General features: G+C 59.9%; 55 protein-coding genes. 35 read left to right on the top strand and 20 right to left on the bottom strand.

Annotated features, from left to right (window positions below; translation table 11 throughout):
• Positions 1-148: 148 nt before the first annotated feature.
• Both HKN06_11025 and HKN06_11020 read left to right on the top strand, forming a co-directional pair.
• Entirely contained in the window at positions 149-2,842 is a 2,694-nt protein-coding gene (locus HKN06_11025) for a hypothetical protein (GenBank protein ID NNF61844.1), read from the top strand.
• Positions 2,843-6,121 (top strand): hypothetical protein, encoded by a 3,279-nt coding sequence (locus tag HKN06_11020; GenBank protein NNF61843.1) that lies wholly within the window; start codon positions 2,843-2,845, stop codon positions 6,119-6,121.
• Here the strand turns inward: HKN06_11020 and HKN06_11015 are convergent.
• From HKN06_11015 to gspG, 8 genes are read right to left on the bottom strand one after another with little or no spacing between them, the layout of a single operon-like run.
• Complete coding sequence (locus HKN06_11015) at positions 6,118-6,873, bottom strand: type II secretion system protein N (protein NNF61842.1); 756 nt, start codon at positions 6,871-6,873, stop codon at positions 6,118-6,120. The two genes, HKN06_11020 and HKN06_11015, sit on opposite strands and share 4 nt — an antisense overlap.
• A 2-nt stretch (positions 6,874-6,875) precedes the next feature.
• The gene (locus HKN06_11010; protein ID NNF61841.1) at positions 6,876-7,355 is read right to left on the bottom strand and encodes a type II secretion system protein M; all 480 of its coding nucleotides are present in this window, start codon (positions 7,353-7,355) and stop codon (positions 6,876-6,878) included.
• Positions 7,352-8,578, bottom strand: a complete 1,227-nt coding sequence (locus HKN06_11005) for a hypothetical protein (GenBank protein ID NNF61840.1) — start codon at positions 8,576-8,578, stop codon at positions 7,352-7,354. The genes HKN06_11010 and HKN06_11005 overlap by 4 nt, the downstream gene beginning before the upstream one ends.
• Positions 8,579-8,581: 3 nt before the next feature.
• On the bottom strand, positions 8,582-9,502 hold the full coding sequence (gene gspK, locus HKN06_11000; protein NNF61839.1) for a type II secretion system minor pseudopilin GspK: 921 nt from the start codon (positions 9,500-9,502) through the stop codon (positions 8,582-8,584).
• On the bottom strand, positions 9,499-10,101 hold the full coding sequence (gene gspJ / locus HKN06_10995) for a type II secretion system minor pseudopilin GspJ (protein ID NNF61838.1): 603 nt from the start codon (positions 10,099-10,101) through the stop codon (positions 9,499-9,501). Before gspJ ends, gspK begins: the two co-directional genes overlap by 4 nt.
• Positions 10,098-10,529 carry a type II secretion system minor pseudopilin GspI gene (gene gspI, locus HKN06_10990; GenBank protein NNF61837.1) on the bottom strand — a complete coding sequence of 144 codons (432 nt, stop codon included), beginning with the start codon at positions 10,527-10,529 and terminating at the stop codon, positions 10,098-10,100. The genes gspJ and gspI overlap by 4 nt, the downstream gene beginning before the upstream one ends.
• The gene (gspH, locus tag HKN06_10985; protein NNF61836.1) at positions 10,519-11,067 is read right to left on the bottom strand and encodes a type II secretion system minor pseudopilin GspH; all 549 of its coding nucleotides are present in this window, start codon (positions 11,065-11,067) and stop codon (positions 10,519-10,521) included. Before gspH ends, gspI begins: the two co-directional genes overlap by 11 nt.
• A gap of 1 nt (position 11,068) precedes the next feature.
• On the bottom strand, positions 11,069-11,512 hold the full coding sequence (gene gspG / locus HKN06_10980; protein NNF61835.1) for a type II secretion system major pseudopilin GspG: 444 nt from the start codon (positions 11,510-11,512) through the stop codon (positions 11,069-11,071).
• An 80-nt stretch (positions 11,513-11,592) separates the two neighbouring features.
• On the opposite strand from gspG, the gene rrtA reads away from it, so the two are divergent.
• The 11 genes from rrtA (at position 11,593) to HKN06_10925 (ending at position 20,665) form a co-directional block, all read left to right on the top strand.
• A complete protein-coding gene (gene rrtA, locus HKN06_10975) occupies positions 11,593-12,192 on the top strand; it encodes a rhombosortase (GenBank protein ID NNF61834.1) in 600 nt (199 codons plus the stop codon).
• A gap of 35 nt (positions 12,193-12,227) precedes the next feature.
• Positions 12,228-13,175, top strand: a complete 948-nt coding sequence (fabD, locus tag HKN06_10970; protein NNF61833.1) for an ACP S-malonyltransferase — start codon at positions 12,228-12,230, stop codon at positions 13,173-13,175.
• Entirely contained in the window at positions 13,168-13,908 is a 741-nt protein-coding gene (fabG, locus tag HKN06_10965) for a 3-oxoacyl-ACP reductase FabG (GenBank protein ID NNF61832.1), read from the top strand. The genes fabD and fabG overlap by 8 nt, the downstream gene beginning before the upstream one ends.
• An 80-nt stretch (positions 13,909-13,988) precedes the next feature.
• A complete protein-coding gene (gene acpP, locus HKN06_10960) occupies positions 13,989-14,228 on the top strand; it encodes an acyl carrier protein (protein ID NNF61831.1) in 240 nt (79 codons plus the stop codon).
• Positions 14,229-14,283: 55 nt separating this feature from the next.
• Entirely contained in the window at positions 14,284-15,516 is a 1,233-nt protein-coding gene (gene fabF, locus HKN06_10955; protein NNF61830.1) for a beta-ketoacyl-ACP synthase II, read from the top strand.
• A 41-nt stretch (positions 15,517-15,557) separates the two neighbouring features.
• Complete coding sequence (locus HKN06_10950) at positions 15,558-16,865, top strand: aminodeoxychorismate synthase component I (GenBank protein ID NNF61829.1); 1,308 nt, start codon at positions 15,558-15,560, stop codon at positions 16,863-16,865.
• A gap of 11 nt (positions 16,866-16,876) precedes the next feature.
• Positions 16,877-17,689: an aminodeoxychorismate lyase gene (gene pabC / locus HKN06_10945; GenBank protein NNF61828.1), complete on the top strand. Its 813-nt coding sequence runs from the start codon at positions 16,877-16,879 to the stop codon at positions 17,687-17,689.
• Positions 17,677-18,687: an endolytic transglycosylase MltG gene (mltG, locus tag HKN06_10940; protein NNF61827.1), complete on the top strand. Its 1,011-nt coding sequence runs from the start codon at positions 17,677-17,679 to the stop codon at positions 18,685-18,687. Before pabC ends, mltG begins: the two co-directional genes overlap by 13 nt.
• The gene (locus HKN06_10935; protein NNF61826.1) at positions 18,684-19,313 is read left to right on the top strand and encodes a dTMP kinase; all 630 of its coding nucleotides are present in this window, start codon (positions 18,684-18,686) and stop codon (positions 19,311-19,313) included. The genes mltG and HKN06_10935 overlap by 4 nt, the downstream gene beginning before the upstream one ends.
• A gap of 15 nt (positions 19,314-19,328) precedes the next feature.
• Positions 19,329-20,330 (top strand): DNA polymerase III subunit delta', encoded by a 1,002-nt coding sequence (gene holB, locus HKN06_10930; protein ID NNF61825.1) that lies wholly within the window; start codon positions 19,329-19,331, stop codon positions 20,328-20,330.
• Entirely contained in the window at positions 20,327-20,665 is a 339-nt protein-coding gene (locus HKN06_10925) for a pilus assembly protein PilZ (protein NNF61824.1), read from the top strand. The genes holB and HKN06_10925 overlap by 4 nt, the downstream gene beginning before the upstream one ends.
• Before the next feature lie 75 nt (positions 20,666-20,740).
• Here HKN06_10925 and HKN06_10920 read toward each other — a convergent pair whose 3' ends face one another.
• From HKN06_10920 to HKN06_10905, 4 genes are all read right to left on the bottom strand, one after another.
• On the bottom strand, positions 20,741-21,802 hold the full coding sequence (locus tag HKN06_10920) for a cyclic nucleotide-binding domain-containing protein (GenBank protein NNF61823.1): 1,062 nt from the start codon (positions 21,800-21,802) through the stop codon (positions 20,741-20,743).
• A gap of 125 nt (positions 21,803-21,927) precedes the next feature.
• A complete protein-coding gene (locus tag HKN06_10915; protein ID NNF61822.1) occupies positions 21,928-23,982 on the bottom strand; it encodes a crotonase in 2,055 nt (684 codons plus the stop codon).
• A gap of 5 nt (positions 23,983-23,987) precedes the next feature.
• Positions 23,988-25,271 (bottom strand): acetyl-CoA C-acetyltransferase, encoded by a 1,284-nt coding sequence (locus tag HKN06_10910; protein ID NNF61821.1) that lies wholly within the window; start codon positions 25,269-25,271, stop codon positions 23,988-23,990.
• Positions 25,272-25,360: 89 nt separating this feature from the next.
• Positions 25,361-26,116 (bottom strand): endonuclease, encoded by a 756-nt coding sequence (locus HKN06_10905; GenBank protein NNF61820.1) that lies wholly within the window; start codon positions 26,114-26,116, stop codon positions 25,361-25,363.
• A gap of 210 nt (positions 26,117-26,326) precedes the next feature.
• Between HKN06_10905 and HKN06_10900 the strand changes: the two genes are divergently transcribed.
• The 5 genes from HKN06_10900 to HKN06_10880 are packed head-to-tail and all read left to right on the top strand — an operon-like array spanning position 26,327 to position 30,969.
• The gene (locus tag HKN06_10900) at positions 26,327-27,172 is read left to right on the top strand and encodes a flagellar biosynthesis protein FlgM (GenBank protein NNF61819.1); all 846 of its coding nucleotides are present in this window, start codon (positions 26,327-26,329) and stop codon (positions 27,170-27,172) included.
• 4 nt (positions 27,173-27,176) lie between these two features.
• Positions 27,177-27,554: a response regulator gene (locus HKN06_10895; protein NNF61818.1), complete on the top strand. Its 378-nt coding sequence runs from the start codon at positions 27,177-27,179 to the stop codon at positions 27,552-27,554.
• A 19-nt stretch (positions 27,555-27,573) separates the two neighbouring features.
• Complete coding sequence (locus tag HKN06_10890; protein NNF61817.1) at positions 27,574-28,317, top strand: HesA/MoeB/ThiF family protein; 744 nt, start codon at positions 27,574-27,576, stop codon at positions 28,315-28,317.
• Positions 28,318-28,357: 40 nt separating this feature from the next.
• Positions 28,358-30,181 carry a translational GTPase TypA gene (gene typA, locus HKN06_10885; protein NNF61816.1) on the top strand — a complete coding sequence of 608 codons (1,824 nt, stop codon included), beginning with the start codon at positions 28,358-28,360 and terminating at the stop codon, positions 30,179-30,181.
• Between the two features lie 2 nt (positions 30,182-30,183).
• On the top strand, positions 30,184-30,969 hold the full coding sequence (locus HKN06_10880) for a hydroxyacylglutathione hydrolase (protein NNF61815.1): 786 nt from the start codon (positions 30,184-30,186) through the stop codon (positions 30,967-30,969).
• Here the strand turns inward: HKN06_10880 and HKN06_10875 are convergent, their stop codons facing one another.
• Positions 30,970-31,848 (bottom strand): class I SAM-dependent methyltransferase, encoded by an 879-nt coding sequence (locus HKN06_10875; GenBank protein NNF61814.1) that lies wholly within the window; start codon positions 31,846-31,848, stop codon positions 30,970-30,972.
• Between the two features lie 101 nt (positions 31,849-31,949).
• Between HKN06_10875 and HKN06_10870 the strand changes: the two genes are divergently transcribed.
• A complete protein-coding gene (locus HKN06_10870) occupies positions 31,950-32,615 on the top strand; it encodes a hypothetical protein (protein ID NNF61813.1) in 666 nt (221 codons plus the stop codon).
• Here HKN06_10870 and speB read toward each other — a convergent pair.
• The 3 genes from speB to HKN06_10855 form a co-directional block, all read right to left on the bottom strand.
• A complete protein-coding gene (gene speB / locus HKN06_10865; protein ID NNF61812.1) occupies positions 32,612-33,532 on the bottom strand; it encodes an agmatinase in 921 nt (306 codons plus the stop codon). The genes HKN06_10870 and speB overlap by 4 nt on opposite strands.
• A 155-nt stretch (positions 33,533-33,687) precedes the next feature.
• Positions 33,688-35,910, bottom strand: a complete 2,223-nt coding sequence (locus tag HKN06_10860; protein ID NNF61811.1) for a TonB-dependent receptor — start codon at positions 35,908-35,910, stop codon at positions 33,688-33,690.
• Between the two features lie 212 nt (positions 35,911-36,122).
• The gene (locus HKN06_10855; protein ID NNF61810.1) at positions 36,123-37,703 is read right to left on the bottom strand and encodes a tetratricopeptide repeat protein; all 1,581 of its coding nucleotides are present in this window, start codon (positions 37,701-37,703) and stop codon (positions 36,123-36,125) included.
• 79 nt (positions 37,704-37,782) lie between these two features.
• On the opposite strand from HKN06_10855, the gene HKN06_10850 reads away from it, so the two are divergent.
• Positions 37,783-39,177, top strand: coding sequence for an APC family permease (locus HKN06_10850; protein NNF61809.1), 1,395 nt, complete (start codon positions 37,783-37,785; stop codon positions 39,175-39,177).
• 1 nt (position 39,178) lies between these two features.
• Here the strand turns inward: HKN06_10850 and HKN06_10845 are convergent, their stop codons facing one another.
• Entirely contained in the window at positions 39,179-40,612 is a 1,434-nt protein-coding gene (locus HKN06_10845) for an aldehyde dehydrogenase family protein (GenBank protein NNF61808.1), read from the bottom strand.
• A gap of 49 nt (positions 40,613-40,661) precedes the next feature.
• Here HKN06_10845 and HKN06_10840 point away from each other — a divergent pair, with 49 nt between their 5' ends.
• Complete coding sequence (locus tag HKN06_10840; protein NNF61807.1) at positions 40,662-41,939, top strand: FAD-binding oxidoreductase; 1,278 nt, start codon at positions 40,662-40,664, stop codon at positions 41,937-41,939.
• Position 41,940: 1 nt separating this feature from the next.
• Here HKN06_10840 and HKN06_10835 read toward each other — a convergent pair whose 3' ends face one another.
• Positions 41,941-43,119 (bottom strand): CoA transferase, encoded by a 1,179-nt coding sequence (locus tag HKN06_10835; GenBank protein NNF61806.1) that lies wholly within the window; start codon positions 43,117-43,119, stop codon positions 41,941-41,943.
• Positions 43,120-43,163: 44 nt separating this feature from the next.
• Positions 43,164-44,507 carry a glutamine synthetase gene (locus HKN06_10830; GenBank protein ID NNF61805.1) on the bottom strand — a complete coding sequence of 448 codons (1,344 nt, stop codon included), beginning with the start codon at positions 44,505-44,507 and terminating at the stop codon, positions 43,164-43,166.
• 139 nt (positions 44,508-44,646) lie between these two features.
• On the opposite strand from HKN06_10830, the gene HKN06_10825 reads away from it, so the two are divergent.
• The 11 genes from HKN06_10825 to HKN06_10775 all read left to right on the top strand — a co-directional run bounded on the left by HKN06_10825 (position 44,647) and on the right by HKN06_10775 (position 54,037).
• Complete coding sequence (locus HKN06_10825) at positions 44,647-45,414, top strand: gamma-glutamyl-gamma-aminobutyrate hydrolase family protein (protein NNF61804.1); 768 nt, start codon at positions 44,647-44,649, stop codon at positions 45,412-45,414.
• The gene (locus HKN06_10820; protein NNF61803.1) at positions 45,415-46,773 is read left to right on the top strand and encodes a glutamine synthetase; all 1,359 of its coding nucleotides are present in this window, start codon (positions 45,415-45,417) and stop codon (positions 46,771-46,773) included.
• A 15-nt stretch (positions 46,774-46,788) separates the two neighbouring features.
• Positions 46,789-48,144, top strand: coding sequence for an aspartate aminotransferase family protein (locus HKN06_10815; protein NNF61802.1), 1,356 nt, complete (start codon positions 46,789-46,791; stop codon positions 48,142-48,144).
• Positions 48,145-48,165: 21 nt separating this feature from the next.
• Positions 48,166-49,026, top strand: a complete 861-nt coding sequence (locus HKN06_10810) for a hypothetical protein (GenBank protein ID NNF61801.1) — start codon at positions 48,166-48,168, stop codon at positions 49,024-49,026.
• A 52-nt stretch (positions 49,027-49,078) separates the two neighbouring features.
• The gene (locus tag HKN06_10805; GenBank protein NNF61800.1) at positions 49,079-49,588 is read left to right on the top strand and encodes a CBS domain-containing protein; all 510 of its coding nucleotides are present in this window, start codon (positions 49,079-49,081) and stop codon (positions 49,586-49,588) included.
• The gene (locus HKN06_10800) at positions 49,585-51,081 is read left to right on the top strand and encodes an SLC13/DASS family transporter (protein NNF61799.1); all 1,497 of its coding nucleotides are present in this window, start codon (positions 49,585-49,587) and stop codon (positions 51,079-51,081) included. The genes HKN06_10805 and HKN06_10800 overlap by 4 nt, the downstream gene beginning before the upstream one ends.
• Positions 51,082-51,162: 81 nt before the next feature.
• A complete protein-coding gene (locus HKN06_10795) occupies positions 51,163-52,335 on the top strand; it encodes a phosphatidylserine/phosphatidylglycerophosphate/cardiolipin synthase family protein (protein NNF61798.1) in 1,173 nt (390 codons plus the stop codon).
• A gap of 39 nt (positions 52,336-52,374) precedes the next feature.
• The gene (locus HKN06_10790) at positions 52,375-52,806 is read left to right on the top strand and encodes an MgtC/SapB family protein (GenBank protein ID NNF61797.1); all 432 of its coding nucleotides are present in this window, start codon (positions 52,375-52,377) and stop codon (positions 52,804-52,806) included.
• A gap of 189 nt (positions 52,807-52,995) precedes the next feature.
• The gene (locus HKN06_10785) at positions 52,996-53,463 is read left to right on the top strand and encodes a hypothetical protein (GenBank protein ID NNF61796.1); all 468 of its coding nucleotides are present in this window, start codon (positions 52,996-52,998) and stop codon (positions 53,461-53,463) included.
• Between the two features lie 46 nt (positions 53,464-53,509).
• Positions 53,510-53,704, top strand: a complete 195-nt coding sequence (locus HKN06_10780; GenBank protein ID NNF61795.1) for a PLDc_N domain-containing protein — start codon at positions 53,510-53,512, stop codon at positions 53,702-53,704.
• A 57-nt stretch (positions 53,705-53,761) separates the two neighbouring features.
• A complete protein-coding gene (locus HKN06_10775; GenBank protein ID NNF61794.1) occupies positions 53,762-54,037 on the top strand; it encodes a PRC-barrel domain-containing protein in 276 nt (91 codons plus the stop codon).
• A gap of 7 nt (positions 54,038-54,044) precedes the next feature.
• Here HKN06_10775 and HKN06_10770 read toward each other — a convergent pair whose 3' ends face one another.
• Positions 54,045-55,367 carry a sigma-54-dependent Fis family transcriptional regulator gene (locus HKN06_10770; GenBank protein NNF61793.1) on the bottom strand — a complete coding sequence of 441 codons (1,323 nt, stop codon included), beginning with the start codon at positions 55,365-55,367 and terminating at the stop codon, positions 54,045-54,047.
• 222 nt (positions 55,368-55,589) lie between these two features.
• Here HKN06_10770 and HKN06_10765 point away from each other — a divergent pair, with 222 nt between their 5' ends.
• From HKN06_10765 to HKN06_10755, 3 genes are all read left to right on the top strand, one after another.
• The gene (locus HKN06_10765) at positions 55,590-55,733 is read left to right on the top strand and encodes a hypothetical protein (GenBank protein ID NNF61792.1); all 144 of its coding nucleotides are present in this window, start codon (positions 55,590-55,592) and stop codon (positions 55,731-55,733) included.
• A 73-nt stretch (positions 55,734-55,806) separates the two neighbouring features.
• Complete coding sequence (locus HKN06_10760) at positions 55,807-56,679, top strand: mechanosensitive ion channel family protein (GenBank protein ID NNF61791.1); 873 nt, start codon at positions 55,807-55,809, stop codon at positions 56,677-56,679.
• Between the two features lie 336 nt (positions 56,680-57,015).
• Positions 57,016-57,671: hypothetical protein (locus HKN06_10755; protein ID NNF61790.1), on the top strand; the 656-nt coding region annotated here is incomplete at its 3' end.

The following is a 57,671-nucleotide window of genomic DNA, read 5'->3' as shown; positions in this document are numbered from 1 at the left end:
AGCGCGGGAGGCTTTGCTTTGGGGCGAAGTAGGTCAGGCTACATGCGGCGAAAGTGCTGCGCATTCAAGGCTGGGGCGGTGATGCCGATAGATCGGTGCGCCGGGAACAGCACTTCCGGCCTGGACCGGGAACGGGGAGTACACGACCATGCCTGCGTTATCTGAGCGCATTCGCGATGCGTTGAGCTCGGGCGCGGTAGTCGTGACATCCAGCAAGCGCCTGAGTAATGAGATTCGCCGTAACTACGCCAGCGGTCAGGCGGAAAAGGGCGTGCAGGCCTGGCAGCGAGGCCGGGTGCTCGCCTGGCAGCAGTGGCTGCGCACACTGGGTGAGCAGGTGCTCTGGTCCGGCTATGCATCGCCGGCCGGACGCCGACAGCTATTGACGCCGCTGCAGGAACGTCTTCTCTGGGAACGGATTGTCAGCCAGTCCGACTATGTGCCGCTGAATATTCGTGCCACAGCGCAACTCGCCAGACAGGCATGGGGTGCGCTGCAGGAATGGCGCATGCCCGACCCTGGCACGGTGGGCTTCAGCTCGCGTGAAGAGAACGCCTTTTCGGCCTGGATGAAGGCCTATCACGAGACCTGTGTGGCACGGTCATGGCTGGACTCCGCGCGTGTGATCGACTCCCTGGTGCCGGCCATCGGCTCAGGCGCAGTGCCGGTGCCAGGCCGCGTGCTGCTGGTTGGTTTTTCCGGTTTCAATCCACAGCAGCGAGCCTTGCTCCGGGCATTGACCAATATGGGCACGCGGCTGGGAATGGTGCGGGCCGAACAAGGCTCCAGCGCGGCCAGTATGCTGACGCTCCATGACCAGCATGCAGAGCTGGAAACAGCCGCAAGATGGTTGCGCAGCCGGGTCGTGAGCAATCCTGATGCGCGGCTGGCGCTGGTAGTGCCGGATCTTGATGAGACCTTTCAGCGGGTTGAGAGGGTGCTGGACAAGGCCTTCCTGCCCGGGTCGTTCCTGCCGGGTGCGGGCGAAGAAAGCGAGCGACCGTACGGTATCGCCGCCGGCAGGCCATTACGCAAACAGCCGGTCGTCGTGGCAGCGGATCATGTGCTGGCCCTGTCCATGGGTTCTGTATCGATGCGGGTGCTCAGTCGCATTATTCGATCGCCATTTATCGCCGGCGGTATTTCCGAAGCAGCGCGGCGGGCACGTTTCGATGCATGGATGCGCGAGAAAGGCTCTGTCGACGTCGACATGCGTCACGTCCCGGGCATGCTGGAGGCATTCCGTCATCATACCGGGATTGCCACCGGCTCCTTCCGGCTTGAAACGCTGTTCGAAAATCTGGCGCAGCGTGACAGCAAGCCGGCACCGCAACCACCGAGTAACTGGGCCAGGTCGTTCACTGAACTGCTTGAAACATTCGGCTGGCCCGGCGAAGGACAGCGTGATGCCGTACAGCGCCAGGCGCAACGCGACTTTGACTCGCTGCTCAGTGAATTCGCCTCGCTCGATGTTGTACTCGGCGACATTGGTGCGGTCGAGGCATTACGTCTATTGCGACATTTGTTGCGCGAGAGACAATTCGAGTATCACGCCCGTAATGTACCGATATGGGTATTAAATCCGGAGGATGCCGAGTGGCTGAGTTTCGATCACCTGTGGATCTGCGACGCGACAAACCAGAGGTGGACCGGCGCATTTGGTGAACCCAATCCGTTCGTGCCGGTTGAATGGCAGCGTAATCACAAGCTTCCGGGTAGCGCACCCGCGCTGCGCATAGGTCGCGCTGAGAAAATGGTTCGCCAGCTTATTGCCGCGGCGCCCGAAGTTGTTGTATCGCGTTCAAGTGAAAGCGACACCGGTTTTCAGCTCGCGGTGTTCAGCGCTTTGCCGTCAATCGCCGCGCAGGACCTGGAGCTGGCTGATCTGACCGACTATCGTCCGGGGCTGCCCGGGCTTGATGAAATTGAACAAATAGATGACGGGCAGGGTCCGCGGCTCGATCCGGTTGAAACCATCGACCTGGACCAGGACGTGCTGGCCCTGCAGTCGGCCTGTCCATTCCGCTCGTTTGCTGTCCAGAGGCTCGGCGCACAGCCACTGCGCGCACTGCGCCCGGGGGTGAGGCCGGAAGCCAGGGTAGTGCTCGTGCGCATGGCCCTGGAGCATATGTGGCACCGGATCGAGTCATCCGATGTGCTGCAGGCGGCACTGACAGGTGAGCACCTGGAGGTGCAGATCTGGGAGGTAGCGGACACAGTGCTGGCGGTTTTCGAAAGAAAACTGCCGGTGCGTCTGTCAAAACGATATCGGGCGCTGGAGCATGCACGGCTGGTGCGCCTGTTGCTGCATTGGTTGCGTATCGAAACTGACCGCGCGCCATTCGAGGTGCGACAGACAAATGTGCAGGCCACCGTCGAAATGGCCGGCGTCAGCCTGCGCGCCCATGTGGATCGGGTCGACCACGTTGACAATCGTGGTCTGGCAATCATCGATTACGACACGACGCCGTTCCAGGCCGGTCGCTGGCTCGGCGAGCGGCCCGATGCGCCGAGCCTGTTGCTCTATGCGCTGGCGACCGAAGAAGAGCCGGTTGCGTTGCTGACTGGCTGTGTAAGCGCGGAACAAATGAATCTTGCCGGCGTGCAGCACGAGCTCGTGGTATCGGATATGCCGGTTTATGAACAAAGCGAGCTGGCCGAAAAAACCGGCCTGGATTGGGATGACCTGCTTGATGCGTGGCGCTCCACGCTGGAGACGCTCACGGCTGAATTTGCCGGCGGCATTGCACGGGTGCAACCAAAGTACGGTCCTGAAACCTGTAGCGATTGTCACCTTGGCACGCTGTGCAGAATCGCCGACAAACGCAGCGGGGTTAAATAAGTGACCCCGGAATTACGCGACGCACTGGATCTTACGCGCTCGTTTGTGGTGGAGGGCATAGCGGGAAGCGGCAAGAGCGAGCTTGGCTTCAGCCGCTATCTGGTTGCCCTTGAGGCTGTGCAGCATCCGGAGGAAGTGCTTTACCTGGTTGATGATCAGGGCACCGTGTCACGGTTGCGACAACGCATCAGCGTCTTGCTGCGTGATGAGCCTGATGGTGCATTGGCACAACAGGATGCCAAACTAGGCTGGCGTCTTGCCGAGCAGCCCGAGCGCCTGCAGATCCACACCATTGGCACACTGGCGACGGCCCTTGTTAAGGCGGCTCCGGTATCGTCCGGGTGCGGTGCCGGTTCGCGGCTTACTGCGACACCGGACGCGTATTACCGCAATGCTGCGCGGGCGTTGTTACGCACGCTGGATCATGATGAGCGCGTCGCCCCCAACCTTGAAACGCTGCTGCTACACCTGGATAACGACCTGGTGCGGGCAGAAAAGCTGCTTGGCGGTCTGCTGCGACGGCGGGCATCACTGCAGCGCTGTCTGCAGCTGGACGATGCGGAGGCCAATCGAACGGCGCTGCAATCGGGGCTGCAGGACGCTGTCGAGATGACGCTGACCGATTGTTCAGCCACGATTCCTGCGGATGTGTCGGACGAGCTCGTCGCTATCGGCGGGCTGGCAGGAAAACACCTCGCCATGCGTGGGTCTGAGTCAGAAATCGTATTGTGGCGTGACCTGCGTAGCCTGCCGGCAACGGATTCCGACCACCTCGCACACTGGCGTGGACTGGGCGAACTGTTGCTCGAAGACGACGGCACACTGCGAAAATCTTTCGGGCCCGAGCAGGGCATTGAGGATCCTGCCGGGGCCGATGATGCCCGCGAAAGGGAGATACGCACCGAGCTGGAGTCGCGTATCGAAATTCTCGTCGCCCGACTGCAGGAACTACCTGCCTTCCGGTCACGTCTTGGCGCGATCCGGCAAGTCGCCGATGTACGCTATTCGCATTTGCAGTGGACGGTGCTGCAATCCCTGCTGGCAGTATTGCCCAGGGTTATTGGCGACCTGGGCCGGGCGTTTCGAGCTCTGGGCGAAATGGATCTCACCGCAATGGTCCAGGGGGCTGCAAACGCGCTTGATGCCGGCCAGGCGGAAATTTTCGGTCCCCAGGGCCTGCAGCATGTGGTCGTCGACAACGCTCACGAGATGTCATTCTCGGCGCTTAACCTGGTGGAACGCCTGACCCGCAACTGGAGCGGAACAGACGAGCGCAGCTTGTTGATTGCCGGTAACTCGTTCGCATCGGTATGTCGCACTGACGGAGCCCAGCCAGCCCTGTTTCTTACCGTGCTTAATAACGGCATCGGCAAGTGCGGCCTGAACATGCTTAGCCTGACGCAACAGGAGCGCTCGGGTTCTGCAATCATCGAGTGGGTGAACAAGCACTTCAGCCATGAGACCGATGCGGTGATCGGGGAAGGCGGGATGCCGTTCCTTTCGGCCGTACCGCAACGTGATGAAGCAGGGGAAGTTTCAGTCGACGGCGTGACCGGCAGTTTTCATGCCGAGGCACAGGCAATCGTTGAGCAGTTGAAGGACAAGCCGCAAATACTGGAGGGGCAGGTTGCGGTATTGCTTGGGGATGGAGCCGGCGCGGCTATGCTGATTGATTCCCTGCGCCGGGCTGGCATTCGCTGCCACAGTGAGCAGGTAGACCTGCTAAACCAGCGCAGCGTAACAAACGATTTGCATGCGCTGACACGTGCAATCTGTCACCTTGCCGACCGAACTGCGTGGCTCAGTGTCCTGCGCGCCCCATGGTGCGGCCTGACGCTCGAGGACCTGCACCGGTTGATGTCTGATTCGAGCGAAGTGGCTGTCTGGGAGCTGATCATTGACGAACAGCGGCGCTCGCAGCTGAGCGACGATGGTCAGCAGCGCCTGTCGCGCATCAAGCGGGTAATGGCTCAGGTGCTGGCCGAGCGTGGCCAGTCGGATCTGCGGCGTCTCGTCGAAGGAGCGTGGACTGCGCTCGGCGGGGCGGTCTGCCTGCGCAACGAATTCGAGGTGGAGGAGAGTCGCGACTTTTTCCGCATGCTGGATCAGATCGACGATGGCGGGGAAGCCGACAGCCTCGAAGCGCTGGACGTTGCCGTAGCGAAGCTGTGTGCCGGCGGCCACCAGTCACGCACAGACGCCGCAGGCTCGGTGTTGGTCACGACAATCCGCCAGGCACGACAACGATCGTTTGACTCTGTAATCCTTGCCGGCCTGTCTACACCCGTTGCTTTGCCGGAAGACGATGACGCGCTTCGCTGGCTGGTCCGGCCGGACCAGTTTGGCAAGGCCCAGCTGCTGCTGGCACCGGTAAGCGGCGAGGGCGGGGGCGATGAGATCAACAGGTGGGTGCATTCACTGCAGACCGGTATGCATGACAACGAACTGAGGCGCCTGTTTTATGTCGGCGCCACCCGGGCGAACGACTACCTGCATGTCATTGCCCGATTGCCGTTTGCCGGCGATGAGTGGGGTGCGCCGCCCCGTCACAGTCTGCTGTCTGCAATGTACCGCGAATTGCACGCCGAGTTGCCAGAGCGCCCGAGCATAGTGAGCGAGGGTGAGTATGCCACTGATGCAGGCATACGCCGTCTGCCGTCAAACTGGCTGTTACCGGAGGCGCCAAAGCTGAAAGACTGGAACCGGCGCGAAACACAGGCGCGCCCCGGCGACAAAAACCCCGAGGGGCTTGGTGAGTCAGCGCAGCTCATTGCCGGTGTTCTGCGACGAACAATTGGCGAGATAGCCTCTCTCGGAGCGGTAGACTGGGCAATGCGCTCGCTTGACGGGCTCGAGAACAGCCTGCAGCAGCTGTTTGCAATGATGGGCATACCGGCCAGCGACGTTTCCGGCAGCGCCGACCGTGCGGGCATGGCTATCCGTGACATGCTTGAAGATGAGCGTGCCCGTTGGCTGTTCGCGGCCCACGAGTCTGTTCATGCGCCACTACAGCTGACCGGCTGGCTGGACGAGAAGCTGGTTGATGCCGATATTGATCTCAGTTTTGTCGAAGATGGAACGCGCTGGCTGGTTTATTTTGGCTTTCCGGAGCTGCTCGATGACCCGGGCGATGATCCTGCTGCGGAACTGGCAGAGCGTCTCGCGGCGCGCAGCAGTAACGCCGCGCGACTGGCACGCGGACTGCAGCCGATGCCGATAAAGACAGGGCTGTACCTGCCTTACTCCAGGACCTGGAAAGAGTGGAGCCCCGGCACCTAGCCGGATTCGAAAAGCAGCGGATAGCTGCCGTCAGGATTGCGCTGCCCGAGCATCGGCAGGCCACGTCGCAGCTGCGCTGAAGCGTCGCCCGATGCCTTGACCGTTCCCTCGAGTTTCCACGCGTTGTCCGGCAGCAGCAACAGTGTGCCGCGGGCCTCGAGCGGTCCGTTTACCTCCCGAAACTGCCCGGTAAGGCCATCGTCTGCCGCGCCGTCGAAAATCAGGGCAAAACTGCCCAATTTCTCACTGACCGGTTGCAGTAGTTGCAGCTCGACCAGGTCAACCGTACCGCGGGCGTCGGTAATCCAGTTCGACTTCAGCTTCAGTTCTGCGAGGTCCAGGCCTATACGTCCATCGATAGTAGTGACCGGAAGCAGACCCGACAGAGCGCCGACGGGCAAAACGCCAGCCGTATCACGCAGCGTAATCACGCCGGTCGGACTGAACATGGCGATGGTTTGTACGGCGCCGGACCCGACGCCGGCGCTTATCGTGTAGCCAAATTTTCCGCTCAGCAACGCCGTCGGCCGGAAGTTCCAGTCGACATCCTGAAAATCGATCTGCTGCGCCTGTAATGCAACCGCACTGCCACGCCATACCGACCCGCTTATTCCGCTGGCCAGGATGTCATCTGGCGCGAACCAGCGGAAAGCAAGGGTGGCCGGCAGCGTAACCAGGGCGAAAACCAGCCAGGCAACGACTCCCAGGAGCAGCAGGCTGCGGGCATTCGAAGGTGGGGTTAGTGCTGCCAACTTTAACCCGGACGCTTCAGGGTCAGTTGGGCATCCACCAGGCCGGGAGAATCGAGCTTGTTCAAAGACGCAATATCGATTTGTATCGAGTAGCGCTGCGCGAGCAGCCCCATCCAGTTGACAAGCGCCTCAAACGGGGCCGCTTCAAAACGCACTCTTACCGTGGACTCGTCGAGCGGACGGCTCTGGTTGACCTGCAGACCTGAATCACGCGCCGTACGCTCCAGTATGAGCATGAGCGACTGGTTGGCGTCGGGCAACGGGCTGGCGCCGGTTTTGCGCAACGATGCAATTTCGGCACTTAACTGGCGCGCACGAATTACGTCAGCGCGTAAAGATTCAATCTGCCCGACACGTGCGCCGGCACTGATATACAGCGGGTTAATCAACAATACCCAGAGCAGGGCAAGGACCAGCACCACCGCGCCAGCCAGCAGCGTTATCTGCTCACGTTGTTCCAGGCCGGCAAACCATTCCTTCATGACTGCTGCCCCGAGATTCGTATGCGCCCCTGGATGCCGTCATCACGCTGGTTGGCTGACTGTATTTCCGCTGCCAGGCCGCCGCTTTCAATGGAGCGACTGATCCGGTCCAGCGTATCGACATCCGGTGCAGTCAGCGTCAGGTCCATCAGCCCGTTGCGATAATCCAGCCGCCCCAGGGTGGTGCCACCGGCAACTGTCAGCGCTTTGCCGAGCGCATCGAGCATGTCAAGAAACTGGCCGTCGGCAACTGCCCCGTTGCCACGCAGGCTCGCCGCCAGCTGCTCGAGCTGCGCCATCGGGTCGACCAGCCGACTGCCCGGCATCGCCGTGCTGGCGATGCTGTTGATCTGTTCGGTCAATGAGCGCATTTCAGCCTTGAGCGCCATTACCTCAAGAGCCTTTGTGCCGAGCGCAGCAAGTACCAGTGCCGCAGCAAGTGCGGCAGCTGTACGCCACGGCTGCCACAGCTTTTCCTTGCTGCTCGAACGCGCGTAGCTTCCCTGCAGGAGGTTGGGGCGCGGGTTTTCCAATGCGGCACCGGCCATGACCGGCAGTATATGGTCGCGTGCCTCCATAACGGCAAGTTCAGGGATGACCAGGCGTAATTCACCGACCTGCTGCGCGTAGCGGCCGGAGTCGGCTGAGCTGATATAAAGCTCAGCAGACGCCGCGCTTTGTGCGTCTATCCCGATCGCCTGTACAAACGCAGAAACGTTTTCGGTTTCGGCGACCAGTGCGTTGCCGGCAGCATCACGAACCAGTGCCTTGTCACCATCAATTACGATACAGATTGCATCCGACATCGGAATGCCGCAGGTTTCGGGCAGCATGTAAAGTGTATTCAGGCCGGCAGCGTCCAGCTGTTCCAGCCAGGCTTTCAGCAGCTCGTCACGCACTGCTGCGACATTTACTCTGCCGTTGGCAGCGCGGCGGCCAATAGCAAAATGCATGTCGCGGATATTTTCAGCGATGTCTTCTTCGAGCGCGTAGGGCACCGCCTGCAACATTTTGCCGGCGCCGCGTACTGGTAGATCTACCGTAGTAACCAGGACATCATCACCGGGAACCAGCGCGATGACCGGACGCTGCTGCGCGCGCTGCGCCGCCTCGGTCAGGCTGCCGGATTCCGGCAGCGAGCTGTGGCCATCGCTGTCGGCAACAACCCAGCTGCATTGTCCGGACGGGTCGCCCGCGAGTTTTAAAACCAGGTATTCGCTCATGCGTTAATCCGCGCCATAGCTGCGTAAACGCGTTCCAACCATCCCGGCTTCATCGCGCTCGAGCAGACTGTACATGGACAACCGCATAGTGCCAAGCGACACAAGGACCGAGGCGCGGAAAAAATTGCTGGCGACGGATAGCTGCTGCAACACCTGTGGACTCACGTCGTCACGAATTTCCTCCAGCGAATCAAACGGCGCATCGATACGCCCGTCTGCCATCGATTGCGCATCGAAAAGGGATATACGGTCTGACAGTGCGGCGAGAACCTCGGCAGTGGCGGTGTTGATATTTATTGTTGTGCCGATTGGCAATGCCGCAACGTGCGGCGCCAGCGCGGCGTAAATCTCGGGCGCGATGCCCTTGATCGCACGCAATTCGGTGATGCTGGTCATCGGGCCGTTGCCGGTGCGATAAGGGGGGATCATTGAGGTATAAACATCGTCTTCCGCACCATCTGGAAAACTGGTATCAACATCGGGATCGACCCAGTCGAGTACATACATGGCAATCGCCGGATCAATCTGCAGCGACTCCAGCAGACGGCGAAAGATGTCCAGTGCAATTTCATCGGGTGTGCCGTTGGCGGTAACCAGGTTGTTGACGTTGAAGCGCCCCTGCATGTCTTCCAGGCTGCCCTGGATCTGGCCGCCATCGACGGGCAGGGGTGGCAGCGGTATCGCCCATTCTTCGGAAAGATGATCGGTTGGTCCGTTTTCAAGGTCCAGCTGCAGGATGTCGTGTGCCCAGGATTCCGCGCCAAGTGCGTAGAGCGTTGCCTGGTCATGGAGCACAAGGCTGGCAACACGGCGCTGCTGCAGGTGATCGAGCCACACTATCGATGACACCCAGATTGTTGCCAGCGCGACAATCAGTATGGCGGTGATCAATGCCACTCCGGACTGATTACGCGGCAGGTTCATCCGGTAATCTCTATTACGCGGGAAATTTCGCCCCACTGTTCGTGCTCGATATACACTTCGATTGCTCGTGGCCGTAGCCGCGTGGCGTCCTCGCTGGCGCCAAAAGGCGGCCATTGTTCAGCCCACTCTCCGGTCGGATCGAGAAATCGCACCTGGACATTGAGTATTCCGGTCAGTAAATCCGTGCGCAGCGGCTCCGCAGCCAGGGTGCGATCCAGCACCGGCCAGTGCAGCCGGCTCAGCGTGTCGCCATCGACAACATAGGCAACGCGCTGGACGCTGCCGCGCGGCAAACCCAGGGGATTGCGCCAGCCTCCGATACTGAGCTCGATCGCATTGTTACCGCTCCCGGCACTGACTGCATTCTGGTAGCCCGACCCAATCTCGTCGCGGATCGGGCGTGGTTGCAGCTGGGATATATCGAGCACCATGCGCCGCATCGCGTAGTGCAGCTCACGCAGCGACGTGCTCGCTTCTTCACTGAAGACCAACTGCTGCCGCACGCTATTGAGCATGGCATACAGCATTGCGCTCATGATGAAAAAAATCGCCGTTGCCACGACCAGCTCGACCAGGGTAAATCCGTCCTGCCTGTTCACTGGCGTGGTCCCTGCGGCCGCTGACTGCCGGTCCAGGGTCTGAAGCGTACGCCCTCGGCCGGCTCGCGGACGAAGGCGACCACACTGGCGATTTGACGCTCCGGGTCCTGCGGATAGTAAACAGTAATATCAGCCCGGCGCAGCGCCTCGACGTCGGTCTCAGTGACTTCTGCAACCCAGTGCCACTCGGTGCCGGCAAACTCCACGTCACCATCGCTGCGCCCGGTGTCAGGCCAGTCAGGCGCCAGCCGGAGCTCTGCCGCCTGGTTCATCGCCACCCAGTGGGCAAGACTCTGTTCGCGCAGCCGACTGGCATTGCTGCCGGCCGTTATTGCCGCCAGCGTGATCGAAAGCATGCCAAGCACGGCAACCGCCAGCGCCACCAGCACTTCGAGCAGGGTAAACCCGTTTTGTCGCTCAGATCGCATCGCCACTGAGCAGGTCTATCTCGCCTGTACCGGAAACACGCAGCAAAAGACGCCGATCGATGTCGACAAATTCAAACAGCAGCTCAAACGGCGTTATTTCTCCGCTGGACAACAACAGTACCTGCGGGTTTACCGGTTCGGTGTCCTGCAGGTCCTCGTCATCAGGTTCGGTTGCCGGTGGCGGCAGTTCCAGAGAAATATCGTCAATCGCCAGTTCCAGCCGGATTCCCTCAATCATATTGCGTTGACGAAAAAGCCTGTCCGCGGCCATTGGCTGCCACTGACCAAACTGGTCGTCAATTACGTGGAATGAGTAACTGCTTTCATCGATAACGACGCCTATATCGCGGCCCTGCAATACCGCTTCGTCAGCTGCAAGGCGCAGCAGGCTGCCAAAACGCGTGGCTTCTTCTTCCAGCCGGCGCGCGGCATTGTCGCCCAGGCTCATGACGGCGAGACTGACCAGAACTCCGACTATGACAATGACAACCATCAACTCGAGCAGCGTGAAGCCACGCGCCCGCCGGACGACCGTCATATCAATCGAGATTCCAGTTTCCGATATCGCCATTCTCGCCGTCGCCGCCAGGCTGGCCATCGGCACCCAGCGAGTAAACGTCTATCGAAGCCCGTGTGCCGGGTGACAGATACAGATAGGGGCGGCCCCATGGGTCTGTCGGGATCTTTGGCAGGTATGGCCCTTTCCAGCGATCGCGTGCGTCGGGTGAGGCCGGCGCTTTTACCAGGGATTCAATACCCTCGTCGGTGGTGGGGTAGCGGAACGCGTGCAGGCGAAACATTTCGAGCTGGCTTTCGATGGTGCGGATATCGCTGCGAGCCTTGTTGATGCGCGCTTCGCCGACGTTCTGAATTACGGTCGGCACCACAAGCGTGGCAAGGATGCCGAGGATCACAACCACGACCATGATTTCAATCAGCGTAAAGCCGCTTTGTCGGAGCGGCCGGAAAACTTTGTTTTTCATCGTTCAGTATCAACCGGGTTCGTAAGCTATGATCCCTCGCGGGCGCGAGCGTTCCTTTTAACAGGAGGGATGATAACAAAATGACCTCCCTCAATCGGGTAGCGGTGCAGGAGCATCTGGCGCGGACCTGGCCGTTGCTGCTGACAGCGCTCCTGGTGACCGTTATCGCCGCTGGCGGCGATACGGCCAGGGACGTGCTTCGTTATGACAGGAGTGCCGTCGACGCGGGCGTCCAGTGGTGGCGGCTGTTGTCCGGGCACCTGGTACACCTGGGCCTGTCGCACACGCTGCTCAATCTGGCCGGTCTGGCGCTGGTCATCCTGCTGTTTCCGCGCGAATACACTGCCTGGCAGTGGTGGCTGCTGCTGCTGGGCGGCGCCGCAGGCATCAGCGCCGGTTTTGTGCTGTTACGCGTGGACCTGGTGTGGTACGTCGGCCTTTCGGGGATATTGCATGGCCTGTTCGCGGCCGGCGCGGTTCGCTGGATACGGGTCGGTGACCTGGAGGGCTACGCGCTGGCGCTGTTCCTGGTCGGGAAGCTGGCCTGGGAGCAGTGGAATGGCGCGCTGCCGCTGAGCGTTTCCACCTCCGGTGGCCCGGTTGTCGTTGACGCGCACCTGTATGGGGCCGTTATAGGCACCGTATTCGCGCTCGTGCTGCAGCGTGACTGGCGCCGTTGACGGCTATACACTGCGCGGATTTACGGATTGCACCGATGACAACTGCATTTGTTTTTCCCGGCCAGGGTTCGCAGTCGCTCGGGATGCTGGCTGATTTCGCCGGTGTCGCCGAGGTTGATGACACTTTTGCGGCCGCAGCGGAGGTTCTGGGCTACGACCTGTGGGAGGTGACGCAGCACGGTCCGCGTGAGCGCCTCGACCAGACCGAGTGCACACAACCGGCCATGCTGACTGCCGGAGTGGCCCTGTGGCGCGCCTGGCGTGCACGGGGTGGCAACCTGCCGCAGGCCATGGCGGGTCACAGTCTTGGGGAATACACGGCGCTGGTTTGTTCCGGGGCCCTGGATTTTTCTACCGCGGTGGGGCTCGTCCGGTTTCGCGGGCGCGCCATGCAGGAAGCGGTGCCGGCCGGCAGCGGCGCAATGGCGGCCGTGCTCGGTCTGGATGATGCTGCGGTGGAGGCAGCGTGTGTTGCTGCTGCCAGTGCGACCGAGGTGGTCGAGGCGGTCAACTTCAATGCACCCGGCCAGGTCGTCATCGCAGGCCACGCCACCGCAGTAGAACGAGCCATCGAGGCGGCCCGTGCCAGCGGCGCAAGACGTGCCATCAGGCTGCCAGTCAGTGTTCCGTCTCACAGTTCGCTGATGATCCCGGCGGCGCAACGCCTGCGTGAGAAACTTGAAAATATCGAGCTGAAACAGCCGGAGATCCCGTCGGTGTACACCGTCGGCCTCAACAAGCATACCGAGCCGGAACAGATTCGCAGCAACCTTGTCGAGCAGTTGCACAGCCCGGTGCGCTGGGCCGACACCATCCGCAAGATGGCAGCAGACGACCGGGTCACGCACATCATCGAGTGCGGCCCGGGTAAGGTCCTGAGCGGTCTCAATCGCCGGATCGACCGCAAGCTGACCAGCCTGGGTGTCTTTGACCGGGAGTCACTGGGCGCTGCCGTGGCAAACGTGGAGAACGAAGATGGCTGAACTGGACGAAAGGGTGGCACTGGTGACCGGCGCCTCACGTGGCATCGGCCAGGCAATTGCGGCAGCACTGGCTGCCTCCGGGGCGACCGTGATCGGCAGCGCAACGTCTGCAGCCGGCGCGGCGGCGATCAGTGAAAAGCTGGCAGAGCAGGGCGGCCGTGGAATTGCGCTGGATGTAACCGATAACGATGCTGTCCAGGCGGCAGTAAAAGACATCGCCGCAAAAGAGGGTGCGCCGACCATCCTGGTGAACAACGCGGGCATTACCCGTGACAACCTGCTGCTGCGTATGAAGCCGGCGGAGTGGGATGAACTGCTCGATACCAACCTGAGCGCGCTGTACCGCACATCACGTGCCTGCCTGCGCGGCATGATGAAGGCACGCCAGGGCAGCATTATCAACATTGGTTCGGTGGTCGGGTTGATGGGCAACGCCGGGCAGAGCAACTACGCGGCGGCCAAGGCCGGCATGGCGGGCTTCGCCCGGGCGCTGGCGCGCGAGGTCGGTTCGCGCAATATTACGGTCAATACAATCGCACCGGGTTTTATCGAGACCGATATGACGCGCGCGATGTCGGAGGAGCAGCGCGCAGCGCTGGCCGGGCAGATCCCGCTGGGCCGGCTGGGCCAGCCGCAGGACATCGCCCGGGCCGTGGTCTTTCTGGCTTCCGGCGCCGGCGGCTACATCACCGGCGAAACCCTGAACATAAATGGTGGAATGTATATGGCCTAACAGTAGAATGGTGCAGTGCATTCACATACAATACCGCCGGTTTACCGCCCCGCCCGGGGTATGCAGAGGACTGATGAGAGATGAGTAGTGTCGACGAACAAGTCAAGAAAATCGTTGCCGAGCAATTAGGCGTAAAGGAAGAGACCGTAACGACGGAAGCGTCGTTCGTCGACGACCTTGGCGCTGATTCCCTCGACACGGTCGAACTCGTGATGGCACTGGAAGAGGAATTCGAGTGTGAGATTCCGGACGAAGAGGCCGAGAAGATCACGACCGTAAAGCAGGCCATCGACTACATCATGCAGAACCAGGCCGCCTGATAGCGGCAGACGCGCCGGCGTCACTGCCGGAGCTACAAGTCCAGGACGAACTCCAGTGACCGGACGCCGTGTAGTAATAACAGGACTGGGGATCGTGTCGCCCGTTGGCAGCACGATCGATACAGCGTGGCAGCAGATTATTGCTGGCAAAAGCGGCATACGTCCGATCGAGCGTTTCGACGCGTCACCGTTCGCCACTACGTTCGCCGGCGAGGTGAGCGGCTTTAATTTGTCGGACTATCTGAACCCGAAAGTGGCGCGGCAGACCGACGAGTTCATTCATTACGGCATAGCTGCCTCGCAACAGGCCTGGGAGGATGCCGGCCTGGAACCGGATGATCCGCGGCGCGTCGGTGTTGCTGTGGGTGCCGGTATCGGTGGAATCGAGACGATCGAAAAAAACCACCTCGCCTATATGACCAAGGGACCGCGAAAGATCTCGCCGTTCTTTATTCCCGGCAGCATAATCAACATGGTTTCAGGTCACGTTTCGATGCGCTATGGCCTGCGCGGACCGAACATTGCCTGCGTTACAGCCTGTACTACCGCTACGCATAATATCGGTTTGGCCGCGCGCCTGATCGCAGCGGGTGATGCCGATACCATGATTGCCGGCGGCGCCGAGATGGCGACCACGCCGCTGGGCGTTGGCGGCTTCTGTGCTGCCCGCGCGCTGTCGTCACGCAATGATGATCCGCAGGGTGCCAGCCGGCCCTTCGATGCGGGGCGTGACGGGTTCGTGCTGGCAGATGGCGCCGGCGTGCTGGTGCTGGAAGAGTACGAACAGGCGCGCGGTCGCGGAGCAAATATCTACGCCGAAGTGCTCGGTTTCGGCATGAGTGCGGATGCGCATCACATCACGGCCCCGGTCGAGGACGGATCAGGTGCCGCAGCCTGCATGCAAAATGCGTTACGCGATGCCGGCCTCAACCCGGACGATGTCGACTACGTCAACGCGCATGGCACCTCCACTCCATTGGGGGACAAAGCCGAGACGGTGGCCATCCGCAGGGTCTTTGGCAGCGCAGCCGAGCGACTCGCTGTCAGTTCCACCAAGTCGATGACCGGGCACCTGCTCGGCGCAGCAGGCGGTGTGGAGGCAATTTTTTCGGTGCTGGCAATTCGGGACGGTATCCTGCCGCCAACAATTAACCAGGTAACCGCCGATCCCGATTGCGATCTGGACTATGTTCCCAACGAGGCGCGCCAGGCGTCGGTACGAGCTGCCCTTTCCAATTCGTTCGGCTTCGGTGGCACCAACGGCACCCTGGTAGTTTCCGCCGTCTGACTGTGCAACCACGTATAGACCAGATCGGCAGCGGCTTCGATCTGCTGCAGCTGCACGCGCTCAACCCTGAGCGCTACCCGTATTTTCTCGACAGTGCGGCAGCCGGCACACCCCATGGGCGCTTCGATATCCTGTTTGCGTTTCCCGGGAAATCGATCTGGCTGGATGCCACACAGCGGCTGCATGGTGCAACCGGCGATACGAGTGATTTTCTCGACGCTCTGGACCGCTGGCTGCGTGCCGAGCAGCCGTGCGCGCCTGTCAGTGCGCTGCCGTTTTGCAGCGGCTGGTTTGTATACCTCGGCTACGAATTGGCCCAACAGATCGAGCCAACCCTGCGACTGCCCATGCCTTCCGGTCTTCCGGTTGCCTTTGCCACTCGCATGGGGGCGGCGGTGATACGCGATCACCGGACTGACACGATGTTCGTAACTGCTGACGATCCGGCCGATGCGGCGCTGATAGGGAGTGACATCAATTCACTGCCGCGGCACGATCCCGATGGCGACCGGATGATGCTGTCGGCAGTCAGGGAAGAAGAGCCGGGACAGTTCATCAATGCCGTGATGCAGGCCAAGCGGCACATTTATGCCGGTGATGTTTTCCAGGCCAATCTGTCGCGCGGCTGGCACGCCAGGCTGTTCGGCCCTGTTGCTGACGTCGGGCTGTACCGGCGCCTGCGAGCCAGCAACCCCGGGCCGTTTGCCGGTCTGGTACGTTGGGGCGACAACGCGATAATCAGTTCGTCTCCTGAGCGGCTGCTGCAGGTACTTGACGGTCGCGCAAGCACCCGCCCGATTGCCGGCACCCGTCCGCGTGGTCAATCAGCCGAAGACGACGAGGAACTGAGCCATGAATTGCTGGACAACGCCAAGGAACTGGCCGAGCACACCATGCTGATCGACCTGGAACGCAATGACCTCGGTCGTGTCTGTGCAGCGGGCAGCGTTGTGGTCGATGAAATGATGACGCTCGAGACCTATGCCCACGTGCATCATATAGTGTCCAATGTAACCGGTACGTTGCGCGACGATGTCTCTGCTGTGCACGCCATGCGCGCGGTTTTTCCGGGCGGCACCATTACCGGTTGTCCAAAGGTACGCTGTATGGAAATCATTGCGCAGCTGGAACAGGCTGCGCGTGGGGCGTATACGGGATCTTTTGGCTACCTGGATCGCAGCGGTAACTGTGACCTGAACATCCTGATCCGGACGCTGGTCAGGAACGGGCGTGAAATCAGCGTTCGGGCCGGAGCCGGGATAGTTGCTGACTCCATACCCGAACACGAGCTGGAAGAAACACGGGCCAAGGCGCGCGGCATGCTGCAGGCCCTGGGAGCGGAATTGTGACTACCCGGCGTATCAGCGTGGACGGTGTGGCGACCGGCGGTGTGCATGCACTCGATCGCGGGCTGCAGTTCGGCGACGGTTTGTTTGAAACGATGGCCGTGGTCGATGGCAAGGTGCGACTCCTGCGGCGTCACCTGCACCGCCTGTCTGCTGGTGCGGAAGTTCTCGGACTGCACTTGCCGGACCGTCACCTGCTGACGACCGAACTGGAAGGGGCAGCCGCCGACCTGGGGCACGGTGTGCTCAAGCTGGTGATTACGCGTGGCTCCGGCGAGCGCGGCTATACACCGCCGGACAGCGCCCGGCCGCGTCGTATCCTGATCAGCAGTGACTGGCCGCGATTCGCGTCTGAAGTACGCCTGATGTGGTGTGGGACGCGTCTGGCAAGCGGTGGTAGTCTGGCCGGTATCAAGCACCTGAACCGGCTGGAGCAGGTGCTGGGCAGTCGCGAAGTCCGGATGAACGGGCAAGTCGACGAAGGTCTGATGCTGGACAGTAATGGCAATGTCATCGAAGCGACTGGCGCAAACCTGTTCCTGGTCGATCACCAGGGTGGCCTGGTTACGCCTGCGCTCGACGATTGCGGCGTGGCAGGCGTAATGCGCGACGTCGTTTCAGGGCTCGCGCACGACGCGGGTATCGCGCTGACCATGCGTCCGGTCACGGTCGACGAGACCTTGGCGGCAGCGGAGCTATTCCTGACCAGCAGCATTACCGGGATCCGGCCGGTCATCGAGATCGCCGGGCGTAGCCTGGTGCCCGGTCCTGTAACGCAATCGCTGCAAGACGCCCTGGCAGAGCAGGAACCGTCATGCGCTGGCTGATTATCATTGTTGTGATAGCGACAGGTCTGTCGGCCTGGGGCGGGCACCAGCTGTTCCAGTCGTACCTCGACAGCAGCATTTCGCTGGACAGCACCACGCAATACGAAGTACCAGCGGGCAGTTCGCTTGGCGCGATTGCGCTGGATCTGCACCAGCGCGGCTGGCTGGAGCGCCCACGCTGGTTTGTGTGGTACGCCCGCAGCCGCGGCGATGAGTCCCGTATTCGCGCCGGCGAGTATGAGCTGCAACCTGACCTCAGTCCGCGGCAGTTGCTGGCCCTGCTGGTGGGCGGCAAGGTGGTGCAGCATGCATTTACTATCATCGAAGGCTCGACATTCGCCGAGTTGCGTAAAACGCTTGCTGCGGAACCGCAGGTAACGCATACCATCGGTGACATGGCAGATGCCGAAATCATGGAGGCAATGGGTCACGAGGGCGTCCATCCCGAAGGACGTTTTCTGCCCGAAACCTATTACTACACCCGCGGCACTACAGACATTGAGCTGTTACGCCGTGCCAATGAGCTGCTGGAGGAAACACTGGCGCGACTGTGGGATGCACGGGACGAGAATATTCCGTTGCAGGAACCGGATGAGGCGCTGATCCTGGCTTCAATTATCGAGAAGGAAACGGCGCTCGCCAGCGAGCGGCCGCAGATTGCCGGCGTGTTCACCCGGCGCCTGCAAAAACGCATGCGGCTGCAGAGTGACCCGACGGTAATCTACGGTATTGGCCCCAGCTACGACGGCGACATCCGCAAGAAAGACCTGACGACCGATACGCCTTACAACACCTACACACGCCATGGCCTGCCACCGACACCGATTGCGATGGCGGGTGCAGCGGCCATCGAGGCGGCATTGCATCCGGCGCCGGGCGACACGTTGTACTTTGTCGCAACCGGTAATGGCGACGGCAGTCATTATTTCTCGACCAGCATCGAGGAACATAACCGCGCTGTGCAACGTTATCTGGCCCGGCTGCGCAAACGCCAATGAAGCGCGGCCGATTCATCACTGTCGAAGGCATCGAGGGTGTCGGCAAAAGCTCGAACATGGAATTCATCCGCGTGTTGCTCGAAAAACACGGGCACGAAGTTGTCATGACGCGAGAACCGGGCGGGACAGCGCTGGCCGAACAGATCCGCGAGATCGTCCTGGAGCCGGCAGCAGAAATTCCGCCTTTAACCGAGCTGTTACTCGTATTTGCCGCACGCAGCGCGCATGTGCAACACAAGATCAGGCCGGCAGTCGAGCAGGGCAAGTGGGTGCTGTGTGACCGGTTTACCGATGCCACGCTGGCCTACCAGGGTGGTGGCCGCGGTATCGACGAGCAGCTTATCTACCAGCTTGCCGCAGCGGTGCACGGTGAGTTGTGGCCGGACCTGACGTTGTTGCTGGACGCGCCTGTGTCCGTCGGCCTGGGGCGGGCGGCGCAGCGCTCGGCCCTCGACCGGTTTGAGCAGGAACAGACCGATTTTTTCGAGCGGGTCCGCGCCGCCTATCTGCATGTGGCAAGATCACACCCGGTACGGGTCCGCACGATTGACGCATCGTCCCACCTGGCTGCGGTGCAGGAGGAAATTGTTGCGGTGCTTGGTCCATATCTCGAACAAGATCTATAAATAGTTCATAACTGCATGATAGCAAATAACTTATTACCTTGGCACGAGCCTGCCTGGCAGCAGCTGGTCGAAGCTGCCGCAGCGGACCGGCTGGCCCATGGTCTGCTGTTGCGCGGTCAGGGCGGCGTCGGTAAGGGGCTGTTCGCACGCACCGTCGCGGCAGGTCTGTTGTGTGACACGCCTGGCCTGGCGCTCGCCTGTGGCAACTGTCGCCCCTGCCAACTGCTGGCCAGTGGCAATCATCCCGATTTCGTCGAGATCGCCCCGGAGGAAGACAAGAAGCAGGTGCGGGTTGAACAGATTCGTGACCTGATCAGCCGGCTGGCGCTGACCAGCACGCTTGGCGGCTACAAGGTGGCCATTATCAACCCGGCTGACGCAATGAATCCCAGCGCGCAGAACAGCCTGCTGAAGACGCTCGAGGAGCCGTCGGCGAGGACCGTTCTCATATTGTCCAGCAGTCAGCCTGCGGCGCTGGCGGCAACGATCATCAGCCGTTGCCAGACGGTGCGCTTTGCGAGCCCGCCGACGGCCGCGGCACTGGAATGGTTGCAGCAGCAGGGCGATGCGGACTGGCCGGGGTTGCTGCAGCTGGCCTGGGGAGCGCCGCTGGCAGCGCTCGAGCTGGCCGCCCATGATGCAGCCGGTATGGGGGCGACGCTGGCCGGGCAGCTGGACGAACTGATGGCAGGGAAGGCTGACGCGGTCAGCATTGCCGAGAACTGGGCCGCTGATCACCCGCAGGTGCGACTGCGCTGGCTGCAGCAGCAGGTCTATGGGCTGATCCAGTGGCAGCTAACCGGGCAAGCACCGGAATTGGTTCACAAAACGCTGCAAAGAAGCTTGCAAAAGCTTATACCAGACCTTAGTTTGACAGAATCGTACCGCTACCTGGACCAGCTGCAGCGCGTCATTGGACTGGCAGACCGGGCGATTAACCAGGCCCTGACTATTTTGCCGCTGCTGGCTGCCTGGTCAGATGGCCCTCAACTGGGACGCGCTGCCGAGACACTATGAGCAAACCCGGACTTCTGACCCTCACGATCAAGGACAAGAGCGCCTTGTACCTGGCGTACATGCCGTTCGTGAAAAATGGCGGTCTTTTCATCCCTACCAACAGCACCTACCGGCTGGGTGACGAAGTTTTCATGCTGCTTAATCTGATGGATGAAAAGGAAAAGCTGCCTGTTGCGGGGCGGGTCATCTGGATGACGCCGAAGGGCTCGCAGGGCAAACGCACCACCGGAATCGGCGTGCAGTTCAGCGACCAGGACAACGGCAACACCCAGCGCAAGATCGAAAACTACCTGGCGGGCGCGCTCGGTGGAGACAAGCCGACCCACACGATGTAAACGCTGCAAACCAGACGGATACAAAAAGGCCGCCTCACAGGCGGCCTTTTCTTTTGTCGTACGAGTCGTTAGTCGTCAGTCGCTTTTTTCTGCTGCCCCCGACATCGTCAGGCCGCCACGCAGCACGTAAACACTGAAACCGCGTTCGCTGAGTATGTAGGCACCCGCCGAGCTGCGGCGCCCGGTGTCACAGCACACCACGTACTGGGTGTCCGGGTCGAGCGTTTTCAGCTTCAGCCGAATGAAGTACAGCGGTATGTTTACCGCGCCTTCCTGGTGGAAATTGTCGAATTCACTGGGCAGCCGCACATCCAGCCACTTGCCACCGCCTTCAATAATTTCCAGCGCGCGGTCGTACTCGACCCACTGCAGCATCGGCTCATTGAGCAGCTTGTTGAAGTCGTCTTTCTTCAGGCGCATCAGCGTGCCGTCCGTCAGCATGGTGACGGTTGCGTTTCGCTTCGCCTCGGAAATCAGCGCTTCCTCACCGAAGGTATCGCCAACACGCAGCTCGGCAAGCTTGATGCCGTCCTTGTTCAATGGCGTCTCGCGTGTCACGGCGCAACGACCATCGGTGATGGCATAAAAGAAATCACCTTCGTCACCCTGCTTGATGACAATGTCGCCGGCCTTGTAGGTCACGCGCTCCATGCGCATGAAAATGGCCTGGATATTGGCCGGTGGAATCTTGTGGAAAGCCTTGGTCTGGAGAAGGGTGGTCATCCAGTCATCGGTATCCGGCGTGTCTTCCGCACGCAGTTCGTTGACCTCGTAAGAACCGGTCTGGTCCCAGGTCAGCATCACGTCGAGCAGGTCGCTGTCGATCGAAATGTATTCGACCTTGCTGCGTGCCCGGGCCGTCACCTTGCGTGGGAGCATGGGGGCCAGCGGGTGCTTTGCTTCATCGCTGCCGCCTTCGATAACCCGCACCACCTTGGAATCGGTACGCAGCTCTACGGCTCCACTGAGCACGTAGATGGTGCGTTTTGCGGTATCGCCCTCCTTGAACAGGTAGCGGCCGCCGCCGACCTCCTGTACGGAAGTCTTTTTCATCAGCGCCTGGAGGTTTTCAGCCTTGAGGCCATCCAGGGGCGACAAGGATTTCAGCAAACTCACCGTGACCTGTTTTTTCGACATCTGTTTCGCCGTTGTGCTCATACTTCGTTGATTTTCCGAGAAAAAAGAATGGTTACGGACTCAATCAGGGCGCAGTCTACCATAACGCTGATTGGCTCTGTCACTACCCAGTTCACGGTTTGGCCTCAGGCCGCGGAAGACTCCTGGCCGGCATTGTCCCAGCCGCTGTCGGGTTCGAAGCGGTCACCATACTGTGCCGCCAGCCCACGCAGTACGGCGACGATTTCCTGCTCGCCACGGCTGGCTGCATAGTGCAGCGGCCCGCCGCGGAATGGCGCGAAGCCGGTCCCAAAAATTACACCGGCATCGAGCAGGTCGGCGTCAGTGACGACACCTTCACGCAGGCACGCCACCGACTCATTTATCAAGGGTAGCAGCAGCCGATCCTGCAGGTTAGCCGGCATGTCATCGGCATCGGCCTGTGGTTTGACCGCCTTGCCCTTGCTCCACTCGTAAAAACCCTTGCCGCTCTTCCGACCAAGTTCTCCGGCTTCCACCTTGCTGGTGAGCGCAGCCGGCATCGGCATGCCGAATTCCGCTTCGAAAACCTTGGCCACAGACGCAGCAACATCCAGGCCTACCGTGTCGGCCAGCTCGACCGGTCCCATTGGCATGCCGAAATCCGTTGCTGCCTTGTCGATCAAGGGCAGGGCAACACCTTCCTCGGCAACCCGAACCGCCTCGATCATGTAAGGCATCAGCACACGATTGACGACAAAACCCGGCGCGCTCTTGCACGGCAGCGGCAACCGGTCGATCTGCCGGGCAAAAGCCAGCCCCTTGCTAACTTCCTGCTCGTGCGTCCTGTCGGTGTGAATCACCTCGACCAGCGGCATCATCGGCACCGGGTTGAAAAAATGCAGCCCGATCAGCCGATCCGGGTCGGCCAGTCCTGCACCCAGCGTCTCCAGGCGAATACTGGAGGTATTGGTTGCCAGTATGGCGCCCGGCTTCATGCGCGGCTCGACGCTGCGATAAAGCTCGTGCTTTGCTTCGACATTCTCAAAAATTGCCTCGATCACTACGTCGGCATGACGCACGCCGTCGCCATCGGGATCAGGCATCAGGCGATCCATTGCCGCCTGTATCTTTGCCGGCCTGCGCAGTCGTTTCTTGTACAGCTTGTGGGCCCGGCCAATCGCCGGCGCGATGTACTTCGGCTCACGGTCCTGCAGGGTGACATTCAGGCCACGCATCGCGCACCATGCTGCGATATCGCCACCCATTACGCCGGCGCCGATAACGTGCACATGGCTGGCGCGGAACCTGGCTTTGCGGGCCAGCCCCTTGAGACGGTCCTGCAGATTGAATACGCGCACGAGGTTGCGCGAAGTCGACGTGCACATCAGCTCGGCTATCGAACGTGCCTCAGCTTCGTACATCTCGGCCGGGTTATCGGCATGTTTCTTCCACAGGTCTATGATCGCGTAAGGCGCAGGGTAGTGTTCCTTCTTTGCCTTCTGCGCAACCTTCTTTTCCATCTGCCTGGCCAGCAGCGCGCGGCTGGGGCCGAAGCTCAGTGCCTTTGCCTTGACGTTTCGTCCCTTGCGTTTCGGCGGGTTGAGGGCAAGCATGCGGGTGGCACGCAGCAGATGACGCGCCGGTACGACCTGGTCCACCAGGCCTATTGCCTTTGCCTTCCTCGGCCGCAGCCCGCGACCGGTCAGCATCATGTCCATCGCAGCCAGCGGGTCGACCAGTTGCGTCGTGCGTACGGTACCGCCAAAGCCGGGATGGATGCCCAGTTTCACCTCAGGCAGGCCAAGCCGCGCGCTATCGTCATCGACTACGATGCGATAGGTGCAGGCGAGTGCCAGTTCCAGGCCACCGCCCAGGGCAAAACCGTTGATTGCAGCGATGGTTGGACACGGCAAGGCTTCAAGACGGTCCATAACGCGTTGTCCGTGACGGATCAGCTCGTAGGCCTGGTCGGGCGTCTCGAGTACTACAAACTCTTTTATATCGGCCCCGGCGATGAAACCGCTCTTTTTCGCTGAGCAAACGGCGACCGCCCGCGGCGGATTCTTTTCCAGTTCCGCGAGAATATCGTTGAGCTGGTAAAGCACCTCACCAGACAGGACGTTGGTGCCGGTACCGGCCTTGTCGAACCACAGCCAGGCAATATTGTCGGCATCGGTTTCAAGCCGCCAGTGTTTTTCTGCATTCTCGTCAATGTTCATCATGTTCATTCCCTCTCGAGCAGCATTGCGCCGCCCTGGCCGCCGCCAATGCACAACGTAGCAATTGCGCGCTTCCCGCCGCTGCGCTCCAGTGCTTTTAACGCATGCAGCACGATGCGCGCACCGCTGGCGCCAACAGGATGGCCAATACTGATGGCACCGCCATCAACATTGAGACGATCCATATCGAGTTCGCCCAATGCGCCGTCAAGGCCCAGTTCGTTACGGCAATAGTCTTCGTCCTGCCATGCCGCCAGGCACGACAACACCTGTCCGGCAAACGCCTCGTTAATTTCCCAGATATCGATATCGTTCAGGCCAAGTCCGTGGCGCTGCAAAATAGGAGTCGCCGCATGCACCGGCCCGAGTCCCATTTGCGCCGGATCCAGCGCGGCCCAGTGCACATCGACCAGGCGACCCATAACGGGCAGATCAAAGTCGGCAATGCCGGCGTCATTAGCCATCAGCATCATCGCTGCACCGTCGGTGATCTGCGAACTGTTTGCTGCCGTTACCAGACCCACTTTGCGGTCAAAAAACGGTTTCAGTTTTGCCAGCTTCTCCACAGTGCTGTCGCGTCGCAAACCGTCGTCCTCGCCAAGCACCTTGCCCGCCGCGGAATACAATGGCTCGACTTCATCCATCTGGCCATCATCGTAGGCGGCTGCAAGTCGATTGTGGCTGCGCGCAGAGTACTCGTCCATTTGTTCACGGGTAATCCCGAAGCGATGGGAAATAATTTCGCAGGTCTGGCCCATGTTCAGTTCGACCAGTGGATCGGTCAGACCATGCAGCAGCCCGATCACGGGTTTGAAATTTTTCGGCCGCAGCGCGGTAGCCGTTTTCAGCTTGGCCGAGGTGGTGCGGGCCGCGTTCAGGTCGGCGAGCCAATCCACCATGTCATCATTGAACAGTATAGGCGCACGGCTCATGGCCTCCGTGCCGCCAGCCAGTGCCAGCCGGGCGCGGCCGGTGATGATGTCCTTGGCAGCCGAGTCAAGCGCCTGCATCGCCGATGCACAGTTGCGCATTACCGTCCAACCCGGCGTGCGGTGACCGCAACCAGATCGCAGCGCCACGATTCGGCCAATGTTGGCCTCGTCAACGCCGGGCATTGCGCAACCAAGAACCACCTCGTCAATGTCCTCTGCATTGTCGAGGTGTCGCGTCAGCAGCGCCCGGCTGGTGTGTGTCGCCAGGTCCGAGGCGCTGAAAGCATTGGGCTTGCCGCGTGCTTTAAGAAACGGCGTACGGGCGCCGTCAACAAAATATACTGGTGGGCTTTCCATCATAGTTACTCGATTATTCTCCGCCGCGGCCGCGCCGGCCGCCGCTCACATAAATCCCCGGGAACGCGAAATGATACACGAGGCAAAGCCTATGCTGGCGCCTCCGGCTCGTCTTTTTCCACCTCGAAATCAACCACCAGCGGCAGGTGGTCGGAATAATCCACCAGCGGGATGTGAAAACCGGTCAGATTGATGCCGGCGCCATAGAGCACGAAATCGAGTTCCTTGCGCGGCTGGCGACTTGGATAGGAGGGCAACCCCTGTTCATTGGCGCTGGACAAGCCCGTCGCCTGCATGAACAGGTAGATTTCGTGCTCACCCCAGAATGTATTGAAATCACCGGCGACAACCACCGGTTTCTCGCTCGCTTTGACCAGGTCGTGCAGATGACGCAGCTGGTATTGCCGGTGGCGGTATTTGAGTGACAGGTGCACCAGGAATATTGCGACGTCCTCCAGTTCCAGTTCAATGATCAGCCGCTTGATGCCCGTGTCGAAGTAATGAAAGCGTTCACCGTGGACGCGCGGCGCGGCGAGGAAGGCGTTGCCTTGTTTGCGCAGTATCGGCACACGATTTCCGAGGGAATCTTCGCCATACTTGCACTGGTAGGTTGAATAGTGGCCGATGGCTACCGCTATTGCATCGGCCTGGTTGATACCTGAACGCAGCGATCCGGTATCGACTTCAATCAGGCCGACTACGTCGGCATCCTGCGACTGGATAAACCGGGTGATTCGCTCGAGATTTTTCCGGTTTGGCCGGAGATAACCTGCACCCGGCACCGGCAGGTGGAAAGCGGGGCCATACCCGGTCGCATAACGGATGTTGTATAGCAGCAATCGCATGGACGGCTGACTAGACCAGACCTCGCCCGCCAGCGCAACCAGCCCTGTGGAGGCCGCCTGCAAAGGCCCCCGGCAGCGCCCGGGGTACAGGGGTGATACCCGGTGGCCCAAATAGGGCTGCAAGTGTGAAAATTTGATTCATTGTGGCTGCAGACGTGAGGAGCCGGCCCGGCTCGTTGTAGTCTTTCTCTTCGCTTCGAGGGGGTATAAATGCGCTGGAAAAAAGGGCGCCGTAGTCAGAATATCGATGACCGCCGTGGCCAGCAGATGCGCCGTGCCGGCGGCATCGGTGGTGGGGCAGTCGTCATCGCGCTGTTGGCAGCGGTCTTCCTGGGCCAGAACCCGGCGACGATACTGGAGCAACTTGGCGGTCTGGGTGGGACGACATCCCAGGTGCCGGACCAGCGCCAGACGGCCGCGAGCGATGAAGCGGCCGATTTTGTATCCGTGGTGCTGGCCGATACGGAAGACGTGTGGAACAAGATCTTCGAAGGGGCGGGCTCACGCTACAGCCCGCCACAGCTGGTGCTTTATTCCGGTGCGACACGCACCGATGCCTGTGGTCTGGGGCAGGCGGCAGCCGGGCCGTTCTACTGTCCGGGCGATTACAAGGTTTACATTGACCTGAGTTTTCTCAACGAGCTGAAACGGCTCGGCGCACCAGGTGATTTCGCTTTTGCTTACGTTATTGCGCATGAGGTCGGGCATCACATTCAGAACCTGGTGGGAACCGCTACGGAAGTTCGCCAGGCGCAACAGCGGTCCAGTAAACGCGACCAGAATGCGTTGCAGGTCATGATGGAACTGCAGGCTGATTGCTACGCCGGCGTGTGGGCGCATCACGCGCATCGCGACCGGCAGGTCCTCGAAGAGGGCGATGTTGAAGAGGGGCTGGCCGCCGCGGCATCTGTCGGTGACGATCGTCTGCAACAATCGGCCGGACGCCGGGTGCATCCGGAGTCCTTCACGCATGGCTCTTCCGAGCAGCGCGCCCAGTGGTTTTACGCCGGTCTGGAGAGCGGCAGCGTGAACGCCTGTGACACGTTCAGCGGATAATATTGTGGACCAGCAGCAGCCTGACAATGTACTGGTAGTTGACGACGACGCAGCGGTCCGAACTCTGGTGCGGGCAACGCTGAGTGCCCGTGGTGTCAGGGTGACGGAGGCGGGCAACGGCCAGCTTGGCCTGGACGAGGTGCGCCGCGCCCCCGGTCAATTTGACCTGATTCTCATGGACTACCACATGCCCGAACTCGATGGCATCCGCGCAGCACAGGCCATGCGTGCGTGTGCGCCAGGTGCGCCGGTGGTGCTGATGAGTACCGAAGACCTGTCGCCGCAGCTGGAGCAGATCAAAGTGTCCGGCTTCCTGCCAAAACCCTTCCGCGCTCAACAGCTGATCCAGCTTGTTGACAGCCATCTGCAGCGCCGCAGCTAGACTGGTTTAAACTCCATTCATGAACACCAGTTTGCGGTACAGCCGCAGCATCACGCTGCCCGGCTGGGGGAGCGACGGGCAGCAGCGGCTGGGCGAGGCCCGGGTGTTGCTTGTCGGCGTCGGCGGTCTTGGTGTGCCGGCGGCCACCTACCTGGCGGCTGCGGGTACAGGCCGACTCGTTCTGAATGATTTCGATAGCGTCGATGAATCCAACCTGGCACGGCAACCGCTTTACGCCACAGCGGATATCGGCAAAAACAAGGCAAAGGTCGCGGCAGCTCGCCTGACAGAAACAAATCCGGATTGCACAGTGGAAGCAATTACAAAGCGGCTTGATGCGGGGCAACTTCGCGCGGCAGCGGCTGACTGCGATGTAGTGCTGGACTGTAGTGACAATTTCGCGACGCGCTTTGCGGTCAACCAGGCCAGTCTGGAGACGGGTACACCGCTGGTTTCAGGCGCGGCAATTCGATTCGAGGCACAGCTAGCGGTGTTTCGTTTCGACCTGCAGCGCAGTCCGTGCTATCGCTGCCTTTACGATGAGGCGGGCGAAGAGCTCGAGGACTGCCGTGGCCAGGGGGTGGTGCCTGCTCTGGTCGGCGCCGTGGGGGCTGCCATGGCCCTGGAAGCGATGCGGATCATCGTCGGTTTCGGCGCGGCGGTGCATTCGAAACTACTTGTCATTGATGCTTTGCATGCAACCGGCCGCAGCGTAAGCTTGCCGGCCGACCCGGCATGTCCGGCCTGCCAGAATCTCGATTGATTCTATAAACCGCTTCTAACAATCTGTTAAATATAATTTTATGATCGAAAAGCTGCGAAATATCGCCATTATCGCCCATGTTGACCATGGCAAGACGACGCTGGTTGACCAGCTCCTGCGGCAGTCCGGCACGCTGGCTGCGCGCGGTGAGCAACAGGAACGGGTGATGGACTCGAACGACCTGGAGCGCGAACGGGGTATCACCATCCTGTCGAAAAATACCGCGCTGCGCTGGAATGATTACCGTATCAACATAGTCGACACCCCCGGCCACGCTGATTTTGGTGGCGAGGTGGAGCGGGTGCTGTCGATGGTCGATACGGTCCTGCTCCTGGTCGACGCCGTCGACGGACCAATGCCCCAGACCCGCTTCGTCACCCAGAAAGCATTCATGCATGGCTTCCGGCCCATCGTCGTGATCAACAAGGTCGATCGCGATGGCGCCCGCCCGGACTGGGTGCTGGACCAGACTTTCGAACTGTTCGACCGCCTGGGTGGTACGGATGAACAGCTCGATTTTCCGGTCGTTTATACCTCGGCAATCCAGGGCACCTCCGGACTTGATCCGTCCGCGATGACCCCGGATATGGAAGTTCTTTTTCAGACCATCGTCGAACAATGCCCGCCACCGCCGGTCAACGCCGATGGTCCGTTCCAGCTGCAAATCAGCGTGCTTGATTACTCGAGCTATATCGGCGCCATCGGCATTGGTCGCATCGCCCGTGGCAGCGTTCGGCGCAATGACCCGGTATCCGTCATCGACCTGGCCGGACAGGTTCGGCGGGAGAAGATCGCGCAGATACTCGGTTTTTCGGGCCTCGACCGGGTCGAGGTGCAGGAGGCATCCGCCGGCGACATCGTCGCGGTGGCCGGGATCGAGCATCCGCAGATATCCGACACGCTGTGCGACCCGCAGGAAGTGCAGGCATTGCCGCCGCTTACTGTGGACGAGCCCACCATCAGTATGACTTTTGAAACCAATACGTCGCCGTTTGCCGGGCGCGAAGGGCGCTTTGTTACCAGCCGGCAGATACGCGAACGGCTGACACGCGAGGCCATGCATAACGTGGCACTGCGGGTCGAGGATACCGATGACCCGGAAAAATTCACGGTATCAGGCCGCGGCGAGCTGCACCTTGCGGTTCTGATAGAAACGATGCGGCGCGAGGGCTACGAGATGGCCGTGTCGCGACCGCGCGTAGTTGTCAGAGACAACAACGGTGTCCGTGAGGAACCCTATGAGGTTCTTACCGTTGACGTCGAAGAACAACACCAGGGCTCGGTGATGGAGGCGCTGGGTGAGCGTGGCGGTGAACTGGAAAACCTGGTCCCGGATGGCCAGGGCAGGGTGAGGCTCGATTACCTCATTCCGGCGCGCGGGCTGATCGGCTTCCAGACCGAGTTTCGCACGCTTACCTCCGGTACCGGCCTGCTGCATCATGTATTCGACCACTACGGGCCTGTGCACGAGCGCGCCATTGCCAGGCGCAGCGCCGGTGTGCTGATTTCCAAAGGCCGTGGCAAGGCACTGGCCTATGCACTGGCAAACCTGCAGGAACGCGGGCGCCTGTTTGTCGCCCCGGGCGACGAAATATACGAAGGGCAAATTGTCGGGATAAACAGCCGTGACAATGACCTGACGGTCAATCCGCTGAAAGCCAAGCAGCTCACAAATATTCGTGCCTCCGGCCGTGACGAAAACGTCCAGCTATCTCCGCCCGTACGTTTCACTCTGGAGCAGTCGATGGAGTTCATTGATGACGATGAGCTGCTGGAGGTAACGCCGGCCAGCATGCGCCTGCGCAAACGCTTCCTGCTCGAACACGAGCGTAAACGGGCGTCGCGGCAGCAGCCCGGTGCATAGCAATGATTGTCGAGCAGATCTGGACCGGGAACGCGTACCGCAACTTTAACTACCTCATTGCCTGCGATGAAACCGGCGAAGCCCTGGCCATCGACCCGCTGGATCACCGCAAGTGCCTGGCTCTGGCACGGGATCGCGGCTGGGAAATTACCCGGGTAGTTAACACCCACGAGCACGGTGATCATACTGGTGGCAACCGGGCAATGCTGCAAGCGACCGGCGCGAAGCTGCTGGCGCATCACGCCGCGCGCATCGCCAATGTTGACCAGGCTTTGAAGGCGGGCGATGTAATACGCGTGGGTCATTCGGCCGAGCTGCAGGTGCTGGACACACCGGGTCACACGATGAGCCATGTTTGCCTGCTGGCGCACGCGGAGCAGCCAGCACTGTTCAGTGGCGATACGCTGTTCAACGCCGGTGCGGGTAATTGCCACAACGGCGGTCACCCCGATGAGTTGTTCGGCACGTTCGAGCAGCAGCTGGCAACGCTACCCGCGGAGACACAGGTTTATCCCGGTCACGATTACATTGCCCATAATCTGGGCTTTGCGCTTGACCGCGAGCCCGGCAACGCGGTGGCGGCTAAGCTGCTGGAACAGGTTAGCGGTCAGGACCCGGCAGAGGCGCTTGTAACAGACCTGGCAACTGAAAAAGACATCAATGTGTTCTTTCGTCTGGAAAATCCACAGGTCATAGAGCGACTGCGTGAGACAAACCGGCAACTGCCGTCACAGCCCTCAAGGCGCGACGTGTTCCTGGCGCTGCGCGAATTACGCAATCGGTGGTAGTCAGCGCTTGCGGAATTTCAGCGTCATGCGATTCGACTCGCCTATAGCCTGCATTTCCTCGCGCAACTCCGGATCTTCGCGACTGGTCACCAGCGAGGGCGGCAGCCGCCACACTACATCGTCAGCACCAGGCTGATCCTTGGGGTTGTTGTTAATTGCCGAGGCCGCAACGAAATTGAAACCGGCCTGCTCGATCTTTCGAATAAGCTGGCTCTTTTTGAGGTAGCCAGCCGAGCCGTCGGCCCGTTCATCCGGCATCGTTTCAGGCGCCTGGTGTTGCACCACACCCAGGATACCGCCCGGTTTCAGCGCGCGATGGGCATCGGCCAGGGCCGTGGTGAAAAATCCGCCCTGGCCTTCGAAACGATGCAGGTTGTGCAACGCACGGATAAACAACACGACATCGGCAGTGCCGGCGAATTTATCCGGCATGGAACCAAAAACAAAAGCCGCAACCGGCGCCCCGGAATCACCGCGCCAGGCATTTGCCGTCGCGGTCCAGTCGGTCACCCAGGATTTTTTCTCTTCGATAAATTCTTCGGGGAAAAAACCGAACATCGGCCACATTGCCATTGGGTAGTCTGCGCCGATCAGATTGCCGTCCGGGCCGAGGTAGTCGACCAGAATCTTGCTGTACCAGCCGCCGCCCGGTAAGGCCTCCAGCACGGTCATGCCCGGGCGGATTCCAAAAAATTCGAGAGTCTTGCGTGGATGACGGTGATCGTAACGACCCCGGGTCCCGGCGGACTGGCGCTCCAGCGCCGACTCCAGTTGCACTGCAGCAGGAGCTGATTGTCCGGCAGTTTCCGGCTTTACCGGGGTTTCGCTGCAGGCACTCAACACTAAAGCTGCGCTAACGAGTAAGCCGACTCTGTTCATCATCATCCCCAACGGCTGGTCGAAAAGACGCAGTCTACAGCGGCAGCGGCCTGGTTTGAATCGTAACTGGCACGATCGCGCCCAGCTGCTAGGCTTGCGGTATGAAAAAACGGCTACCTGACATTCGTCCCGTAACAAGCGAGCCCGAGCTCGCGAGTAACCCGACCCGGCTGGCCAGCACGCGAGGCTGGGCGGAAGAGGTCTACGTCGACTTTATTGCGCTGCAAAACGGCGAGATGAGTAAGGACAAGTTTCGCAAGAAATACCTGCGAACCCGGGCAATACTGGACCTCGATATGACGGGGTTTACCATCGGCACGCTCAACGAGGGCCAGATCGACACGCTGCTGCGAATTTTCGACATCCAGAAAATCGCCATACCAGTCCTCGAAGATAACGGCGCCGGACTCGTGCGGGCATTCGCTGACGATCTGGTTGCGTTATTTGATAATGCTCACCAGGCTTTTGACGCGGCAATGGAGATTCACGAGCGGGTCGCCGCGTTTAACAAGAACGGTCAATATCCGGTACCGACAGAGTGCTGCATCGGCATCGGCTTTGGCCAGGTCTATGCCATCGGTCCAAACCTGGCGCAGGGTATAGAAATGAACCTGGCGGCCAAGCTGGGTGAAGATATCGCCCGTGGCGGCGAAACGCTGCTGACACAACAGGCATACGACGCCTTATCGCACCTCGAAGAGGTGGGCTTCGAACGCCAGCTGCACGATGAGCTGGATGTGCCGTTTTATCGCGTCGTCCGCGCTTAGCCGGCGGCCCGCGCCGCCTTGAGGTAGAGGATCTCCAGCGCCACCGTAGCCGCCGCCAGGGCGGTTATTTCGGCCGGGTCATAGGCCGGCGCAACTTCCGTAACGTCAGCGGCGACGATATCCAGGTCGCCGAGGCCACGTACAATCTGCAGCAGCTTGTCGGTGGTCATACCACCGGCAACCGGGGTGCCGGTACCGGGCGCGTAGGCCGGGTCGAGACAGTCAATGTCAATACTCAGGTAAACAGGCGCGTCACCGATGCGCTGGCGAATACGCGCGACAGCATCATCGGCGGACCGGCTGTTGACCCACGGTGCATCCAGCACTTCCAGTTCATGCCGGTTGCTATCGAATTCAGTACGGATGCCCAGCTGAATGCTGCGTGACGGATCAAGCAGCTCCTCCTGCAACGCACGATAAAACATCGAGCCGTGGTAGTACTCGAGGTCGGTTTCCTCGGTATCGGTATGCGCATCGAAATGCAGCAGAGCAAGTTTGCCGCACTTTTTGGTAATCCCACGCAACAACGGCAGGGATACGAAATGGTCGCCGCCGAAACTCAGCAGGAATTTCCCGGCCGCGACGACTGCCGCGGAATGGTGAGCAGCAGTCTCAACCAGGTCTGCGCTGTCACCTTCGGCAAATGACAGGTCGCCATAGTCGATCACCCGCAATCGCTCTTTCAGAGCAAATTGCCACGGCCAGCGCCTTTTTTCCCAGCGCAGCTGGGCAGAAGCCTGCCGAATTGCGTTTGGTCCGAAACGGGCTCCCGGGCGCGCCGAAGTCGCCAGGTCATAGGGCAGGCCCATGACGACCGCATCGCAAGCGCCAAGGTCACGACTCAGCGGCAGCCCCATGTAGGTAAACACGTTGGCATAGGTGCTGCTGCCAGCACCGCTCAGGTCAGCGTCGCTCATCGGGTTGTCCGCGTATTATTTTCAGGTTCCGTTTTGACTGTGCAACTGGTTTGCGCGCGGATTATTTCCAGCGTTCGATTTAACTGTGCCATCAGCCTGCCCGCGGATTACTACCAACGATCGTTATAACTGATTCCATATACCTGGCCGCGGGATTACTCCCAGCGGTAGGTATAACTGATCCCGATTGTGCGCGGTTTTTTCGGCCCGAAGAAATGCGACGGCAGCACGCCACCGTTATTGTTCAACCCGTCCCAGGTAAATTCATCGGTGAGGTTTTCGATATACAGACGCAGCGCCCAGTTGTTATTGGACTCATAGCCAAAACGCGCAGACACATCGGTATATGACCCGATCTTTGTCGAGGCCAGGTTTTCGAAACCGCCGCCTCGTTCAGATTCCCAGAACATTTCCAGCCCGCCACTCCATTCGCCGTTGGCCGCGGGCCAATGACCATTGAGGACAAGCGCGCCGGAAAAGTCCGGCGCCCAGAACAGCGAACTGCCTTCACAGCCGTTCGCGTTATCGAGGCCGCAGATCTTTTGCAGCTGGGTTGCTTCGGTATCGAGCCACGATGCGGCTGCATACAAGTCGTAATTGTCACCGAGCCGGGCGGTGATCGATGCCTCGAGGCCCTGGCCATCAACCTGGCCAACATTCTCCACTTTTGCCGCACCACCATCGAACACGACTACCTGGAGATCCTTGTAGTCATAGAGAAATGCGGTAACTGCCACGTCAGCCTGGCCGAAAGTATCCTTGTACCCGAACTCCAACGAATCCACTGTTTCCGGGTTAAAGGCATTGGGGCGATCACCGCGTGCCTGGCTGGCTTCATCGTCACCGCCGCCAACGCCGTCACCCATGGAGTCCACCAGGGCAAAGCTACCAAAGCCACCTGACTTGAATCCTTCAGTAAAACTGCCAAACAGCAGTGCGGTGGGCGTAGGCCGGTAACGAGCGACAAACCGCAGGGTTGTATCGTCCCAGCTGCGTTTTTCGCTGACCGCACCCTCGGTGGCGAACGTGTAAGCCCAGTAGGCACCGAGGTCGCTGTCGGGCGGCGGCACATTGATGCTGAAATCTTTCTCGTCGTCGGTCCAGCGTGCGCCTATGCTGAAATCGAGCGTATCGCTGGCGGCAAAAGACAGGTCGACGTAGGCACCCCAGCCGGAATAGTCGCCGACGATACGCCCTGTTTCCGTAAGGAGGCCATCAGCGCTTGGCGTAAATGGTGAACTGTAATAGGCATACAGGTCGGCACAGCCGCTGAAGGTCATGCCATCGTTGTAATAGTAGCCGTAGTACTGGCAGAAAAAATCCTCTTCACCCGAAAACGTAAACAGCGCGTCGATACTTTCCTTATAGAACGATACACCGGCATACCAGGAGAAGGGGCCATCGTTGTCTGAGGTGAGGCGAAACTCCTGCTGGAAATAATCGCCGGCCTGGTCCTGGCCGTAATTATTGATATTCAGCGGGGTGCCGTCGTAGTCCTCGCTGTAAAAATAATCATGGTCCTTGTAGCCGGTGTTCGAGGTCAGCGTCATGTTCTCGAAGTCGTAATCGAAACGCACCCCGAGCGTGAGAATATCGGCATCGTCGGCATCACCGCCGGACTGGTCGCTGTCGATGTCCTCATCGCTGCCGCTCAGTTCAGAAGCACCGGTTGCGGCAACGAACGTTTCCCAGATATCGCCGCGATCGACGGCGCGGTACATTGACCCCGACTGTTTACGCGACTCGTACTCGAGCATGGTATATACGCTTAGCGCATCTTTCTCATGGGTTGTAGACCAGCGCACGGCGGACTTGTCATGCTCGATGACGTCACGGCCGTTGAAGACATTTTTGGCAAAACCATCTTCGGTAGAGAAATAGCCGGCAAAACGCATGGCGAAATGATCGTTGACCGGCACATTGACGGCCCCTTCGCCGGCAATACGTGAGTCCTCGCCGGCATCCAGCTCTATATAGCCCGAGTTGCCGCCATCAATCTCGGCGCGCGCCGTGTGCACGCTGAATGCACCACCGATGGAATTGCGTCCGAACAGAAAACCCTGCGGGCCACGCAGGACTTCCGACCGCGCCATGTCGTAAAGGCTGGTTACCGCCGAACCGTTGCGGCCTTCGTACAGGTCATTCTTGAAAAACGCTGCAGAAGGGTCGCCGCCGACGCCAAAATCCTGGGTGCGTATGCCCCGCACGCTGATGGCATCGATAAAGCTGTCCTGGCTGTTACCGGTGACGCCCGGGGTAAAGGAAACAAGATCCTTGACGTCGTTGAGATTGACCTCGCGGGTAAATTCGCCCGATAACGCCGTGATCGCAAGCGGTACATCCTGCACGGATTCTTCCCGCTTGGTTGCGGTGACCATGACTTCTTCCACTTCCTGCGCAACGGCAGGCACAGCGGCCAGAGAGCCGGCAATGGCAAGCGAGACTGCTTCCGCGAGGCGGGAGTGGCGAGTAGCCGGAACGACGTTTACACAGGCTGATTTCAACTTCACAGGAACACCCCACAGTACTGAGTCGTTGATGCAACGATAGTCCGGCGTTTGACGTCGAAAGTCAATAAATTATGGCGTTCTCAGACAGTTACTTCGACGCCGTTGTGCTGCAGTGTTTCCAGCATCGGCTGTAGCTCACCAGCATATTTTTTCCACCGGCCGACCGAGCGTGTGTGAACCGGCTGACGTACCTGCACCGCACTGGCCGTCGACACAGCGGCGTCCTGGCGATGAAACTCCATACAGGCTTTTTCAAACGGCAGCTCCAGGAAGCCAAGCAGATCGCGTACCGCTGGTTCCAGGTCAGTCACGGTCTCTTCATAGCTGATGTCAAAGAACCGCCCCGGAAAACGGTCGCGCCACACCTGCATCAATCGGCGATAGCGGACGTGGTGGCGGGCCATTTCCTGCTGGTCATAGGAGTGCAGGTAGGCGTCGGCAAACAGCTGTTTAAAGCTGGCAAAACAGGCATCCATCGGGTCACGTGTCAGGTGCACGATTTTCGCATTTGGCAGCGCTGCCAGGATTAGCGGGATCATCAGGTAGTTCTGCGGCAGCTTGTCAATAAAACGGGGCGTTTCGCCCTGCATGCGCCGGGTGGTGTCGAGATACATGGCGCCAAGCTGGGTAAAGTTCAGGTCCAGTGCTGCTGCGAACATTTCAGCCGAGAAGCGCTTCGCATCGTTGTAATCTGCCAGGCGGCGTATGGCCAGCGCGAACTGCTGCAGTTCGCCGGCCGGGTGCACGAGCGAATGACTGCCGATAATGCGCTCGATAAGCGTTGTACCGGTACGGGGCTGGCCCAGCACAAAAATGGGCGCAGCAGAATCGTGGCCAGAGCCCGACAAGCGCTCCGGAAGGTAGCTTTCCTCCAGAAACCGGAACATCTCGATTTCCGCCTGCTCGTCGAATTCCACGGTCGACCGCCGCGCCCTGGCGCCGGCCGCGAATGCACGAAAAGCAGCGTCCCATTCCTGCAGGTCTTCATATTCCTTGCCGATGGCATAGCAGTAGAAAGCCTGCGCACGCGGATGTACGCCCTTGGTCAGGATGCGCTGCATTTGCACAATGTGCTGTTCATCGGTTGCCTTGCGCGCGGCGGCGAGGGCCCAGTGTGCCTGCGGGTTGAGCGGCTGAATATCGATGATGCGACGGAACACGTCCTGTGCCGCGGCAGTCTCTCCGTGATACACAAGATTGTTGGCATGATTGAGCAGGAACGGCGGGTGGTCTTTCTGGTGTTCTATTGCCTTTTCATACCACTGCGCCGCCAGGCCGTATTCACCCATGCGCGAATAGACGGTTCCGACGAGGTCTTCGACAATCGCTTCGTCCCGTACATGACGCAAAACTTCCCGCAGCGCCGCATCGGCGCGATTGACCTGGCCGTCGGTGATAAACAAGCGTGCCAGGTGTGCCCAGGCAGCGGCATGCGCAGGTTCAAGCCTGGTCACGGAACGAAAAGCACTGAATGCGGTGCGCCTGTCCTGCGCCTCCAGCGCCACAAGGCCGACGAGAAAGTGTCCGGGCGCAAGGTCCGGGCTACGCAATAGCGCGGTGCGACAGCATGCCTCGGCTTCACCGAGACGGCCGCGATTGAGCGCGGCAAAACCACGCTGCAACAGCTGCTGGTTACTTAAGGTTTCGAGTGTCTGCTGCATTGTCGGGATTGATACTACTTGATCAGCCATCGCCCACTGCCTATTGTAACGATTCGTCCGGTGGTTACGGCTGCGATTAATGAAAAACAAACCTGTCGTGGGCCAGCCGTCAACGGTGCACAGGAAACGGTCGCTCGGGCAACGAGACCTGGTTCTGTTTACCGTATCGGCGATCCTGCTGCTCGAGACGCTGGCCGCCGCCGCCTCAATTGGTGCATCGAGTATCTTCTGGTGGCTGTTTCTCGGCGTTGTCTTTTACATACCGTTTGCGCTGATCTGCGCCGAGATGGGCTGTGCTTATCCGGAGCAGGGCGGTATCTACGCCTGGATTCGCGACGCGTTTGGCGGCCGCTGGGGAGCGCGGGCCAGCTGGGGCTACTGGGTCAATACTGCCGTCTGGCTACCGGCCATCAACATCCTGTTTGCCGGAATTTTTGCCCAGCTGTTCATGCCGGACCTGCAACTTCCGGTGCAGATCATGATTGGAATTGCCCTGCTTTGGGTTGCTGTGGGTTTGAACGTAGTGACGCTGGATATCGGCAAATGGATACCCAACATTGGCGCCGTACTCAAAGTGGCTGTTTTTGTTGCGCTGATAATTGCCGCGTTTGTCTACACGCGCAAAAATGGCATGGCAAATCCGCTCAGCCTCGACACGCTGCGCCCGAACTTCGGCAACGCGGCGCAATACATTCCGGCAATTATCTACGGCATGCTCGGGTTTGAGCTGGTCAGCGCCAGTAGTGAGGAAATGAAGAATCCGGCACGCGATGTACCGCGGGCGGTTTTTGTTTCCGGTCTGATAATCATTACGTTGTATACCCTTGCTACTGCCGCGATGCTTGCAGCGCTGCCGGCAGGCGAAATCGACCTGGTCGACGGACTGGTCGATACGCTGCGACAAATTCTCGGGCAGTCGACGGCCGGGCAGGCCGCAGTAATGCTCCTTGGCATTTTCGCTCTCTACACTTTTTTTTCCAACGGCGTTACCTGGACGCTCGGCTGTAACCGCGCTGCTGCCGAAGCCGGACAGGAAGGCGAGCTGCCGCGTTTTCTGGCGCATGAGACAAGCCGTGGCACACCAGCCGGCGCCGCTATCACTATGGGACTGGTAGGCACCGCGGTGCTGGTTCTTTACGGGTTTCTGGCCGGTTCTAAGGAAGAGTTGTTTTGGTCGCTCTTTGCCTTCAGCGCAGTGATTTTTCTGCTGCCATATCTCGGCATGATGGCAGCGTTCGTAAAACTTCGGGTGCGTGATCCGCAGCACCCGCGGCCATTTTGCATTCCAGGCGGACTGACCGTTGCGGTGATACTCGCCGCACTGTGTTTCGTTATTCTGGCAATTGCAATCGTCCTGTTTGTTTATACACCCGGCGAAGGCATACAGCGACCGGTACTTTACGGCGCGCTCGCGCTGCTGGCGCTGGGCGAAGCCGCCATTCGTGCAGCGGAGCGGGCCAACCGGGACAAGTAGCTCAGGCGGTCTTGTCGTAACCCATGACCGCCTTTGTTTCGAGGAAGTCCTCGAACGCCAGCGGCCCCCACTCGCGTCCGTTGCCTGACTGCTTGTAGCCGCCAAACGGTGCCTCGAAATCTCCGCCCGCACCATTTATATGCACCATGCCGGTCCGCATCCTGGCTGCAACCCGACGCGCACGTTCTATATCACCCGATTGCACGTAACCGGATAAACCGTAGACGGTGTCATTAGCTATGTGTATTGCATCGTCTTCGTTGTCATAGGGGATAATGGCCAACACCGGCCCAAAAACCTCTTCGCGTGCAATCGTCATGTCGTTGGAGACATTGGTGAACACGGTGGGGCGCACGTAGTAACCCGTCTCGAGGCCTTGTGGTTTGCCCGGTCCACCCGTTGCAAGTTCGGTATTCTCGTTAAGGGCCTGCTGGATGAGGCGCTGGATCTTGTCGTACTGCACCTGGCTCACCACCGGTCCGAGGTGCGTTGATTCGTCATGCGGACCGCCGACACGCGTCGCCTCGGCCGCGCGCACCGCAATTGCGGTTGCCTCCGCCAGCTGCTCGCGTGGCACCAGCATGCGGCTGGGCGCGTTGCAGGACTGGCCGGTGTTGGAAAAGCACTCGCGTACGCCATAGGTCACGGCTTTTTCCAGGTCGGCGTCGTCGAGAATGATATTTGCCGATTTGCCGCCCAGTTCCTGGGTGACACGCTTGACGGTATCGGCTGCGGCCTTGGCGACCAGAATCCCGGCGCGGGTAGAGCCGGTAAACGACATCATGTCGATTTGCGGGTGTGCTGACAACGGTGCACCAGCATCCGGACCGGTGCCGTTGACCATGTTGTAAACACCGGCAGGCACGCCGGCCTCGTGCAGTATTTCAGAAAAAAGAATTGCCGACAGCGGAGCTATTTCACTGGGCTTTAGCACCATCGTGCACCCTGTCGCCAAAGCGGGTGCCACCTTGCAGGCAATCTGGTTTATCGGCCAGTTCCACGGCGTAATAAAGCCACAAACGCCAATTGGCTCACGCAGGATCACGCTCTCACCCATGCGTTGCTCGAATTCAAAAGTCTTCAGCGCCTTGATCGCGTGCGCAAGATGGCCTTTGCCGCAGCCTGCCTGCGCGCGCATTGCCAGCTTGTCCGGTGCGCCCATTTCCTCGGTTATTGCGGCCGCCATCTCGGCGTAGCGTTTGTCGTATACAGCGAGTACCGCCTGCAGCAATTCGAGACGGTCGCTGCGGCTGGTGCCCGAAAAGCTGTCGAAGGCTGCACGCGCGGCCATCACGGCTCGATCAATATCGGTCGCGTCACCCAGAGCAATCGTCGCCACGGCTTTCTCGGTAGCGGGATTAATCACCTCCAGCGTCTGCCGCGAGTGCGGTTCGACCCATTCGCCGTTGATATAAAACCTGGTGTGCTGTTTCATTGCCCGATCCGCTGCTGCTATTGACGGACTGCTATTATAGGCGGCGCAGATGCACAACGGATACATCGATTCTTACTACAACGCAACCGCGCGCGGGATACGTGAGCGGCCAGCCCTGCAGGGTGAGCTCACGGCCGACGTGTGCGTTATCGGCGGCGGTATTACCGGCACCTCGGCCGCATTGCACCTGGCACAGCGCGGTAAAAAAGTAGTACTGCTCGAGGCGCAGCGTGTCGGCTGGGGCGCCTCGGGCCGCAATGGGGGCCATGTCAGCGTTGGCCAGCGCAAGGACCAGCCAGCGCTGGAGAAGCTGGTGGGTCACGAAACGGCCGGGAAACTGTGGGACCTCGGCCTCGAAGCCGTGCAACTGCTCAAGGCACTGATCGCCGGGCACTCCATCGACTGTGACCTGAAAAGCGGGGTTCTTTACGTTGCGGCGAAGCAGCGAGAGGTCAGCGGGCTGCAGCAGGAATGCGAGCACCTGCGGCAACGCTACGGCCACCAGAGCGTGCGTTTTATCCCGCGCGACGAGTTACTCGGCATGCTGGGTACCAACCGATACTTTGCCGGCATGCTGGACGAAACGGCAGCACATCTGCATCCGCTCAACTATGTCCTGGGTCTGGCTGCTGCAGGCGAAGCAGCCGGCGCCACGATTTACGAGCGCAGCCGGGTCTGCGCATTCGAGCAGGGGCAAACCGTTGTGGTGCGCACCAAAGCCGGCTGCGTACGTGCCCGAGATGTCGTTATCGCCTGTAACGGCTATGTGGAATCGCTCAGCAGGCGAATGGCCGGGCAGATCATGCCGATCAACAATTTTATCCTGGCAACCGAGCCGTTGCCCGAAACCGAAGCGCGCAGCATCATTCGCGATGACGTCGCCGTGCAGGATTCTCTTTTCGTCATCAACTACTGGAAGCTGTCGGCAGACAACCGGCTTATCTTTGGTGGCGGCGAAAATTACAGCCGGCGTTTTCCGGCCGATATCCGCTCATTCGTGCGCAAGTACATGTTGCGGGTCTATCCGCAGCTGGCCGAAACCAGAATTGACTATGCCTGGGGTGGCACGCTGGCAATAACCATGAGCCGGCTGCCCGGTTTTGGCCGGCTGGCGGACAACGTGTTATACGCGCAGGGCTACTCGGGACACGGTGTGCCCACCGCCACGCTGGGTGGCAAGCTGCTGGCAGAGGCAGTCAGCGGTGAAACGCAGCGCTTCGACCTGATGGCCGGGCTGCCAACTCGGCGCTTTCCCGGAGGCGCGCTGCTGCGCTGGCCTGCGCTGGTGGCCGGAATGAGTTATTACGCACTGCGCGACCGGCTGTAGGTCAGATCACGCCCTTGTCGCGCAGGGCGGTCAGCCGCTCTTTGTCCAGCCCGAGCAAATCAGACAGCACGCTGTCGGTATCTGCACCCATTGCCGGCGGTGGCGTGGTTGCGGCCGATGAATCCGACCGGCTGTAATGCAGCGGACTACCGGGCAACTGCACCGGCCCGGTGACCGGGTCGCTTAACTCCAGGCACATATCCCGCGCTTTAACCTGAGGGTTATCAAATACTTCTGCAATATTGTTAATTGGTCCCGCAGGTATGGAGGCGGCGCTGAGAAGCTCGATCCATTCGGCGCCGGGACGCTGTTTCAGTAAATCACCAACCGCAGAAACGGTGGCAGCCCGATTCCGCACCCGTGCCGCGTTGGTAGCAAAGCGTTCGTCGCGGGCCAATTCCGCCGCGCCGGCAACTGCGGCGAACCGGGCGAACTGCTCATCGCTGGCTATAGCCAGGATGATATAGCCTTCGCTGGTGGCAAACGCCTGGTAGGGCACGATGTTGGGATGCTGGCTACCAAGACGGCCTGGCACTTCGCCGCCCACCAGGTAATGAGCTGCCTGGTTGGCCAGCATCGCAGTCTGGGCATCGAACAGCGACAAGTCGATGTGCTGTCCCAGGCCCGAGCGTTCGCGTTCGAGCAGGGCGCCCTGGATCGCAATTACCGCGAACAGACCAGCCGACAAATCGGCGATGGAAATACCGGCACGCAATGGCGGCCCGTCGGCGGATCCGGTCACGCTCATGACGCCGGCCATCGCCTGGATCAGCAGGTCATAGCCGGGCCGTTCCCGGTAAGGTCCGGTGTGCCCGAAGCCGGTGATGGAACAATAAACCAGCTGCGGGTTGTGCTGCTGCAGCGTGCTGTAGTCAAGACCGTACTCCGCCAGTTTGTCAGTACGAAAGTTTTCCAGCAGCACGTCGCTTGCTACTGCCAGCTTGCGGATGATTTCCTGCCCGGCGGAAACAGCCAGGTTTACCGTTACCGATTTCTTGCCGCGGTTGGCGCAGTAGTAATACGCAGCCGTACCGGTTTCCCGACCAGCGTCATCACTATGGAACGGCGGGCCCCACCGGCGGGTTACATCGCCTTTGCCCGGTTGTTCGATCTTGATTACTTCGGCGCCCAGATCCGCCAGGACCTGGGCGGCGAATGGACCAGCCAGCACCCGGCTCATGTCCAGTATGCGTATACCGGCGAGCGGTTTGGCGTTCAGCGTGGTCAAACGATTTGCAGATACCACTGGATATCCAGCGGCGGTACATGAGACTGGTAGCTGTCATACTCGGCACGCTTGATGGTGCTGTACAGCTGCTGGAAATCCGCACCGAAGTAGTGCTCTGCCCAGTCACTGTCTGCCAGCAACTCAATCGCGCGGTCCCAGTCGGTGGGCAGGCTGGCCGGACGCTGGCGCACGGCATCACCCTCGACGGGCTGATCCGGAAGCAGCTTTTCCCGGTAACCGTGCAGGATACCGGCCAGCACACCGGCAACGACAAGATAAGGGTTAGCGTCGGCACCGGCGACGCGGTGTTCGATACGACGGGCGTGCTCCGGGCCGGCCGGAACCCGCAGCGCCACGGTGCGGTTGTTATAACCCCAGCTCGGGCTTAGCGGCACATAGGCATTCTTGCGAAAGCGCCGGTAGGAATTGGCGTGCGGGGCGAAAAGCAACATCGCGTCACTCATCGTGGCCTGCAGCCCGCCTATGGCATGGTGTAATTCTGCCTCGCTGGCGGCAAACCGGTTGTTGCCGTTCTCGTCGCAAATGCTTACATGGACATGCGTGCCGGAGCCGGTCTGGTCCATCATCGGCTTGGCCATGAATGTGGCGCTCATCTGCTCGGAACGGGCTGCCTGCCGAACGATACGTTTCAAATAGATCGCGTCATCACAGGCTGCCAGTGCATCGGCCTTGTGACTGAGGTTTATTTCAAACTGGCCAGGCGCGTACTCGGCAACCGCGGCCGAGGCTGGCACCGACTGCGCGCTGCAATACCGCTTGGCGGTTTCCAGAAACGGACGAAAGTTGTCGAGATCATCGATGCTGTAAACCTGGGTGCTGTCTGATTCCTCGCCGGTAAAAGGGTCGATCAGCAGCTGCGGCCGGCCGGCATCATCCAGCCGGTCGCGCAACAGGTAAAACTCCAGTTCAACAGCGACAGTAGGAAACAGGCCGGCGGCATTCATCTGCCTGACTATCTCGCGCAGGAGCTGGCGCGGACTGGCGCTGAACGGCTGGCCGGAATCATCGTACATTTCCATCATGCACTGGGCTGCGGGTGTATCTGCCCACGGTACGGGGCGCAGCGTTTCCGTTTCGAGGCGGCAGGTGTAATCCATGTCGCCGGTAGCTATGCCGAGCCGGGTTTCTTCGACCGTGTCGCCGCGTATGTCGCCACCGTAAAGCGAACGGGGCAGCAGGATTCCGTCGCTGACTGCTTTTCCGGCATCACTGGCGCTGAGGCGCTTGCCGCGGGCAATACCGTTGAGATCAGGCATCAGCAGATCGATAAATTCCAGATCGGCGTGTTGTTGCAGGAAACCGGACATCGCGTCAGTCATGAGGGCATGCTAACAGACGCCGCAGTCAGGGTTAAAAATGTTTTATAACAGCATGGTCTTATTGGAAAAAACTGCTCGCTAGTCGCTTGAACCGGGGCAGGGGCAGTGTTACTTTGCCGGCACGCTAACGAGCCACACCATGCAACGCAGACCGGTGGTCGGGCTGAGTGCCGACCTGAAACATATCGCCCCGCACGACTACCATTGCGTCGGCGACAAATACATTCGCACTATCACCCACGCGGCGGATGCGCTGCCGGTCATGCTGCCGGCGCTCACCGATGGCGTTACTGCCGGGGAGATCCTGGGCATGGTCGACGGCATTGTGCTGACCGGCAGCTACGCAAACATTCATCCGCAGCACTATGACGGTGGCGAGCCGCATCCCGACAGCCCGCTGGATGAGGCGCGCGATGCCGCCAACCTGCGGCTGATCCCGGCGGCACTGGAAGCGGGCATACCGGTGCTCGGTGTGTGCCGGGGATTTCAGGAAATCAACGTTGCGCTGGGTGGCACACTGCACCAGAAAGTCCACGAACACCCCGACTACGAATATCACCTGGAGGACGCCAGCCTCGACCTGGACGGCCAGTACGGTCCGGCACACCCGGTAACCCTCGAACCCGGCGGCATACTGGCGCGACTGGCTGACACCCTGGAACAGACCGTCAACAGCCTGCATGCCCAGGGGATCGACCGGCTGGCGCATGGGTTGTCCGTGGAGGCGCGGGCGCACGATGGCCTGATAGAAGGGTTCAGCGTTGCCGGCGCATCCGCATTTGCCCTGGCGGTACAATGGCACCCGGAGTGGAAGCCGCACATGAATCCCTTCTACGCCGCAACATGGCGTGCGTTCGGTGCCGCCTGCAGAGAGCGCGCGGCATCCCGCCGCATTGAAGGCGAATAGATGAACAAGATCAGTAACGAGCTGCGCGACTGGCTGACCAGCCGCAAGATTGATGAGGTCGAAGCGCTGGTGCCGGATATGACCGGCAATGTGCGCGGCAAGATTATTCCCGCCGAACGATTTCTGAAAGGCGAGGGCGTGCGACTGCCCGAGGCAATCTTTGTACAGTCTGTAACCGGCGAATACGCCGCACCGGACGATGACTGGGCGCCAGTACACCCGTCTGATCGAGACATGTTTCTCAAGCCCGACCCTGACACCGCCTGTATCGTGCCGTGGGTCGAGGAACCCACCGCGCAGATTATTAACGACTGCGTTGACAGCGACGGTGAACTCCACCGTTTGGCGCCGCGCACCGTGCTGCGCTCTATTCTCGACCTGTACGAAGCAGAAGGTTTGCGACCCATTATCGCGCCGGAGGTGGAGTTCTACCTGGTCGAGCGCAATACCGACGCGGATTATCCGCTACGCCCGCCGGTAGGACGCTCGGGGCGCCCGGAACGAGCCCGTCAGTCCTATTCCATTGATGCGGTGAACGAGTTCGATCCGTTATTCGAGGATATGTACGACTTTGCCGATGCGATGGAGCTGGACCTGGATACGCTCATCCACGAATCCGGCGCGGCGCAGATGGAGGTCAATTTCGAGCACGCCGAAGCGCTTAGCCGGGCGGACCAGGTTTGCCTGTTCAAGCGCATGATGCGTGAGGTAGCAATGCGCCATGGCGTATTTGCAACCTTTCTTGCAAAACCAATGGAAAACGAGCCCGGCAGCTCGATGCATATTCACCAGTCGATAAACGACATCAGCACTGGCAGGAATATCTTCGCTGACGATAACAATGGGCAACTTAACGGCCGTCTGCGTCACTACATCGGTGGGCTGCAGCATTTTGCACCAGCAGCGCTTATCTTTTATGGCCCGTATGTAAACAGCTATCGTCGGTTTGCCTATGGCGACAGTGCGCCGACTAATGTGCACTGGGGTATAGACAATCGGACTGCAGGTTTGCGGGTGCCGGTCTCGAGCCCGGAGAACCGCCGCATCGAAACGCGTTTTGCCGGTTCCGACGTCAATCCTTATCTGGCCATTGCCGCGACGCTGGCCTGCGGATACCTGGGCATGAAACAGGAAATCGAACCCAGCGCGCCGACCGACCAGAATGCCCGGATGATGGAGCGCTCGTTGCCGCACACCCTGGAAGATGCGCTGATCTGCCTCGAACAGGAGCCTGCATTGCGCAACCTGTTCGGTGAAGACTTCGCCACCTGCTACGCGGGAATAAAACGACTCGAACACGAGACTTTCTTTCGGGTCATTAGCTCCTGGGAGAGGGAATTCCTGCTGTTGAATGTTTGATAAACAAGAGAAGCCATGAGTAATTTATCCGCTCTGCAACGCAAGGATGCTGCGCATCACCTGCACCCGTTTACCGACAGCGGAGACCTGGCGCAGCATGGCACGCGCATCATAAAAAGCGCAGATGGCGTCTATCTGACCGATGCCGAAGGGCGACGGCTGCTGGACGGCATGGCAGGCCTGTGGTGCGTCAACATCGGCTACGGGCGGCAGGAGCTCGCCGATGCAGCGGCTGCTCAATTCAGGGAACTGCCTTACTACAACAGCTTTTTCCAGTGCACCACGCCACCGGCCATTGAACTGTCCGAAATGCTTGCCGGGCTCGCGCCCGCACACATGAACCACGTATTTTTTTCCGGCTCCGGCTCGGAGGCAAACGATACGGTTATACGCATGGTGCGCCACTACTGGGCCTGCATGGGTCATGCCGGCAAAGACATCATTGTCAGTCGTCACAATGCCTATCACGGTTCGACGGTTGCGGCCGCCAGCCTCGGCGGCATGAAACCGATGCACAAGCAGGGCGGGCTACCGATTCCCGGTATCGTGCACATCGACCAGCCATACTGGTTTGGCGAGGGGCGTGATGAAGAGCCGGCGGAATTCGGTTTGCGTGTCGCACATCAGCTCGAACAGAAGATCGAGGAACTCGGGGCCGATCGGGTCGCTGCATTTATCGGCGAACCGGTGCAGGGAGCCGGCGGCGTAATTGTGCCGCCGGACAGCTACTGGCCGGAGATTCAGCGCATTTGCGACAAATACAACATACTGCTGGTGTCCGACGAGGTAATTACCGGCTTCGGGCGTCTTGGCAGCTGGTTTGGCGCGCAACACTACGGCACAAAACCCGACCTGATGCCGGTCGCAAAGGGCCTTTCTTCAGGCTACCTGCCGATTGGCGGCGTGATCGTCGCGGATCACATGGCGGCCGTGCTCAAGGAGAAGGGCGGCGAGTTTTTCCATGGCTACACCTACTCCGGGCACCCGGTCTGTGCCGCTGTTGCCATGGCAAACCTGAAAATCCTGCGAGAGGAAGGCATCGTCGAGTATGTGCGTGACGAAATCGGGCCGTACTTTCAACAACAGTGGCACACGCTCGCTGACCATCCGCTGGTCGGCGAAGCACGTGGTGTGGGCATGCTCGGCGCGCTGGAGCTGGTGCGTTCGCGTGATCCGATCGAGCTGTTTGAAGAGCCGGGAGACGCCGGCAACGTGGCGCGTGACCTGGCGCTGGAGAACGGCCTGGTGATGCGGGCTGTCGGCAGCAAACTTATCGTATCGCCGCCGCTGGTCATGCAGCGAACGCACGTCGATGAACTGGTCGTCAAAGCCCGCGCCACGCTGGACGCGGCGGCCGAACGACTGCTCTAGGCCAATTCGGCGCTCCCACCAATGAACGCTGACAGCACATTGCCTGGCGGCCACTTCTGGTTTCGGCTGTTCAAATACAGCGTTTATGCCCTGCTGGCGCTCAACGTGTGGCTGTGGTTTCTCGAAGACTACGCGGCCAGCGCCGAGATCTTTGTCGATGGCGTAACCTGGCGCAACCTGGTGCAGGCCTACTCGGCAACGGTTGATACGCTTGCCTGGGTAATACTGCTGCTGCTGTTCGAACTGGAAACGGCGGCAATCCCGGACAACAAGCTCAGAGGCGGGCTCAAATGGACGCTGACGGCCACCCGGGCAGTGTGCTATCTGTTTATTATTTATTCGTTTTACGGTTACCTGGTCAAATACGGGCTGGTAACCAGCGCGGTGCCGTTTGCCGTCGACAATGTGTGCAGCCTGATTGGTACCGGCTATACCTATATTGATTCACTCGACAATTACTTTCCGCTGACGCCGGAAGTCTGCCAGGCATTGCAGGGCGAGGCGTTGCTGCAGCTGCCCGGCACCCGGGTTATTGGCAGCGCGGCACAACTGGAACTGGCACATGCCCTGGCACTGACTGACGTCATCAACGCCGGAGACTGGCTGATTATCGTCGCGCTGTTGGAAATCGAGGTGCTGCTGCAGCACCGCGACCTGCTCACCGATGGCTTGTTGCGTATCAGCAAGGGTATCAAAGGCGTCCTGTACGCAATACTCTTTGGCTGCGCAATTTACTGGGGCATCGATGGCGAGTTCCTCGATTTCTGGGATGCCTTCCTGTGGCTGGTCGCTTTTATCTTTATCGAGATGAACATTTTTGAATGGCACGCGGAGACCGCCGGGTCAGATACCGGTGGCAGCGAGCCGGCCGGAAAGGCATAGTAAAGTGAGTTAACTGCCGGGTCGTTGCTTGAAGACGCTGACTGCAAAAGATTTGATGGTACCGCTGGACGAATATCCACATGCGGCGCCCGACGATTCGCTGCGAGAAGCAGCCCGGATGCTGGTGCAGGCCCAGATTGCCGTCGGCAAGGGGCGGCAATCCATGCCGCGCGTAGTACTGGTTTTCGAGAATTCGAAGCTGGTTGGCGCCGTCAGGCGGCGGGATATCCTCAAGGGCCTCGAGATTGACCTGCTCGAAGAGCTCGACGAGCTTGCCGATGTGCCAATCCGGTCCGAGGTAGACCCGAACCTCGCAGAGGTGTTGTCGCCAGACAAACAGGAGCATTGGCAGGCGCGCTTTGACCGGCCGATCCGCGAGGTCATGCGAGACATCGAGGGCAGGGTGGACGCCGGGGATTCCCTGACAAAGGTCATCTATGAACTGGTCGGCGATGACACCCACATGGCTGTCGTGGTGGAGGATGACCATGCGGTCGGCGTGGTACGCACCGTTGATGTGTTACGGCACGTCTACCATGCGATGAGTGTCCTGGCGCCATGACGGATGCTGACAGCGGCAAAACGCCGCGGGCGGCGCTGGCGGATGAGGCCGACGAACGCCAACGCGGTCGCCCTTTCGCTTTGCTGCTGGGTATCGCCGGTTTCACGCTCTTTGCCTTGCTGCCGGGGCTACCTGACGCAATCGACCCTTCCGGCGAGACCATCGTCGTTACGCGAGAAGCAAAACTCGCGCTGGGTCTGTTTGTGCTCGCCGCAGTCTGGTGGGTGACGGAGGCGGTTCCGGTCGGCATCACGGCAATAACGATTGCCGTTGTCCAGGCATTGTTCCAGATACGTGATGCGCGCGCGGCGTTTACCGATTTTCTTGACCCGGCCGTCTGGTTCATTATCGGCGCTTTTACAATTGGCATGGCATTTTCAAGCACCGGCCTGACAAAGCGACTTACCTACCGCATGCTGGCGCTTGCCGGCGAACGCACCAGCATGATTTACCTGGGCACGTTCCTGATGACCGCCGGCCTTACCCTGTTCATGGCGCATACCGCCGTCGCCGCCGCTCTTTTCCCGTTGCTCACAGCTATCCATGCCCTTTATGGTCACGATGGCGTAACCCGCTTCGGCAAAGGGCTTTTTATCGGCATGGCATTCACCGCCGGCGCCGGCAGCATTATCACGTTGTTCGGTGCGGCTCGTGCTGCTGTAGCTATCGGCTTCTTTCGCGACCTTGCCGGGCGTGAAATTTCTTTTGGCGAGCTCACCTATTACATGCTGCCGCTCGGCGTCACCATGGTTTTTCTGCTGTGGCTGTACATACTGGTGGTGTTCCGCCCTGACAAGCCGGTAATTTTCGGGCTGCGGCGACGCGCCAGGGAACTGCACAAGCGGCTGGGCCCGGTCAGCTGGCAGGAATGGCTGGTGATTATTGTAACGCTGATCGCAATTGCCGCAATGAGCCTGCGTTCGGTGATTCCCTTGCTCGGCCAGATTGACAAGAGCGCAATTATTCTTGCCGTGACGGTTGTTTTTTTCGTGTTCAGGATACTTGACCTGGACGATCTCGAATCACTGCCGCTAAATATTATTTTCCTGTTTGGTGGCGCCATGAGCATAGGGTTTTGCCTGTGGCAGACTGGTGCGGCACGCTGGCTTGCGATCCAGTGGCTGACGCACCTGCCAACCAGCCCGCTGCTTGTGTTTGTCATCGGCCTGTCGCTGTTTGTGCTGCTGCTGACAAATCTCATTATGAATGTGGCGGCGATTGCGATTTCATTGCCGGTCGCCCTCGCTGTGTCCGGTTACCTCGGCATAGCACCGGAGCTGGTGCTGTATTCCACACTTGCCGTTGCCGGCATGCCGTTTCTCTTCATGGTTGGCGCGGCACCGAACGCCATTGCCTACCAAAGCAGACAATTCAGCTCGGCGGAATTCTTTCGGGCCGGCATACCGGCCAGTATCCTGCTGCTTGCGGTGCTGGCGCTGTTTGTCTGGAAAATCTGGCCGTGGATGGGTATGCCGGTGCACCTGGCGGGTTGAACGCGGAAACTGGTATGCGCCATTCGGTCGAGTGCCGGCTACTCATTCGACGTCCATCCACCCCAGGCAACAGGAGCTGAAATGGGGCGATTCGCCTACTCCTGGCGCGACGGTTGCGACACAACGCTGCTCGTGGATGGTGATCGTTTTTTCCCGGCCATGCTGGCGGCGATCGATGCAGCCAGCGAGAGCGTCGTCCTTGTTAATTACCTGGTAGAGCCGGGCGCCTGTCTTGAGCGTTTTGCTGCGGCGCTGACTGCGGCGGCGGGCCGCGGGGTTGAAGTTTATGTGCTTGCAGACAGGTTTGGCGCATATGCCGCACGCGACGAGCTGAAGCAGCTCGCCGATGCGAAGGTAAACCTGGCCTGGTTCAACCCGGCCCGACCGTGGCCGCCACGACTGAACCTGTTTCGTGATCATCGCAAACTGCTCATGGTCGACGGCGCAACCGGCTTTATCGGTGGATTCTGCATCACCGACGACTTTGACCCGGCCAGCAGTGACCAGCCGTGGCACGACCTTGCCTTACGCCTGAAGGGTCCGGTCGTGAGCGACATGCACGCCGAATTTGCTCATGACTGGCAGGTCTACGCCGGGGGCCGGCCTGAGTTACCGACCACTACAGCCAGTGCGGGGCAGGGCCGCTGCCGGCTGCTGCGGAATCACCCCCTGCAACGGCGTGAAATCCGGCACCGCGTAGCCTCTGTCGTTGCCGGTGCCCGTCACCGCGCCTGGATCGCGACACCGTATTTTGCCCCCAGCTTCCGGCTGTTGCGCGAACTGCGCCGGGCGGCGCGCCGTGGCGTGGACACACGCCTGCTGCTGTCCGGGACGGCAACCGACCAGCCGTTGGTGCGCAGTGCCGGCTGGCGCTTCTATGGTCGCCTGCTGCGTGATGGTGTGCGCATCTTCGAATACCAGGAGCGTTGCCTGCATATGAAGGCACAACTGATCGATGATCTTGCCGCCGTCGGCTCTTGCAACCTGGATCACTGGGGCATGCGCTGGAACCGTGATGCGCAGGTGGAAACCACTCACGCACCGGCCATAGCGTCGCTGCAACAGCTCTTTACGACGGACTTTGCCGCCAGCAAAGAAATAACATCGGAGCTGTATCGCGATCGTTCACTTGGTGCACGGCTGTCGCAACGTTTCTCAGCACTGATAGATGCATGGCTGGTGCGTAGCGCTTACCGCGGGCAGCTGCGTGCCTATCGCGCTTATCGCCGTGCTGCCCGCCGTTCTGGCCGCTAGCCACGATATGCTAATGTCGCTTCGCTGGAGGATGAACAGATGATGGACATCGATTTCACAACTATTGGCCACCACCTGATGTTGTTGAGCGCAGCGTACGCGCTGGCGCTGCCGGTCGCCTGGAACCGCGAGAAAGGGCCACGACGCAGTGCCGGCCTGCGCACGTTTCCACTCGTCGCCATTGCGGCTTGCGGTTACACGCTGGTCGGCATGCAGGTACTTTCAACCACTGATGCGGAATCGCGTGTCATTTACGGCATCATTACCGGCATGGGGTTTATCGGTGGCGGCGCGATTCTGAAGAGCCGCGGCGGTGTTACCGGCACCGCAACCGCCGCCAGCCTGTGGAATACCGGCGCCATCGGCATAGCGGTTGCATTCCGGCGCTTCGAGATTGCTATCGCACTGTCGCTGTTGAACTACCTGACGCTGCAGTTTGTCCCGTACGTCAAGGAAGACATCGACGAGTAGCACGGAAGAAATTTCCTTCCATCGGAAAATTCTTCCGTAATCGGCACCCTGCGGCGCACTTCTGTCGAACTGCCAGTTCACCCTGAAATGCTGTAATAGCAGCACGAAACTCCCACTCGCGCCAACCTGGCACGATTACTGCACCTCCTGCAGCACAGGCGGATTCACCGTCGCAAAACTGGAGGGAAAATGCGCAGATCAGTTATTTCTATTATTGCCGCCGCGGCAGCCCTGGGCCTGACCGGATGTGAAGTCGAACAGTCGAAGGAGGCCAGTCTTCCTGATGTCGACGTCGCGGTGAAAGATGGCCAGCTACCGAATTTCGATGTCGACCAGACGCGTGAAACGCGCCTGCCGGATGTGGATATCGATGTGAAAAGTGGCCAGCTGCCCAAATTCGATGTCGAACAGACCCAGGAAGCACGGCTTCCTGATGTTGATGTCGACGTATCGGGCGGCCAGCTGCCGGAATTCGAGATCGAAGTGGCTGACATCGAAGTCGGTAAAAAGAAATTGTCCGTACCGGTTCCGGAAGTTGAACTGAAAGACAAGGACATTACCGTGCCGACGATCGACGTCGAAATGCCGGAAGAACGCAATATGGCCGAAGAAAAGCGCGAGAAGCAGCAGAACGAGCGCGCTGAGACGTCGGACTGAGCGACAGGATTACTGAAATTTCACGGACAACTGGAGGAGGTACGTAATGGGTTTGGAAATAGGCGGATTACTGGGGCTGGTTATTCTGGCATTTGATCTGTGGGCACTGGTACATGTTTTCAGCAGCCCGGCCAGCGTAGGCCGCAAGGTGCTTTGGTCGCTGCTGATTGTGCTGCTGCCGGTAATCGGACTGATTGCCTGGTTTTTTCTCGGACCGAGACAGCACGCCGCAACAGCCTGAAGAAACGGAGACGCGGGGCTCCGGCCCCGCGTTGCCATGTGTACACCACGAGATAGTATGGAAGAACATATAAACTGGAAAACACAGCAGCTGATCGGCAAGCCTGTCTACAACACTGACAAAGAGCTGCTGGGGCATATCGTTGATTTGGAAGTTGTACCGGGCAGTGGCCGCATTGGTTTCATTGAGCTGGTTATCGATGAAGTGGAGCCCGCCCGGTCAGTATTCGTGCCCTGGAGCCAGGTGCAAATCGATCAGGACGGCAACATCGCGACAGCACCCTTCAGACGCAGGTTCCTGGAATCGATCAGCCAGCCACGCTGCAGCAGTTAAAAAACATTTACTCCAGCTCGTATTGCTTCAGCCGGTTATAGAGCGTTTTGACACTGACGCCCAGCGTATCGGCCGTTTTCTGCTTGTCGCCGTCATGGTGCTCGAGCGTGGCAAAAATCAGCCTGCGTTCGACTTCCTTGATCGACATGCCGATGGAAATCCTGATGCGATCACCCCGGGTCGGACCGCTGGAGGGCACGTCGTTTGGCAGGTCGTCCAGCCCGATAGTTTCACCGGCCAGAACATGCGCGCGAAACACGACATTCTTCAGCTCCCGGACGTTGCCGGGCCAGTCATGCATACGCAAAGCATCTATAGCATCTGCGCCGAACTGCTTGTCGACACCCAGCTCGCTGTTTCTCACTTGCAGAAAGAACTGCGCCAGCAGTTCTATATCGTCACCGCGCTCGCGCAGCGGTGGCAGGCCGACAGGAAACTGCGCCAGCCGGTAGTAGAGGTCTTCGCGCAGAACCCCTGCAGTAATCGCTTCTTCAGGGTCGCGATTGGTTGCTGAGACCAGCCGCACGTCGGCGGTCAGCTCGGCAGCGCCGCCTACCGGCATGAAATGACCTGTCTCCAGCACCCGCAGCAGCTTTACCTGCAGTTCGGGGCTCATCTCGGTAATTTCGTCGAGAAACAGCGTCCCGCCGTGACTGCGTTCGAAAAAGCCCTTGTGGTTCTTTGTGGCACCGGTAAATGCGCCTTTGACGTGCCCGAACAACTGGCTTTCCATTAATTCCGCCGGTATCGCGCCGCAATTGATCGCCGTGAAGGGCTGCCCGGCGCGCACGCTGAGATCGTGCACGGTGTGCGCCGCCAGTTCCTTGCCGGTGCCGCTTTCGCCTACCAGCATTACAGCCAGGTCGGTCGGCGCGACCTTGCGGATAAGCCGGTAGACCCGCCGCATGGCGGAACACTCACCGACCAGCTTGCCACGCCCGCTCTTGCGCACTGCCGGATCCTGCCCGGAGTCCATGTCGGCAACGAGACTTTCCAGGTTGGCTTTCAGCCGGTCGGGATCAACAGGTTTTTCGAAAAAATCAGAGGCGCCGGCCCGCATGCCCCGCACCGCCGATGACAGGGTCGGGCTGTCGGACATCAGATAGATGTCCATCACGTTGGCCAGCTGGTTATTCTCGATGACCGACAGGCCGGTTGAATCAACCACGTCGAGGTCGATCAGTGCGACTTCCGGGGTGTGCTTCAGCAGGAAGTCGGTGGCGACACTGAAATCCGTTGCGGTATCGACCGCATAGCCACAGCCGCGAAATACTTCGCTCAGGCGAAGCATCTCCTCGCCATCTCTGGCAACGATGAGTCCCTGGAGCATGAGCCCTACCAATTCAACCACCCAGGCGAATGAGTCTATGAGGGCTCCGACGGCGCCGCAATGAAGGAAATCCCCCAGCAACCGGCAAATCTTTCCGGGTCGCGGGTAAAACTTACTGAATTGTGGCCGTCAGTGAGGCGAAAAACACTATATTTTCAGCATTTGGGCGGTTGGCACGGTACTTGCTTTTCTCCGGGTGAGGCTTTTACTGAGGAGGACAAAATGACTTACTGGAAGTACCTGCTGGCAACTGTCATTACGGGCCTGGTCCTGGTGATCGCGGGCTGCAGTACCACAAAAGGCATTGGCGAAGACGTCGAGCAGCTCGGTGAAAACATCCAGGAAGAGGTTGACGAGCACGATTGAATCGACTGCCGGCCCGGCGGCAATCGGGGCTGCACACGGATTCAAATAATTAACTGATTGGAAATACGGAGCTATGAACGCAACAGAAACATTGATATCGAGCCTGGAAGGCATGCTCGAGGCTACCATCGAGCATCTGCCCCTGCTGGCGACCGGCCTGGTCATCCTGGCCATTACCTGGGTGGCGGCAAAGCTCATTCGTCGCGGCACGGGCCGGCTGACAGATAAAGCCGGCCTGCGGCAGTCGCTGAGCGAGCTGTTTTCCAAGCTGGTCTTCATCGGCGTCTGGGTCACCGGCATACTGCTGGCAAGCACCGCCATGTTCCCATCGTTTACGCCGGGAAAAATCCTGACGGCGTTAGGCCTGTCATCGATTGCCATCGGTTTCGCCTTCAAGGATATTTTCGAGAACTTCATCGCCGGCATCCTGATTCTGCTGCGCGAGCCGTTTGAGATCGGCGACCTGATCGAATGCAATGACCTGGAAGGCACGGTCGAGGAAATCACGGTGCGTGACACCAATATCCGCCGGCTGGATGGCCAGCGCGTGGTGGTGCCCAATTCGATGCTGTTCAAGACCCCCGTGACGGTGCGCACCGACCGCAATACCCGTCGTATTACCATCGCGTGCGGCGTCGGCTATGACGAAGATGTTGCCGAAAGCCGCAAGGTGATCCAGGAAGCTCTCGAGAGCTGCCAATCGGTTAACACGGACAAACCGGCACAGGTGTATGCACGCCAGTTCGGTGCCAGCAGCATTGATTTCGACGTGACCTGGTGGACCGGTAACGGCAGCGAGTCGGCAAATATCCGCGGTTCGCGGGACGAGGTGGTCGAGGCCATCAAAAAGGCGCTTGATGACGCCGGCATCGAGATTCCGTATCCCTACCGAACGCTTACTTTCAAGAACGAGCGGGTACCGATACGCATGGATGAAGCTGCCTGAGTTCCCATCCGGAATGATGGCGGGAGGCCGGCTGATTGTTCAGCCGGCCTTTTTTGTTTGTCTGGGCGGGCAAAGCGATTCGGGCGGGTTCGCAACCGCCATTACTACTTACAGGTTAAGTCTTTGCCCATGTTCCCCGAACAGCACCACGAACCAGAGCATGGGACCCGGCCGGCCGACAACTATGCAACCTACGACGCTGCTGGTTCAAACTGATGTCTCCAAACCCAAAGCGCGCTCCCGGCGTAAGATCACCGCCCAATATGAAAATTGTGGCCTGTGCACGGCAGGCAGGGCAGGGCTGAGGTAGCCTCAGTATTTTGGGCGAGATCGGCAATGGACGTGGTATGCACCTACTGTGGCGTTGCTCACCCGCAGCCACAGAGCTTTTGTAACGGCTGCGGCGGCGCGCTGCCTGCAGCAAGGCAGCGCACTGAAGCCCCGTCACAGCGTCTTCCAGGCCGCCGCAAACTGATCGCAGCGGCCCTCGGGCTGACAACACTGGTGGTGATCGGCTCGGTCATTGCCAACAGACTGTCCGGCCCGCAGCAGGTCGAAATCGTCAACCTGCCAGGCGCCACGCCCGTGACGCCAATGGCCGACGTAACCGCATCGGGTGCGGAGCAGCATCGCTACATCACCACAGCGCGTTTTGCTGCCGCCTACACCACGGTGCACCAGCTGCGAATGTTTTTGACGCAGTACCGTATGGAGCAGGGCAACTACCCGCAGGACTTTTCCGACCTTCGCATAGACCCCGACGAGCTTTCTGACGGCGAGCACGTTACCGCCGTAACGCTGCAACCGGGCGGCGTGCTTGTCGCTCATCTGGAGCCGACGCATTTTGGCGACGATGCAGTCTTCAGGCTGACGCCGCGCGATGTGATGGCCGGCACTCGCACCCGCTGGGACTGCACCACGACGATTCCGGATAAAGACCGCCTTGGTGGCCCGGGGCATATCCCCTGCAAATTCTCGGCGGAACTGGTCAA

The organism is Gammaproteobacteria bacterium (assembly GCA_013003425.1).
Lineage (GTDB): Bacteria > Pseudomonadota > Gammaproteobacteria > Steroidobacterales > JABDKV01 > JABDJB01.
The sequence above is the reverse complement of the archived record's forward strand: the minus strand, read 5'-3'. Positions and strand labels throughout refer to the sequence as shown.

Coding starts and splice junctions, on each gene's coding strand:
- gspK (NNF61839.1), bottom strand. CDS start 9,502: ATGAACCTGCCGCGTAATCAGTCCGGAGTGGCATTGATCACCGCCATA.
- HKN06_10815 (NNF61802.1), top strand. CDS start 46,789: ATGAGTAATTTATCCGCTCTGCAACGCAAGGATGCTGCGCATCACCTG.
- holB (NNF61825.1), top strand. CDS start 19,329: ATGATAGCAAATAACTTATTACCTTGGCACGAGCCTGCCTGGCAGCAG.
- HKN06_10860 (NNF61811.1), bottom strand. CDS start 35,910: ATGGTCACCGCAACCAAGCGGGAAGAATCCGTGCAGGATGTACCGCTT.
- fabD (NNF61833.1), top strand. CDS start 12,228: ATGACAACTGCATTTGTTTTTCCCGGCCAGGGTTCGCAGTCGCTCGGG.
- rrtA (NNF61834.1), top strand. CDS start 11,593: ATGACCTCCCTCAATCGGGTAGCGGTGCAGGAGCATCTGGCGCGGACC.
- HKN06_11005 (NNF61840.1), bottom strand. CDS start 8,578: ATGAGCGAATACCTGGTTTTAAAACTCGCGGGCGACCCGTCCGGACAA.
- HKN06_10780 (NNF61795.1), top strand. CDS start 53,510: ATGGGTTTGGAAATAGGCGGATTACTGGGGCTGGTTATTCTGGCATTT.
- HKN06_10820 (NNF61803.1), top strand. CDS start 45,415: ATGAACAAGATCAGTAACGAGCTGCGCGACTGGCTGACCAGCCGCAAG.
- HKN06_10935 (NNF61826.1), top strand. CDS start 18,684: ATGAAGCGCGGCCGATTCATCACTGTCGAAGGCATCGAGGGTGTCGGC.
- HKN06_10900 (NNF61819.1), top strand. CDS start 26,327: ATGCGCTGGAAAAAAGGGCGCCGTAGTCAGAATATCGATGACCGCCGT.
- HKN06_10870 (NNF61813.1), top strand. CDS start 31,950: ATGAAAAAACGGCTACCTGACATTCGTCCCGTAACAAGCGAGCCCGAG.
- HKN06_10875 (NNF61814.1), bottom strand. CDS start 31,848: ATGAACAGAGTCGGCTTACTCGTTAGCGCAGCTTTAGTGTTGAGTGCC.
- HKN06_10795 (NNF61798.1), top strand. CDS start 51,163: ATGGGGCGATTCGCCTACTCCTGGCGCGACGGTTGCGACACAACGCTG.
- speB (NNF61812.1), bottom strand. CDS start 33,532: ATGAGCGACGCTGACCTGAGCGGTGCTGGCAGCAGCACCTATGCCAAC.
- HKN06_10800 (NNF61799.1), top strand. CDS start 49,585: ATGACGGATGCTGACAGCGGCAAAACGCCGCGGGCGGCGCTGGCGGAT.
- gspG (NNF61835.1), bottom strand. CDS start 11,512: ATGAAAAACAAAGTTTTCCGGCCGCTCCGACAAAGCGGCTTTACGCTG.
- HKN06_10915 (NNF61822.1), bottom strand. CDS start 23,982: ATGAACATTGACGAGAATGCAGAAAAACACTGGCGGCTTGAAACCGAT.
- HKN06_10845 (NNF61808.1), bottom strand. CDS start 40,612: ATGAAACAGCACACCAGGTTTTATATCAACGGCGAATGGGTCGAACCG.
- HKN06_10825 (NNF61804.1), top strand. CDS start 44,647: ATGCAACGCAGACCGGTGGTCGGGCTGAGTGCCGACCTGAAACATATC.
- HKN06_10775 (NNF61794.1), top strand. CDS start 53,762: ATGGAAGAACATATAAACTGGAAAACACAGCAGCTGATCGGCAAGCCT.
- HKN06_10905 (NNF61820.1), bottom strand. CDS start 26,116: ATGCGATTGCTGCTATACAACATCCGTTATGCGACCGGGTATGGCCCC.
- HKN06_10880 (NNF61815.1), top strand. CDS start 30,184: ATGATTGTCGAGCAGATCTGGACCGGGAACGCGTACCGCAACTTTAAC.
- mltG (NNF61827.1), top strand. CDS start 17,677: ATGCGCTGGCTGATTATCATTGTTGTGATAGCGACAGGTCTGTCGGCC.
- HKN06_10840 (NNF61807.1), top strand. CDS start 40,662: ATGCACAACGGATACATCGATTCTTACTACAACGCAACCGCGCGCGGG.
- fabG (NNF61832.1), top strand. CDS start 13,168: ATGGCTGAACTGGACGAAAGGGTGGCACTGGTGACCGGCGCCTCACGT.
- HKN06_10785 (NNF61796.1), top strand. CDS start 52,996: ATGCGCAGATCAGTTATTTCTATTATTGCCGCCGCGGCAGCCCTGGGC.
- HKN06_10910 (NNF61821.1), bottom strand. CDS start 25,271: ATGGAAAGCCCACCAGTATATTTTGTTGACGGCGCCCGTACGCCGTTT.
- HKN06_10890 (NNF61817.1), top strand. CDS start 27,574: ATGAACACCAGTTTGCGGTACAGCCGCAGCATCACGCTGCCCGGCTGG.
- acpP (NNF61831.1), top strand. CDS start 13,989: ATGAGTAGTGTCGACGAACAAGTCAAGAAAATCGTTGCCGAGCAATTA.
- HKN06_10835 (NNF61806.1), bottom strand. CDS start 43,119: ATGAGCCGGGTGCTGGCTGGTCCATTCGCCGCCCAGGTCCTGGCGGAT.
- HKN06_10855 (NNF61810.1), bottom strand. CDS start 37,703: ATGCAGCAGACACTCGAAACCTTAAGTAACCAGCAGCTGTTGCAGCGT.
- HKN06_10925 (NNF61824.1), top strand. CDS start 20,327: ATGAGCAAACCCGGACTTCTGACCCTCACGATCAAGGACAAGAGCGCC.
- HKN06_11010 (NNF61841.1), bottom strand. CDS start 7,355: ATGAAGGAATGGTTTGCCGGCCTGGAACAACGTGAGCAGATAACGCTG.
- HKN06_10920 (NNF61823.1), bottom strand. CDS start 21,802: ATGTCGAAAAAACAGGTCACGGTGAGTTTGCTGAAATCCTTGTCGCCC.
- HKN06_10830 (NNF61805.1), bottom strand. CDS start 44,507: ATGACTGACGCGATGTCCGGTTTCCTGCAACAACACGCCGATCTGGAA.
- HKN06_10810 (NNF61801.1), top strand. CDS start 48,166: ATGAACGCTGACAGCACATTGCCTGGCGGCCACTTCTGGTTTCGGCTG.
- HKN06_10765 (NNF61792.1), top strand. CDS start 55,590: ATGACTTACTGGAAGTACCTGCTGGCAACTGTCATTACGGGCCTGGTC.
- gspH (NNF61836.1), bottom strand. CDS start 11,067: ATGACGGTCGTCCGGCGGGCGCGTGGCTTCACGCTGCTCGAGTTGATG.
- typA (NNF61816.1), top strand. CDS start 28,358: ATGATCGAAAAGCTGCGAAATATCGCCATTATCGCCCATGTTGACCAT.
- gspI (NNF61837.1), bottom strand. CDS start 10,529: ATGCGATCTGAGCGACAAAACGGGTTTACCCTGCTCGAAGTGCTGGTG.
- HKN06_10760 (NNF61791.1), top strand. CDS start 55,807: ATGAACGCAACAGAAACATTGATATCGAGCCTGGAAGGCATGCTCGAG.
- HKN06_11025 (NNF61844.1), top strand. CDS start 149: ATGCCTGCGTTATCTGAGCGCATTCGCGATGCGTTGAGCTCGGGCGCG.
- HKN06_10770 (NNF61793.1), bottom strand. CDS start 55,367: ATGCTCCAGGGACTCATCGTTGCCAGAGATGGCGAGGAGATGCTTCGC.
- HKN06_10850 (NNF61809.1), top strand. CDS start 37,783: ATGAAAAACAAACCTGTCGTGGGCCAGCCGTCAACGGTGCACAGGAAA.
- HKN06_10790 (NNF61797.1), top strand. CDS start 52,375: ATGATGGACATCGATTTCACAACTATTGGCCACCACCTGATGTTGTTG.